The sequence below is a fragment of the Neisseria sicca 4320 genome (assembly GCF_000193735.1).
Taxonomy (GTDB): domain Bacteria; phylum Pseudomonadota; class Gammaproteobacteria; order Burkholderiales; family Neisseriaceae; genus Neisseria; species Neisseria sicca_E.
The window spans coordinates 56,158-110,180 of record NZ_AEPF01000080.1 but is presented as its reverse complement, the minus strand read 5'-3'; the positions used below and the strand labels follow the sequence as shown (position 1 = coordinate 110,180).

Genomic DNA, 54,023 nt, shown 5'->3' with positions numbered 1-54,023 from the left:
TAATGGGTGTATTCGGCTTTCTGTTCCCTTGTTGGCGCAATAAAGGCGAACATATGCTCCTTTGATGGACATTCTCTGCTAGGATTCGGGCAAGCCTTCAGCGGTGATCTTTTTATCCACTCTTTATACGGAGATAACACAATGAAAATAAAGCTATTGTTTTCTGCTTTGGCACTGTCTGCATTGATGATGGACGCTCAGGCGCATGTTACGATTCGCAATAATTCTAATGGTGTTGATAGTATTTCTGGAAAATCAGACCATTTCCGCCTGAATGTGCCGACCAATCGTGGTAAGGCGGTAACCGGGGTAAAAATGGTGGTTGCCGAAGGTGTGAAACTGTTGTTCATCCATCCTGTTCCGGGTTGGACTTATAAAACGGAAAAAGATGCCCAAGGCAATATCGTCAGCATTACTTACAAAGGCCGCATGGAAGCGGGCGAATTTACTTCGTTCCCGTTTATCGCGTTGAATCCTAAAGGCGATGTCTCAGTGAAATACAAAGCGTATGTCACTTACGCGGATGGCGTTGTGGTGCCGTTTGACGGTTCGGAAGAGGCAAAAGGCTATCAACCGACGATTCATCTGAAATAATCGCTCGGGAATGTTTGCCCTGATGCCGGCGGGTCAATCAAGATATTGAACCGATTGACAATCGGGCTGTAACGTTTTCCCTGCTAAAGACAGGTCGTCTGAAAACCTGAATCGGTTTTCAGACGACCTGTCTTTATTTTTTCCAATAAGCCGGTGTCAGCAAAATCAACACGGTAAAAATTTCCAAGCGTCCCAGCAGCATGACGGCCGAACACAGCCACTTTTGCACATCGCTCAATACCGCATAGCTGCCCGCCGGTCCGACTTCACCCAAGCCCGGTCCCGCATTGGTAATGCACGCGATGACGGCGGTGAAGGCTGAGATAAATTCCATCCCGCTTGCCATCAGCAAAAAGCTGAAGACAATCGTCGTCATGAAATAAATCGAAATAAAGGCCATCACCGTCAGCGCCATGCGGTCGTGAATCATGCGTCCGTTGACCTTGACCGTGCGCACTGCTCTCGGGTGCAGCAGAACCAACATTTCGCGCAGGCTGAATTTGAACAAAACCAATGCCCGCACGTTTTTAATGCCGCCGCCCATTGAGCCGGAGCTTGCCAGCAAATTGGACAGGAAAAACATCCACAGTGACACGATCAGCGGCCATTGCGCGAAATCCGTGTTGGAAAAACCGCTTGCCAACCCGATGGAGACAAAGTTGAAGCTCACAAAACGCAGCGAATCTCCAAAGGTTGCATAAAAATCCTTCTGCCACAGATATACCGCCGACATCAAAACACTTACCGCCAGCAGCGACAGCAGTACGCGGCACTCTTCGTCCCGCCAATAAGATTTGAGCGAGCGTCGTGTCAGTGCCGTGAAATGCGTGGCGAAGTTGATACCGCCCCAGAGCGTGAAAAACATGACCGCCCATTCGACGGTCAGCGAATCAAAATAAGCGATGCTGGCATCGTGTGTCGAAAAACCGCCCAACGACACCGCCGACATCGCGTGGCAAAGCGCGTCAAACCAGCTCATCCCCGCAAAATGCAGCGTCAGAAAAGCCGCCGTCGTCGTCATCGTATAGAAGAACCACAGCTTTTTTGCCACCTGCGAAATGCGCGGCGCCATCTTGCTTTCTTTGTCCATCCCCGGAATTTCAGCTTTGAAGAGCTGCGTTCCGCCCACGCCCAGCATCGGCAGAATCGCTACCGCCAGCACGATGATACCCATGCCGCCCAGCCAGTTGAGCATATGCCGCCAAAAATTTATCGACGGATCAAGCGTGTCCAAGCTTGTCATGACCGTCGCGCCCGTCGTCGTCAGTCCGGACATCGCCTCAAAAAACGCATCGGTAAAACTGATGCCCGGTATATGAATATAAATGGGCATGGACGCCACCAGCGCAAACGCCAGCCACAACATCAAAACCAACGTAAATCCGTCGCGCGGGCGAAGCTCGCGGCGAAACTGGAAAGTCAGCAACAAAACCGCGCAAGAAGTCAGCGTCGTCGCCAAAGCCGTGGAGGCAAATGCGGGAAACGCGTTGTCCAGAAAAAAATACGACATCAGCGTCGGCACTGCAAGGACCAATGAAAACAGCAGCCCCAGTCTGGACAAAATGTGGATAATGGGAAGTAACTTGTACATATCAATTAATCTTAACAAACCGGCCTGGCCATCCGGTATTTTCAGACGACCTTATCGTCATCAGTAATCGCAAACAGGCGTTATTTTAACAAATTATTGCCTTGCCTAGACGCAAAAGGGTAGAAGCGGAGGTCGTCTGAAAACCACATCCGCATCCCGTCCCGCGTTTGCCAGAAAACCCGCTTAAAGGTAAAATTCCGTATTCCAACATGGGTACTGCATCATGACTAAATTTATTTTCGTAACCGGCGGCGTCGTATCTTCACTCGGGAAAGGTATCGCCGCCGCTTCTATTGCCACCATCCTCGAATCGCGCGGTTTGAACGTGACCATGCTCAAGCTCGACCCTTATATCAACGTCGACCCCGGCACGATGAGTCCGTTTCAGCACGGCGAAGTGTTCGTCACCGACGACGGCGCGGAAACCGACCTCGACTTGGGACACTACGAACGCTTCATCAACGCCATCATGACCCGCCGCAACAGTTTCAGTACGGGGCAGGTGTACGAAAACGTCATCGCCAAAGAACGCCGCGGCGACTACCTCGGCGGCACGGTTCAAGTCATCCCGCACATTACCGACGAAATCAAACGCCGCATCCACGAAGGCGCGGCGGGTTACGATGTTGCCATCGTTGAAATCGGCGGTACGGTCGGCGACATTGAATCGCTGCCGTTTTTGGAAGCCATCCGTCAGATGCGCAGCCAGTTGGGACGCAACAACACCTTGTTCGCCCACTTGAGCTACGTTCCCTACATCGCCGCCGCCGGCGAAATCAAAACCAAGCCGACCCAGCACACCGTTAAAGAAATGTTGAGTATCGGTTTGCAACCCGACATCCTGATTTGCCGCATGGACAGGGAAATGCCCGCGGACGAACGCCGCAAAATCGCCCTGTTCTGCAATGTGGAAGAGCGCGCGATTGTGGGCAGCTACGACGTGGACAGCATCTACGAATGCCCCGAAATGTTGCACAACCAAGGCATCGACAATATCATTACCGAGCAGTTGCAGCTGAACGTGCAACAGGCGGATTTGACCGCGTGGAAAAAAATCGTCCATGCCATCAAAAATCCGAAACACACCGTCAAAATCGCCATGGTCGGCAAATACGTCGATTTGACCGAATCCTACAAATCGCTGATCGAAGCCTTGAAACACGCGGGCATCCACACCGAAACCGACGTGCAAATCACCTTTGTTGACAGCGAAAACATCGAGAAAAACAACGGCGACGTTTCCATGCTCAAAGACATGGACGCCATTCTCGTTCCCGGCGGTTTCGGCTCGCGCGGCGTGGAAGGCAAAATCGCCGCCGTGCGCTACGCCCGTGAAAACAACGTGCCATACTTGGGCATCTGCCTCGGTATGCAGATTGCGCTGATCGAATACGCCCGCGACGTGGCAGGCTTGAAAGGCGCGAACTCCACCGAGTTCGACCTCAAATGCGCCGCGCCCGTCGTCGCCCTGATTGACGAATGGCAAACTGCCGACGGCAGCGTCGAAACCCGCGACGAATCTGCCGATTTGGGCGGCACCATGCGTTTGGGTGCGCAAGAGGTTGAATTGAAAGCAGGCAGCCTCGCCGCCAAAATCTACGGCAGCGAACACATCCGCGAACGCCACCGCCACCGCTACGAAGTCAACAACAACTACGTTCCTACGCTGGAACAGGCAGGCTTGGTCATCGGCGGCGTATCCGCAGGACGCGAACGCTTGGTCGAAACCATCGAACTGCCGAACCATCCTTGGTTCTTCGCCTGCCAGTTCCACCCCGAGTTTACTTCCAACCCGCGCAAAGGCCATCCTTTGTTCACCGCGTTTGTCAAAGCCGCGTTGAACAATAAAAAAGGCTGATACTCGGCAAAAGGTCGTCTGAAAATAGAAAAAGCACCTCGGTTGAGGTGCTTTTTCTATTTTCAGACGACTATGGATAATGTTCATTCAGATAAAAATGGCTATCATCTTATTCCCCGCGAAATGGAAAAACGATTCTTAGTATTTTAAAAAGGATGAAGGGGAAGCCAATTTTAAAATTTCAAAATTCTAGCCTGTTCTGAAATGATGAGCTATGCCTTTCTATTTGAATTGACTATAAAAAATGTCGGCTTGTTGTAAAAAGTCTAAACTCTAATGAATAATAATTCCTATCAAGATGAAAAGCATTGTTTAAATATCGAAAGTTCATTATGATTGCGCAAACTGTTCCATTCCACGGGCCTGCTGTTTTCGGTTTTGAGTCTCTTATTTTGTGAAACGATAGGCCTAGATTTGATTCTTTGATTAAAGAGGAGTTTGTATGAAAAAAGCTATTATTGCCCTGACTATCGCGGCTTTGCCTTTTGCAGCATCCGCCGAAGTTGTTCTTTATGGACAAGTGAAAAGCAGCATCACCGCAGGACAAGTGAAAATCAAAGGCAGTGAAGGTACTGAAAAAAGCGCGACCGCTACCCGCATCAACGACAATACTTCGCGCATCGGCTTCAAAGGCAACGAGAAACTTTCAGACGACCTCAAAGTCATTTGGCAGGTTGAACAGCGTACCTCTATTTTAGGCGAATCCAACAGCCAACGTTTCGGCAACCGCAATTCCTTCATCGGTTTGGAAGGCAAGTTTGGTAAAGTTCGTGCCGGTAACATCGACAACATGCTCAACGAAATGGACACCATCGATCCGTGGATGTATAAAACCGATGCCATGGGTTTGGGTATCAACACCCGCACCGGCGTACGTACGACCTCTTTGCGTTATGACAGCCCTTCGTTCGGCGGATTCAAGTTCAATGCCTCCTACGCTCCGCGCGACAACCGCAATCCGGACGACAAATACGTACACGAAAAACCGAGCAAAGAGCAATATACTGCCGGTTTGATCTACGAAAACAACGGTTTTGCCACCAAACTGGGCTACGGTCATTATAAAGGCGCGTACACCAACAAAGACGGCAAAGTCAAAGCCGCCCAAATCGCGAAGATCGAAAGCTACTACGACAAAGACAACCTGTTTGTCGGCGTAGGTGCTCAATACGCCAAAGGTCATGAAAACGCGAACAAATATTTGGCGCACTTTACCGATGATTTCAATACCTACAAAGGTGTGGATATCACCAAAGATTCAGGCAAAGAAGAAGCTGTCAAAGTTGCCGATGCAGCCGTTACCGTAGGTTATACTGTCGGTAACGTAACCCCGCAAATCAGCTACGCTCACGGTTGGGCGGCAAAAGGCGTAAACAGCGGCGAGAAACTGGTTGATAAATTCGACCAAGTTGTAGTCGGTGCCAAATACAAATTCAGCAAACGTACTTCTATGCAAGCTCATGCCGGTTATATGAAACTGGGCAAAAAAACCCGCCTGACGCCGACTCAAACAGGATCTGTTGAACAAAAAGCCGTCTCTTTGGGATTGGCTCATAAGTTCTGATTAAACGGTACGGATAATCAGAAAATATATAAAGGTCGTCTGAAACCTGATTTTGGGTTTCAGACGACCTTTTATATTTGCTTTGAGAGCGTTTTACATCTGCACCAAGCCGTTGACGGTAATACTGATTTCTTCTGAGCCGGGAGAGGGAGCTTGGATAGCGTTGTTTTCGTCGCTTGCCGCACTTCTAACAATAGCGGATTCGGCACTCATCATTTTGGTGCGGGCGAAACCTAAACGGTCGTCGATGGAGCGGTTGCCGATGTGGCCTAAATTGAGTTTGACGATTTTGTAGTTGGAAAAGCCGAGCGTTTTCGCCAAGTCTTGCGCGCGGTCTTTGAAGCGCAGGATGGCGGCTTTGCTGACTTGATCGACGGCGGCTTCGCGTTTTTCTTTGGATATGCTGAAGCCGATGCGGTTGAGCGTGGCAGTTTGCAGCGTCTCGTCAGTCAGGCGGTTGATGGCGTCAAAGTCTTTGCTTTCGACTTTGAACAAGGCAACTTCTTCCCAGCCTGTTTGGATGCGTTTGCCGTTGTTGTTGTATTCATGGCGAGGGCTGGCTCTGCGGCTGAGGAGCTCGGCTTGGAGTTTGTTGTTTTGTACGGCTTTATTGAAGTCGTTGAATTTTTTCTGAAATGCTTTGTTAACCGTGGCGCGGTCTTTGCCTTCGGCATTGATGCTGAAGTGGGCGGTCATGGTATCGCGGGTTATTTCGAGATTGGCGGACTCGGCAAATTCGACCATGTTGTAATGAAGGGTGTCGGTTTCGGCTGCGGCGGGCAGGGCGGTTGCGAGCACGAGGGCGGCAAGGATGGGGCGTAACATGGATTTTCCTTTTTATATCGGAGGTTGAAATAAATAAGGCGGGATAATTTGTGTCAGGTCGTCTGAAAGCGCGGCTTCAACAAAGTTGAAAAAGTTCTGACTTTGCTGCAACAGGTTTCAGACGACCTTTGACGGTGTCAGCCGAAAAAGCCCATTTTGACTTGGATGAGTTTTTCGAGTTCGGGTAAGACGCGGCGGCGGGAAACGAAGAAAATGATGTGGTCGCCATCTTGGACAATGGTGTCGGTGTGGTGTCCCATGATCACTTCGCCTGTTTCGGCGCGGACAATGGCGGCGATGTAGCAGTCGCCCGGCCATTTGATGCCGCTGATGCGCCTGCCGACGATGGCGGAGGTGTTTTTGTCGCCATGGACGACGACTTCGATGGCTTCGGCAGTGCCGCGTCTGAGGGGATGTACGGCAACGATGTCGCCTCGGCGGATGTGGGCGAGGATGGAGCCGATGGTGATGAGGTGCGGCGACACGACGATGTCGATTTTGTTGCCTTCGAGCAAATCGACGTAGCTGGAGCGGTTGACGATGGTTACAACGCGCTTGGCGCCGAGGTTTTTCGCCAACAAGCTGGACATGATGTTGTTTTCGTCGTCGTTGGTCAGGGCGCAGAATACGTCGATTTCGTCGATGTATTCTTCGTCCAGTAGTGTTTCGTCAGTGGCGTTGCCTTGCAGGACGAGGGTGTTATCAAGGTTTTCGGCGAGCCACTCGGCGCGGCGGGGGTTGTATTCGACGATTTTGATGTCGTATTTGGATTCGAGCTGCTTGGCGAGGCGGTAGCCGATGTTGCCACCGCCGGCAATCATGATGCGGCGGGTGCGCGCTTCTTTGGGACGCAGTTCGCGCATGATGGTGTTGACGCTGTTGGTGTCGGCGGCAAAAAGTACCTCGTCGCCTTCGATGATGACGGTTTGCGGCGTGGGAACGATGAGGCGGTTGTTGCGGTATATGGCGCAGATTTGGCAGTCCACGCCTTCGGGGAGGTGTTGGTTGATTTCGGCAATTTCACGGTTGACGAGCAGCCCGCCTTTACGCGCCTGTACGATGACCATGCGGACTTTGTCGTCGGCAAACCGCAATACTTGCAACGCGCTGGTGTAGCTGAGCAGCCCGACGAGCTGTTCGGTAACGAGTTGCTCGGGGCTGATGGTTTCGGTAATGTCGAAGACGGTAAGGCTGCCGTTTTCCGTGTCGCCGTTTTCAGGGTAGGGGTATTCCAGATATTCGCTGGAACGCACGCGGGCGATGCGGCTGGGAATATTGAAAAGGTCGGCGGCGATTTTACAGGCGACGATATTGGTTTCGTCGCTGCGGGTCAGGGCGAGCAGAAGGTCGGAGTCCGCCGCGTCCGCCTGTTCGAGAATGAACGGCGATGCGCCGTTGCCGAGTATGGTTTGGACGTCGAGGCGGCTGCCGATGTGTTGCAGGGCTTTTTCGTTGATGTCGATAACGGTAACGTCGTTGCTGGAAACGGAGGCGAGGTTTTGCGCGACGGTCGAGCCGACCTGTCCGCTGCCGAGGATGAGGATTTTCACGGTTTTTTGGGGGGATTGGTAAGGATGATGGGATTGTATAGTAAAACAAAATAAAAAGGCTGAGACCTTTGCAAAATTCCCCAAAAATCCCCACCAAGATTTTTAGGGGATTTCTTATGACCACCTTTTCCCAACAAACCGCGCAAACCATGATTGCTAAACACATCGACTGCCTCCCATTGCTAAAGCTGGAGCAGGTGATTGATTGGCAACCAACCGATCGAGCAGTATCTGAATCCTCAAAGCCTCCGTCCTGTTCGGTCAATAACACAGCCTTTCCGATCTTGAACTCGAACACAGTCTCGTTATCCACATCGATTTCAACCTGAGACCTTTGTAAAATAAAATAGCCCTTTTCCCAAAAAACAACCGAAACTCAAGCACAGATTTTCGACTGTTGGAGAAAAGAAGGTAAAAGAGAGCTATTTTGCAAAGGTCTCGGCTTGTCTGAAAACGGATTCACGGTTTTCAGACGACGTTTGAGATCGTATGAAAGTTTGAAATAATAGTGTGAACGGCAAAGAACGCGTGCGTGCGTACCGCACCACGCTACGTCGGTTTTAAAGTTTATACCGCCCGTGGTTGGTGAGAATACGGGCTACGGCTTACTACTAGTATTCATAAAGCTGTTAGGCATACTGGTCAAAAATCGTTAAAGAAAGGTCACTAAAAATGAGAAAACTATCAATATCATCAGATGAGGGATTGGTTTCAACAAGAACAATTCAACAATTCGCCGAAGATGTAGGGGTCGTTTGTCCTGTTTCATATGTATCACTTCTTAGTAAACATGATCATTTATACTCTAAAGAAAATATTTTCAATTTTGTCAATCAATACGGTGAAAATGATGAAAGGGATATTTCATTTTTAGGGTATAAGCAAAATTTAGGCTATGAGGATATTTATAGCTATTCATGTATTGATGATGAATATGGGTATGCAAAAAAAGTGATTGCTTTTGGGATTTCAGCTAATGGCGATTATATCTGTTTTGATTACAGAAAATGCAATGAAAATCCATGTATCATTCTGATGCATCATGATGATTTTTATGAAGATGAGAATGGAGATACAAAAATGGTAACTAGCCATATTGCAGATAGTTTTGATGCTTTTTTGGATATGCTATATGAACTTTCAGATTAAGTGCGTAGGGTGTATGGCGTAGCCACGCACGCGGTTAGTTTGGCGTAGGTCGGATTCTCGAATCCGACATTTCAAGCATTGCTGCAATAGATTGCAATGGCCAGTATGTTAAAGATTTTGTCGGATACAAGTATCCGACCTACACTTGCTGCAACGCGCTGGTGTAGCTGAGCAGCCCGACGAGCTGTTAGGTAACGAGTTGTTCGGGGCTGATGGTTTCGGTGATGTCGAAGACGGTAAGGCTGCCGTTTTCCGTATCGTCATTTTCGGGGTAGGGGTATTCCAGATATTCGCTGGAACGTACGCGGGCGATGCGGCTGGGAATATTGAAGAGGTCGGCGGCGATTTTACAGGCGACGATGTTGGTTTCGTCGCTGCGGGTCAGGGCGAGCAGGAGGTCGGAATCTGCCGCGCCCGCCTGTTCGAGGATGAACGGGGATGCACCGTTACCGAGTATGGTTTGGACGTCGAGGCGGCTGCCGATGTGTTGCAGGGCTTTTTCGTCGATATCGATAACGGTAACGTCGTTGCTGGAAACGGAGGCGAGGTTTTGCGCGACGGTCGAGCCGACCTGTCCGCTGCCGAGGATAAGGATTTTCACGGTTTGGGCGGGTGGGTTGGTAAGGATGATGGGATTGTATAACAAAAGGTCGTCTGAAAACCTATTTTCAGACGACCTTTTGTTGATTTCAGGCACGGTTTACCAGTAACCCAGCACTTTCCACCAGATAATGCCGATGGTGCCGAAAATCAGGATTTCGACCACGCTCATGATGAAGCCGGCTTTCCACCATTCGGTCATGCTGACATAGTTCGAGCCGTAGATGACGGGGGATGAACCTGAAGCGTAGTGGGTCAGCGACATCATGATGCCGGTGGCGGACGCCATAATCAGGGCGAACAGCATCGGCGGTGCGCCCAAGGCGAGGCATGCGCCGTAGAACGCGCCGAACATGGCGGTAACGTGTGCCGTGCCGCTGGCGAAAACGTAGTGGGCGTAGAGGTAGGCGAGTACCAACAGGGCGCAGCCGGCTTCCCAGCCCAAGCCGAGATGGGAGATGCCGCCCTGCATGGATTCGGACAGCCAGGCAATCAGCCCCAATTTGTTGAGGAAGTTCGCCATCATGACCAAGGCGGCAAACCAGACGATGGTGTCCCACGCGCCTTTTTCTTTCAACGCGTCGCCCCAAGTCAGTACGCCGGTGAGCAGACACAGGGAGAGGCCGAGGAAGGTGGTGGCGGTGGCATCGACTTTCACGCCGAACAGCATTTCGGGAACGCCCGCCCACAAAAGCAGCAGAATCACGAAAATGCCGAGCATGATTTTTTCGTCGCGCTTCATCGCGCCCATCTCTTTCAGTTTTTCTTTGGCAAGGGCGGTCGCGTTAGGCGTTTGTTTGATTTCGGGCGGATACAGGAAATACAGCACCAGCGGCATCAGGAACATGGCGATCAGGCCGGGTACGACCATGGCGGCGAACCATGTGCCCCAAGAGAGGTGGATTTCCGAATTGGTGGCTTTGGCGACCAATTCGACGACCAGCGGGTTGGGCGCGGTCGCGGTAATGAAGATACAGCAGGTGATGATGTTGGCGTGGTAGTTGACCAGCGCGAGGTATTTACCGATTTTGCCCTCAGTGCCTTTTTCGGGGTCGGAATCGAAACTCAGGGCGATGGAACGCATAATCGGGTGTACAATCGCACCGCCGCGCGCGGTGTTGCTCGGTGTAACCGGTCCGATGACCAAGTCGGCTAGTGCCAAGCTGTAACCTACGCCCAGCGTGCGTTTGCCGAAAAGAGAAATCAGAAGGTAGCCGATACGCATCCCCAAGCCGGTTTTCAACAAACCGCGCGAGATGATGATGGCGATACCGATCATCCAGATTAACGAGTTGTTGAGGCTGCTTAGAGCGTCTTTGGTTGCGTCGGCGGCTTTTTCGTTGGTCACGCCGGTCAGCGCGACCAAGGTAATGCCCAAAATCGCCATTGCGCCGATGGACATGGCTTTGCCGATGATGCCGGCGATGATGCCGACGAACAACGCCAAAAGGTGCCATGCATCGGGCGATACGCCCTGCGGCACGGGTATGACGAACCAGATAATCAGCGTCAGCGCGAGCGCAACCGCAGCAGGAATTGGCTTGAAGCCCATGTTGAGTCTCCTAGTTTGAGGTATCGGGGAAATCGGATTTCAGACGACGTGTGCCTGATTTTGGTGGGGAGAGGTTGTCTGAAACGTATTTAGGCGGCAGTTGTTTTTTATGTTTTTCTTTTGGGTGTTTGTGTCATGCGTACTTTTTGTTGCCATCTTTTTCAGACGACGTTTTTTTAGGTTATTGTGTTTTGCCCTCTCCCTAACCCTCTCCCACGGGGAGAGGGAATAATGACGCTGAAAATCAACCTTTATCGGATTTTCTGCAATCTGTCCCCTCTACCTGCGGGAGAGGGAATAATGGTGCTGAGATCAACTATTATCAGATTTCCTGCAAGCCGTTCCCTCTCCCCGTGGAAGAGGGTTAGGGAGAGGGGAAAATCACAGGGTGCACCGTATCGTTTTCCTTGATGGCAAATCTTCTGGTAAGTTTTAGTCAGACGACGTGTGCCGGTTTTGGAGGGGGAGGTCGTCTGAAACGTCTTTGGCAGCAGTTATTTTTTATGTTTTTCTTTTGAGTGTTTGGGTAATGCGTATTTGTGTTGCCATCTTTTTCAGACGACGTTTCTTGAGGTTATTGGGTTTTGCCCTCTCCCTAGCCCTCTCCCGCGGGGAGAGGGGAAGGATTGCAGAAAATCCGATAATGGTCGGTTTCAGCACCATCATCCCCTCTCCCCGCGGGAGAGGGCTAGGGAGAGGGCAAAACCTCAGATTTAGCAGATTCGGTTGTGAAACCCAACAAATACTGAACCCCTAATCATCATGTTGGTTCATGTCCCAACCTAAGAGCATTTTTCAGACGACCTCCATATAGAAAAGGTCGTCTGAAACGCCGTATCGGATTAATCCTGCTCCGCCGCCAGTCCGTACTCTTTGGGGAAGGTACGCAGCGAGCTTTGCAACACGGTAACCGCGCCGTCAATCAGGCCGCAGCGACCGCTTCGGGGCAGCAGTTGGCACAGGCTTTGCAAGGCGCGGAGGTCGTCTGAAGTACCGATGCCGGTATCCACGCGGTTGAGCAGGCGTGAAAGTTGGAACGTACCGCCTTTGCACGGCGGGCATTGTCCGCATGAGTTGGAGGCAAAAAAATTCCACATACTCGGCCACTTTGCGCACGACGCTGGTGCCTTCGGAAATCACAATCATCGCGCCCGTGCCGAGGCTGGATTTGCGTTCGCGCACGGACACGAAGTCCAAAGGCACGTCCAAATCTTTGACGGTCAAAAGCGTGTTTGACGGGCCGCCGGTGAAGACGGCTTTAAACGTGCGCCCTTCGAGCATACCGCCGCCGTGGTCGAAAATCAGCGATTGCAGGGTTGTGCCCATCGGCAGTTCGTACAGGCCCGGATTCAATACGTCGCCGGAAAGCGAGTAGAGTTTCGTGCCTGCGGCATCGCCCAAACCCAGTGATTTGTACCATTCCGCGCCTTTGGCAAGGATTTGCGGAATGTTGGCGAAGGTTTCGGTGTTGTTGATTAAGGTCGGTTCGCCTGCTACGCCGCTTTCGGCAGGGAACGGCGGCTTGCGGCGCGGGAACGGGAAACCGCCTTCCAACCATGAAATCACGGCGGTTTCTTCGCCGCCGATGTAGCGGCCTGAAGTTTCGACCAATTTCAGGTCTAAAGGTTTGCCCAGATAGTTTTCGATGCGGATGAACAAATCGCTTTTTTTCCACTGCTCGATGGCGGGCACGATGGAGGCGACGGATTCGGTCTGGTGCGGGTTGACATACATAATCGCTTTGTTGGCGCGGCAGGCGACAGCGGCGATCAGGACGCCTTCGATGACTTGGTGCGGCGTTTTCGCCAGCAATACGCGGTCTTTGAACGTACCCGGTTCGTCTTCGTTGGCATTGCAGACGACGTATTTGTCGCCGTGTTTGCTTTGGGCGGCAACGGCAGCCTCCCATTTGCGCCAGGTCGGGAAACCTGCGCCGCCCATGCCGCAGAGGTTGGCGTCTTGCAGCTTGGAAACGATGCTTTGAGGATCGGCAAGCGCCACCAGCAGGCCTTCGCCGCCGCCGACTTTGCGCCATGCGGCCAAATCCGCGCCGACTTGGCGGGACGGGTGCAGTAAGTTTTGATTGGCTTGGTTCATGATTGTTGCTCCTGCAAACCGGCGTGTTCGCGCAAATCGAATTTGCCGTAGTCGGGATATAAAACGGGGGCTTTGATGTCGCTGGTCAGCCCGGCGCGGGTCATTTCGCGTTGCAGATCGTGGACGTGTCCGACACCGCCGCGCACTTTTTTCAGCGGCAGGCCGCAACTGGCGGCGGCTTTACCCGCGCGGCGGCCGAAGCTGATGATGTCCAGAAGCGCGTTGCCCATCAGGCGGTTGCGGCCATGGATGCCGCCGGTTACTTCGCCGGCGCAATAGAGGCCTTCGACGCAGGTCGCGCCGTCGCCGTTGATTTCGACGCCGCCGTTTTGGTAGTGCAGGGTCGGATGGATCATCACGGGTTCGACGGCGGGGTCGATGCCGCATTTGTGGGCGACGTGGCCGAGCGTAACCAGACGGTTCAACACATCAGGATCGTTTTCAATCAGGCGCGGGGTGTCGAGGAACACACCGACCTGTCCGTCTCGCACCACGCCGCGGCCTTCGCGGCACTCGCGCAAGATGGCAGCGGCAACGACGTCGCGCGGCTGTAATTCGTCAACGAAACGTTCGCCCAAACCGTTGACCAGTTTGGTGCCTGCGGAGCGCACGGCTTCGGAAATCAGTGCGCCTGCCAAGTGCGGCGGATGGGCGACGCCGGTCGGATGGTATTGGAAGGAATCGATGTCGCGCAGTTTCGCGCCGATGCGGTATGCCATCACCAGACCGTCGGCGGTTGCTCCGTAGTGGTTGGAAGTGGCGAAACCCTGTAAATGCAGCCGTCCGCTGCCGCCGGTTGCCAAGACCACGGCTTTGGCGTGAACCAATACCAAAGAGCGTTTTTCCAAATCGTACAAAATCGCGCCGACGCAGCGACCGTGTTCGTCCGACAATAATTCGATGGCGGGGTGGCGGTTGAGCTGGGTGATGTTTTCGTCAAGTTCGACCGCCTCGCGCAGTACGCGCATCATTTCGAGGCCGGTAAAGTCGCGGTAGCTCAGGATGCGCGGCACGGTCGTACCGCCTGCGCGCTTGCGGCTCAACATGCCGTTGCTGTCCGCGCCTTTGGTAAGGTCGAAAGTCATGCCCAAGCCGATCAGCCAGCGGATGGCGGACGGCGCGTCGGTAACCATTTGCGCCACCAATTCTTTCTTGCCTGCGTTGTGTCCGCCTTTGATGGTGTCGTCAAAGTGCTGCTGCAAGCTGTCTTCTGCGCCGACCGCCGCCTGAATGCCGCCTTCTGCCATTACGGTATTGCTGTCGCCGATACGCAGCTTGTTTGCCATAATCACGCGCGCTCCTGCTTCGGTCGCGGATAACGCCGCTGCCGCGCCCGCACCGCCGCCGCCGATAACCAGCACGTCGGTGTTCAAATGTTCCGCGCCCGACAAATCATAGTCGTCAATCAGCGGATGACTGATCAGCAGTTTTGCCAAATCAGGATGGCAGTAATCGCCCGTGTTCGGACCGATGGGCAGTTTGACGCGCGCATTGGCCTGATAGTCGGGGTGAAACTGGCTCAATAATTCGTTTTTTTCCGGCAGGTCGCCGCGTAGTTCCAATGAGGAAGGGCGCAGGTTGGCAAGGGCGGTTTCGTAGTCTATGCCTTGGATTTCGTTCGCCATCACATTGCCTCCTCTTCAAATTCGACTTTCATTTTGCCGCTGTCGATTTCGCGCAGGCGGCGCATCAAATCCACCGGACGCAGCGTGCGCGCTGCTTTCATACGGCGGGCGAACAGACCTAAGTGGTTCGGACGGATGTGTTCGGGGCAGGAAAGGGTGCAGAGGTTGCACATCACGCATTGGTCGAAGGTCAGCGCAGCCGCGCCGAAATCGCCGGATATTACTTGCGCTACGCCGTTTTCCACTTCCAAACCTTTGGGGCAGGCGCGATTGCAGCCGCCGCAATGACGACAGTTTTGCGCTTCGGGGAAGGCTTTGGCGGTGTCGTCCAGCCAGTTCCAGCCGTCGCCGACCTCGCTTACGTCGTAATATTGGATATGCTCGGGAATGAAGTAGTCCAAGAAGCTGACCTGCATCCCTTCTTCGACTTTGGTTTCACACGCCAATGCAGTCGTTACCTCGTGCTCGCCTTCCTTGCGGATCATGCAGCGGCACGAACCGCACACGCCTTGCCCCATACAGCCGACGTTGGCGGTAATCGCGCTGCCGGCACGGGCATAGGCCTGAATGATTGACGAGTCGGCGGAGGCTTTGACCTCGTGGCCGTCTATGGTCAGGGTTAACAAGTTTTCACTCATGGTAGTGTCCTGTGGAATGAGATAGGGGAAATTGGATGTGTGTATTTTTATTACAAAATTTTTAGAAGTGCGGATATTTTTGGGAAATATCTTATAAATCAATGTCTGACTGTCTTTTATCAGTGTATCAGAATTTAGATTTTTTGATGATGGCGAAGTCTGAAAGACAGGATAGGGGCTGATTGTGAACAAAAAATAGCGGTTTTCAGACGAACTTTACGCCATCTTGTTATTTTGTAAGATAAAATAAACTTACGATAAAGGAATAACTGCTAAAAACCGTTTTGAAATACGAGTAAATATCATTATTAAGTGATTGATATAAAAGTATATATCTATGTATTTATTAGATAAATTTGCCAAGTATAAGCAAATGCAAATGGTGTTATAAAATTTCAGAAAAGCAGCTAAGTTTGACTTCCATCAAAAATCATCATGGGTAGAATGACACGGCTTTTACATTTGTGTATGGTTGAAAAAAGAAGGATAGGTCGTCTGAAAAGTAATTGTTTATTGTTTAAATTTATGGTTTTAGTAGGTTTGGTTGCAGCGATGAAGCCGAAGTTTTCAGACGACCCCTTAAGATTTGAATCATCGGTTTGCTTGTAGTTTTATTTCTGTCTGTGAAAATTGCCGACAATATCCGTTATCATCATCCGAGTGGAATGATGGGTTATTAAGTTGTATAAGAATCAATCAATTATAAAAATTATATTGTCGCTCATAGCGATTGACAGCACTATTACACCGATTAAGGTCGTCTGAAAAACGACATCTATAAAAAGTGAACAAACCCTCCCTACCATGAGAAAAGGAACACAATCATGACCGTCATCAAGCAAGAAGACTTTATCCAAAGTATCTGCGATGCCTTCCAATTCATCAGCTATTACCACCCGAAAGACTACATCGACGCGCTCTATAAAGCGTGGCAGAAGGAAGAAAATCCCGCCGCCAAAGACGCGATGACGCAGATTTTGGTCAACAGCCGCATGTGTGCGGAAAACAACCGCCCCATCTGCCAAGATACCGGTATCGCAACCGTCTTCCTCAAAGTCGGCATGAACGTCCAATGGGATGCGGACATGAGCGTGGAAGAAATGGTTAACGAAGGCGTACGCCGCGCCTACACTTGGGAAGGCAATACGCTGCGCGCGTCCGTTCTCGCAGACCCCGCCGGCAAACGTCAAAACACCAAAGACAATACCCCCGCCGTCATCCATATGAGCATCGTGCCGGGCGACAAAGTCGAAGTAACCTGCGCGGCAAAAGGCGGCGGCTCTGAAAACAAATCCAAACTCGCCATGCTCAATCCTTCAGACAACATCGTCGATTGGGTATTGAAAACCATCCCGACCATGGGCGCGGGCTGGTGTCCTCCCGGCATCTTGGGCATCGGTATCGGCGGCACACCCGAAAAAGCCGTACTGATGGCAAAAGAATCCCTGATGAGCCACATCGACATTCAAGAGTTGCAGGAAAAAGCAGCGTCCGGCGCAGAATTGTCCACCACCGAAGCCCTGCGCCTCGAACTCTTTGAAAAAGTCAACGCGCTGGGCATCGGCGCACAAGGTTTGGGCGGGCTGACCACCGTGTTGGACGTCAAAATCCTCGATTACCCGACCCATGCCGCTTCCAAACCGATTGCCATGATTCCGAACTGCGCCGCCACCCGCCACGTCGATTTCGAATTGGACGGCTCAGCCCCGGTCGAACTGACCCCGCCGCGCGTCGAAGACTGGCCCGATTTGACTTACAGCCCCGACAACGGCAAACGCATCGATGTCGATAAGCTGACCAAAGAAGAAGTTGCCAGCTGGAAAACAGGCGACGTATTGCTGTTGAACGGCAAAATCCTCACCGGCCGCGATGCCGCGCACAAACGCCTCGTCGATATGCTCGACAAAGGCGAAGAGTTGCCCGTCGATTTCACCAACCGCCTGATTTACTACGTCGGCCCCGTCGATCCGGTCGGCGACGAAGTCGTCGGTCCCGCAGGTCCGACCACCGCCACCCGCATGGACAAATTCACCCGCCAAATGCTCGAACAAACCGGCCTCTTGGGCATGATCGGCAAGTCCGAGCGCGGCGCAGCCACCTGCGAAGCCATTGCCGACAACAAAGCCGTGTACCTCATGGCAGTCGGCGGCGCGGCATACCTCGTGGCAAAAGCCATCAAATCTTCCAAAGTATTGGCGTTCCCCGAATTGGGCATGGAAGCGGTTTACGAATTTGAAGTCAAAGACATGCCCGTAACCGTCGCCGTGGACAGCAAAGGCGAGTCCATCCACGCCACCGCCCCGCGCCAATGGCAGGCAAAAATCGGCATCATCCCCGTCGAGTCCTAATGTCTTGAAGCCGGGTTGAAAAAGGTCGTCTGAAAACTCGGAATACGGTTTTCAGACGACTTTTTGGCTAATACGGTTTCAATGGCGTAAAACCGGCATCCGTATTCCGGCAAAACCCTGCGACAAAGCGTAAAAAACCGCTATAATTGCTGACAATTTTCCCTTTCAGACGACCTTTTTTAGACTGGGGTCGTCTGAAAAAACAGACAAGGAAGAAATCCGATGAAAAACTACCAAGCGCCCGACGAGAAGGGCTTTTTCGGCGAACACGGCGGACTTTATGTCTCCGAAACCCTGATTCCCGCCTTGCAAGAACTGGCGGATGCCTATAAAGCAGCGAAAAACGACCCGTCGTTTTGGGAAGAGTTCCACCGCGATTTGAAACACTACGTCGGCAGACCCAGCCCCGTTTACCATGCCGCGCGATTGTCCGAGCATTTGGGCGGCGCGCAAATCTGGTTGAAACGCGAAGACTTGAACCACACAGGCGCGCACAAGGTAAACAACACCATCGGTCAGGCATTGCTCGCCCGCCGCATGGGCAAAAAACGCGTCATCGCCGAAACCGGCGCGGGTCAGCATGGCGTGGCCTCCGCCACCGTCGCCGCCCGCTTCGGCATGACTTGCGACGTGTACATGGGCGAGGACGACATCCAGCGTCAAATGCCCAACGTGTTCCGCATGAAATTGTTGGGCGCAAACGTAGTCAGCGTCGACAGCGGCAGCCGCACACTGAAAGACGCGATGAACGAAGCCATGCGCGAATGGGTCGCCCGCGTGGACGACACGTTCTACATCATCGGCACCGCCGCCGGACCTGCGCCGTATCCCGAAATGGTGCGCGATTTCCAATGCGTTATCGGCAACGAAGCCAAAGCGCAGATGCAGGAAGCCATCGGCAGACAGCCCGACGTCGCCGTTGCCTGCGTCGGCGGCGGCTCGAACGCCATCGGACTGTTCCACCCTTATATCGGCGAAGAAAACGTGCGCCTCATCGGCGTGGAAGCCGGCGGTTTGGGCGTGGACACCCCCGACCACGCCGCACCGATTACCAGCAAAGCCCCCATCGGCGTATTGCACGGCTTCCGCAGCTACCTGATGCAGGACAAAAACGGCCAAGTCTTGGGGACGCACTCCGTTTCCGCAGGCCTCGACTACCCCGGCATCGGCCCGGAACACAGCCATTTGAACGACATCCAACGCGTCGAATACACCGTCGCCAAAGATGACGAAGCACTCGAAGCCTTTGATTTATTGTGCCGCTTCGAAGGCATCATCCCCGCGCTCGAATCCAGCCACGCCCTCGCATGGGCAGTCGCCAACGCGCCGAAAATGGGCAAAGACCAAGTGATTCTGGTCAACCTGTCCGGCCGCGGCGATAAAGACATCAATTCCGTGGCGAAGCTGAAAGGGATTGAGTTGTAAGCATCGCCGTTGAGCGGATAAAGACAAGAGGTCGTCTGAAAACTGGGTAAATAGGTTTCAGACGACCTTTTACCTTTTCAATAACAAATTAAAGTTATGGAGGTTTGGTCTGCCGCATCATGCCGTTATAATGCGGGTTGCAGCATTTTGAAAGGGCAGGGCGATGGAAGAATGGTTTGAACGGACTATTGTCGGCCGCTATACGGCGGAGCGGGAAAAGCAGTTTTTTGCGCATTACTTGGAGCGGTTTGCGCCTTGCGGTGTTCAAACCGTCGTCCGACAGGGCGGCGAATGGCTGATGTCGTCTGAAAACGTGGTTGCTGTGCCCCGCGATGTATTGATGACGGCAGACGCTATGGCTTGGGAGAGCCATTCTATTGATGTGCTGCTGATGCCGCACAGTCATGAAACTGCCGCGCTGACGCAAGTGCTGCATGAAGCGTCCAGGGTGTTGAAACCTGAAGGGCGGTTGGTTTTGACGGGGTTTAATCCGAAATCTTTGTGGTTTTTCAGCAAGTGGTTTGATGGAACGCACCTGCCTAAAAAGGAGTATTGCCTGACTTTGCCGGCGTTGAAACAGCGGCTGGCGGATTTGGATTTTGAGGTGGAATTCGGAAAGTTTATGGTGTACCTGCCTGCTGTGAATTCGCAAAAGGGGCTGCGGTTTTGGCGTTTTATGGAGAAGGCGGGGGACAGGTGGTGGCCGCAGTGCGCGGCGGTGTACGGTTTGGTTTTGGTCAAGCGTATGGCAGGGGTTACGCCGTTGCCTGAGTTTGAAAAAATATTGGGAACGCAGACAGTGGCTTTGGGTGCGGCGCGGATTTCGGATTGAGAAATGCAGCGTTGGTAAAGCCGGTATGACTGGTTTTCAGACGACCTTTTGAGGCTGAATATTTGAAAACGGTAGGTTTGGCTCCATAAAAATAGCCTCTTCTATATTTGTCATTCTGCCTTGAATTTGCTGCTTTCTTCCTGCAAAGCCGATTGGTTGCAAATTGTCAGGCTGCGTTGGCATCGGTAGAATCGCAGGTCGTCTGAAAAAGTCGATGTTGACTGTATAGCTTGAGGATAAAGAAAATGCCGGAATTGCCCGAGGTGGAAACAACTTTGCGCGGTATCAGCCCGCATATTCAAGGTAAAAAGGTGGCGGATGTCGTGTTGCGCCAAACCAAGCTGCGCTGGCAGGTCAATCCGCAGTTGGCGGAGCTTTTGGCGGGGCAGGAAGTATTGATCTGTCGTCGTCGGGCGAAATATCTGATTATCGGTTTTGCAACGGGTATTTTGTTGATTCATCTGGGTATGTCGGGCAGCTTACGGATTTTTACGGACGGCGACGTGCGGATTGATCATCCTGACAAACACGACCATGTGGACATTGTGTTTGCGGACGGAACGGTGTTGCGCTATCACGACCCGCGCAAGTTCGGCGCGATTTTGTGGTACGAAGGCATTGCGGAACATCATCCGCTCCTTGAAAAACTGGGCCCTGAGCCGCTTTCAGACGACTTCTCCGCCGATTATCTGTATCAAAAGCTCAAAACGCAAAAACGCGCGGTCAAACTCGCTCTGATGGATAATGCCGTCGTGGTCGGCGTAGGCAATATTTATGCGAACGAAAGCTTGTTTAAATCGGGCATATCGCCACACCGCCCAGCGGACAAGATTAAGAAAAAAGAATGCGTTGTGTTGGTGGAGACGGTCAAAGCAGTGTTGCAGCGCGCGATTGAAACCGGCGGCAGCACGTTGCGCGACTTCGTCAACAGCGACGGTAAAAGCGGCTATTTCCAGCAAGAATATACGGTGTACGGCAGACACAACGAACCCTGCGTCCGTTGCGGCGGTTTGGTACGGAAGGAAGTTTTGGGGCAGCGCGGGACGTTTTATTGTCCGAACTGCCAAAAATAATGTTTGAACCTGTTTTCAGACGACCCCTTCTGTCATCTTAAGGTCGTCTGAAAACTTTATTACTATGATTTGATACACATTTAAGACGAAAAGAACAATATTTATGTACTCACAAAAAGCACCGTTTTTTACCCGTTTTGGCAGATTGTTCCGCCTGACGGGATGGCTGTTCCGGACCGGAAGTCATTTGCGCCGTATTGATGCCGGCAATCCTGCCGAACGCGATCATGCGGTCATTACTTTGGGTAAAGGCGCGCTGGAAGCCTTAGATATCGAATTGGAAATCGGCACGCCGCCCACTGATAATGTGAATGGTGCTTTTGTGGCGGCAAACCATGTGTCTTGGCTGGATATTTTTGCCATGAGCGCGGTGTATCCGAGCAGCTTTATTGCCAAGCAAGAGATTAAAAACTGGCCGGTGTTGGGTAAAATGGGGCAAAACGCAGGCACGGTGTTTATCAACCGCAATTCCCGCCGCGATGTCGAGCCGATTAACCAAGCCATTTGTGCCGCGTTGAAAGCAGGGCAGAATGTCAGCTTTTTCCCCGAGGCGCGGACTTCTTTGGGCTTGGACATTTTGCCGTTCAAAGCCGCGCTCTTCCAATCCGCCATCGATGCCGACGCGCCTGTTCAGGCGGTTACGCTGCGCTATTATGATGATGCCGGCAAAAGGACGACTGTGCCGTCTTATGCGCAAGTCGATTTGGTGCGCTCGCTCTGGCGTATCGTTTCCATGAAAAAGCTGCGCATCCGTATTGATTTTGCCTCCCCGATTCGTCCCGGCAAAGACGAAGACCGCTTTATGTTGAAAGACAAAATAGAAAGCAGTATCCGCGAAGTCGTATTGTCCGATGCGCACGATTCCGAAAAATAATTCCAAGCTAGGGGCTTGTTTTCTTTCAGAAGACCTCTATTTAAATAAAACGTTCGCAGGTTGAGTTTCATAGCTTCAGGTAATTAATATTATTTGAACTATAAATTATACAAATCAAACTCCCTGCGCTAGAATGTATGCATTCACTCGTATCATTCCCTAAACCTAAAATTTCAAGGAGATCCAAAATGGCTTTGCAAGATCGTACCGGTCAAAAAGTACCTTCCGTCGTATTCCGTACCCGCGAGGGCGACACTTGGAAAGATGTTTCCACTGATGACTTGTTCAAAGGCAAAAAAGTAGTCGTATTCTCTCTGCCCGGCGCATTCACTCCGACTTGTTCTTCTTCCCACCTGCCGCGTTACAACGAATTGTTCGGCGCGTTCAAAGAAAACGGCGTTGACGCAATCTACTGCGTATCTGTAAACGATACATTCGTGATGAACGCTTGGGCAGCCGAAGAAGAAGCTGACAACATCTACATGATTCCTGATGGCAACGGCGAATTTACCGAAGGCATGGGCATGCTGGTCGGCAAAGAAGACTTGGGCTTCGGCAAACGCTCTTGGCGTTACTCCATGCTGGTTAACGACGGCGTGATTGAAAAAATGTTCATCGAGCCTGAAGAGCCGGGCGATCCTTTCAAAGTGTCTGACGCTGACACTATGTTGAAATTCATCGCTCCTGACTGGAAAGCGCAAGAGTCTGTCGCCATCTTCACCAAACCCGGCTGCCAATTCTGCGCTAAAGCTAAAAAAGCTTTGCAAGACAAAGGTCTGTCTTACGAAGAAATCGTATTGGGCAAAGATGCAACTGTTACTTCCGTTCGCGCCATTACCGGCAAGATGACTGCTCCTCAAGTCTTCATCGGTGGCAAATACATCGGCGGCAGCGAAGATTTGGAAGCTTACTTGGCTAAAAACTAATTGCCTAGTGCTTAAGATGGTTTAAACAAAACCGTCTGAACAGAAAAATAGAGTTATTCAGACGATACGCTACACGGGTCGTTCTGAATAGCTCTATATTTACAAGTAGAATTTGAGATTATCGTTTTAAATCGAGATTTTTAAAATGGCTATTGATTTTATATTATTGATAGCTTCTTAAAAGGTCGTCTGAAAACCTGATACGCTTCACGCTGATACCGCTTCGGACGCTCAACAAAAAAGGACAAAGATTATGAAAAAAATTCAAGCAGATGTCGTCGTAATCGGCGGCGGTACTGCCGGCATGGGCGCGTTTCGCAATGCCCGTTTACATTCGGATAATGTTTACCTGATTGAAAACAACGTGTTCGGCACGACTTGCGCGCGCGTGGGCTGTATGCCTTCCAAACTCTTGATTGCCGCCGCAGAAGCGCGCCATCACGCATTGCATACCGACCCGTTCGGCGTGCATTTGGATAAAGACAGCATCGTCGTCAACGGCGAAGAAGTCATGCACCGCGTCAAATCAGAACGCGACCGTTTTGTCGGCTTTGTCGTTGCCGATGTGGAAGAGTGGCCTGCCGACAAGCGCATTATGGGTTCGGCTAAATTTATCGACGAGCATACCGTCCAAATCGACGACCATACCCAAATCACGGCAAAAAGTTTCGTGATTGCTACCGGCTCGCGCCCCGTCATCCTGCCGCAGTGGCAGCCTTTGGGCGACCGTTTGATTATCAATGACGACGTTTTCTCATGGGATACGCTGCCTAAGAGCGTTGCCGTGTTCGGACCGGGCGTTATCGGTTTGGAACTGGGTCAGGCATTGCACCGTTTGGGCGTGAAAGTTGAAATTTTCGGCTTGGGCGGCATCATCGGCGGTATTTCCGACCCCGTCGTTTCAGACGAGGCGAAAGCCGTGTTCGGCGAAGAATTGAAACTGCATTTGGATGCTAAAACCGAGGTCAAACTCGATGCAGACGGCAATGTAGAAGTTCATTGGGAGCAGGACGGCGAAAAAGGCGTATTTGTTGCCGAATATATGCTGGCAGCCGTAGGCCGCCGTCCGAACGTTGACAATATCGGCTTGGAAAACATCAATATCGAAAAAGACGCACGCGGCGTACCCGTTGCGGATCGGCTGACCATGCAAACCAGCATTCCGCATATCTTTATCGCGGGCGATGCGTCCAACCAACTGCCCCTGCTTCACGAAGCTGCCGACCAAGGCAAGATTGCCGGCGACAATGCGGGCCGCTACCCGAATATCGGCGGCGGTTTGCGCCGCAGCACCATCGGCGTGGTGTTCACCAGTCCGCAAATCGGCTTCGTCGGTTTAAAATACGCGCAGGTTGCCGAGCAATACCAACCCGACGAATTTGTCATCGGCGAAGTATCGTTCAAAAATCAAGGCCGCAGCCGCGTGATGCTGGTGAACAAAGGCCATATGCGCCTGTATGCCGAAAAAGCCACCGGCCGCTTCATCGGCGCGGAAATCTTAGGCCCCGCCGCCGAACATTTGGCGCACCTGTTGGCATGGGCGCATCAAATGAAGATGACCGTCCCGCAAATGCTGGATATGCCGTTCTACCATCCCGTTATCGAGGAAGGTTTGCGCACCGCGTTGCGCGATGCCGATGCGAAGTTGAAACAGGCTTGATGGGTTGACTTAATCAATCAGCCGAAATGAAAGGTCGTCTGAAAACCTGATGATTTAAGGTTTTCAGACGACCTTTTTTGTCTTTACGTTGCGGAATAAAATCAGTTGCTGGGTAATGTGTAATCGGATACTTGTATTCGACGAATATTTAATGCTTCTGCTTCCTTTAGGTGTTGTGGCAGATGGAGATGTCAGATTCAAGAATCTGACCTACGGCTGTCCTCTCTACCAAAGTGAAAGGTCGTCTGAAAACCTGATTCAAGGTTTTCAGACGACCTTTTATCTCTCGATTCAAATATCGTCGGATGGTTCAATATCGGTTTCGCCGATTCCCGCATTTTTCCGATACTGCCCCGGCGAAATCCCGTATTGTTTTTTAAACGCTTTGCCGAAGTGCGTTTCGGATTGAAAGCCGACGTTCAGTGCGACGGACAGGACGGAATCGGCGGTTTGCCGCAGCAGTGCGGCGGCTTGGCGCAGGCGGATGAGGTTGACGAAGGCGTGGGGGCTGATGCCGGTTTGCTGTTTGAACAGGCGCATGAGTTGGGCGCGGGAGAGGTTGGCAAGCTCGGTCATTTTTTCGATGTTCCATTCGTCTTCGGGGCGGCTGACAACGGTTTGGATGAGCTGGCGCAGGCGTTTGTCGCGCAGGCCGTTGAGTATGCCGCCCAAAGGCGCTTCTCCGCCTTGTTCTAGATGGGCGCGGACGATGAGGACAAGGAGGACGGAGGAGAGGGCATTGACGATGGCGCGCGAGCCGGAAAGCGTGTTTGCGCTTTCGTATTGCAACATGGAAATGAGGCATTGCAGCGAGGGATGGTCCATCTTGATGAGGACGGTTTCGGACAGATCGTGCATGATGTCGGCGTGTTCGTCGTATTCGAAGCGGGCGCAGAACAAATCGAGGCTTTTTTCGCCGCCGCTACGGGACGAAGTGACCGTGAATGCGCCGCTGTTGCCGATATGCGGTGTATCGCCGCAGTTGTTGCAGTCCGCTTCGCTGCTGATAATGTGTTCCGCGCTGCGTGGAAAAAAGATAAGGTCGCCGGCTTGCAAGAGACGCGCTTCGGGTTCGCCTTCGATTTTGATGTAGCTTTCTCCGGCGACGACAAGGTGCGCGATGCCGTGCGCGCGCCTGCGTCCGTGCGGTGCGTACCATTTGTCGCGGAACAGGCATTGTATGTCCACGCTGCCGGTGATTTGCGCCAGTTCGATGAGTTTGTCCAAAGTGTCCATAAGTGTTTTTTGCAAGTGAATGAGATGATTTGACGATTATAATAGTCAAATTATTGCAATAATGCCATTCATCGGATGTAAAGATGGCGGATTTAATTGAAATCTGCCATGAAAGAACAGAGCATCCTGCATATCAAACACATTGGAAAGGAAATCAAAATGTTTCAAAATTGGCCCGAACACACCGCACACGTTAAAAAATCTTTCGGCGAGCTGGGTAAAAACCACCCGAAAATGCTGCAAGCCTACGGCGCGCTGGAACAAGCCGCCACAGCCGAAGCATTGGATGCGAAAACCCGCGAACTGATTGCCATCGCCGTTGCTATCACTACCCGTTGCGAAAGCTGCATCAGCGTACATGCCGCCGCAGCCGCCAAAGCGGGCGCGACTGAAAGCGAAATCGCCGGCGCGCTGGCGACCGCTATCGCCCTGAACGCAGGCGCAGCCTACACTTACGCCCTGCGCGCTTTGGAAGCGGTTGACGCGCAGCGTTGATTTTGTCTCAAAGGGTCGTCTGAAAACCACTCCCGTTTCAGACGACCCTTCTGCTGACGGGCATTGCTTTTTGCCGCCGAACCGTTTAGATTGATGTCTTTGTTCAACCGTTTGGAGAAACAACCATGAAAAAATTGCTGACTGCCGCGCTGACTGCCGCCGCACTCGTCCTTCCTGCCGCCGTATCCTATGCCGCGCCCGCTGCTAAAGCTACCAGCGCGCAACCTGCCAAAGCAAAAGGCGTATGGATTGACGTACGTTCCGAAGAAGAATTCAAATCAGGCCACCTGCAAGGTTCGGTCAACATTCCGCACGACCAAATAGTCGAACGCATTAAAAGCGTCAGCCCCGACAAAAACGCGCCCGTCAACCTCTACTGCCGCAGCGGCCGCCGTGCCGAAGTCGCGCTTGCCGAGTTGAAGAAAGCAGGCTACACCAACGTAACCAACCACGGCGGTTACGAAGACTTGGTAAAAAAAGGTTTGAAATAACCAGCAACAAGGTCGTCTGAAACGTTTCAGACGACCTTTTATCCAAGGAAAAATATGAAACCGATACGCACCTTCGCCGCAGCCGCCATCCTCGCCGCCCTGACCGCCTGCGCCTCACACGGTGGCGATGCCGCCCGACAACCCGATTCCCGACAAAGTTCCGCCATGAATCAAACCCATACCGCCGTCAGCAAATACAGTTTCGACGATACCGTCCGCCGTTTGGAAACCGCCGTCAAAGAAAAAGGCATGACCGTGTTCGCCGTCATCGACCACCAGGCCGCCGCGCGACAAAGCGGTTTGGATATGCAGCCCGCCAAAGTCATCGTTTTCGGCACGCCCAAAGCAGGCACGCCGCTGATGCAAAAAGACCCCGCCTTCGCGCTGCAACTGCCGTTGCGCGTCCTCGTTACCGAAACCGAAGGCGCAGTTCAAGTCGTGTTCAACGACACGCGCGCGCTGGTGTCGGGCAGCAAAATCGAGTTTGCCGAAGTGGAAAACACACTCGCCAATGCTGAAAAGCTCATCCGTAAAACGGTAACGGAATAGGGATAAGCCAAATAATCGAAAGGTCGTCTGAAACCGAAAAAAGGTTTCAGACGACCTTTTATTGTTAACAGGCTTACCATTCTTCAGAAGCGTCGAATATTTCTTCGTCCCAGCTGCTTTTGAGCGCGGCGTGGATGGTGTCCATGTCGAATCCGCGATAGGCGAGGAAGCGGGCTTGTTTTTGTTTGTCTTTCAAATCGGTGGCGGGCTGTTTGAATTTTTTGCGCAACACGGCGACGGCGGTTTGCAGTTCGCGCGTTTTGTCGGGCATGAATTCACGGCTGAGGGTTTCGTCTATGCCTTGCTGCGCCAATGCCTGTTTCAGACGCAGTGAGCCGTGTTGGCGGCTTTTGCTGTGGATGTAGGCTTCGGCGTAGCGTTGGTCGGATTGCCAGTTGCGTTCGGCAAATTCGTCCAACACGTTTTCCAATTCTTCTTCGCTTTCGGCATACGGAGCGAGCTTGCGCTTGAGTCCGACACGGCTGGTTTCCTGTCGGGAAAGGATGTCCATCGCGCGGGCGCGCAGGGATTTTTGGGGTTTCATGCAGAGGTCGTCTGAAAAAGGTCGATTCGTAGGTCAGATTCTTGAATCTGACTTGCGGGTTGTAGGATGGAGGAGAGATAAGAAACTTTCATTCTGTCATTCTCTTTGTTCGGGAATGACAAATCTTTTTATTTCCACTGCTCTATTTTCAGACGACCTTTGAAGCAGGAATAAAGGTCGTCTGAAAACAAGGATATCGGTTACTCGTCGTTTTCTGCTTTTTTCGGCCGCAGGTTTTCGTAGATTTCGGGCAGTGAGCCGATAATCCAGTCGGGTTGGGTCGCTTTGTCTTGCGAGAGCAGGGTCATGTCGCCGTAGCCGAAGGTTACGCCGACGCTGAGGCAGCCTGCGGCTTTGGCAGCGATGATGTCGTTGCGGGAGTCGCCGACCATAATCATGTTGGCAGGATCAATGCCTAAGACTTCGGCGGCGTGTTGCAGCGGCAACGGGCTGGGTTTCTTTTCGGGCAGGCTGTCGCCGCCAAGAATCAGGCTGAAGTAGTCGGCAAGTCCGAGCTGTTTCAAGAGTTCGACAGCGAGGATTTCGTTTTTGTTGGTGATGACCACCAGCGGGATGCCCAGCGATTTGAGCAATGCCAGTCCGGCTTCGGTTTCGGGGTAGGGGCGGGTGAAGTCGCTTAAGTGGTCGCGGTAGTATTTCATGTAGAACACGAAGCCTCTTTCCCACAAATCAGGCGCGGCTTCTTGGTCGCGGTCGTCGGTGATGACGCGGTGGACGAGTTTGCCGATGCCGTCGCCGACGTAGCTTTCTACTGTTTTAGCGGGCAGCGGCTCCATGCCGAGATATTCGCGCATGGCTTCGGCTGCGGCGGCAAGGTCGGGGATGGAATCGCATAATGTGCCGTCCAAATCAAAGGCGGCGGCTTGGACGTGTTCGATGGCGGCGGTCATGATGTGTTTTGCTCGTGAATGATACGGACGCGTATTTTAACATTGTTTCCCTACAGGTAGTTTTCAGATGGATTGTTAACAATATAGTTGGAGCTTGAAATGGCATTTCATTGATTTTCAGAAGCTTTGACTTTGAAAGGCAGGCTGATTCAATTTTCAGACGACCTTTTTTAAAAACAAAGGTTTTTTGGAGCGTTCAGAAAATAGGAACATTCTGTAAAGGGATGGACGAAGCAGTTTGAATACATCGTTTTGTAGTCTGAAAAATAAAACCATATATAAATTAATCAACTTTGAAAATACCGACTACATGCTATTACATTTCATTTGGAAATTGGTTATAGTTACAGCTGCAAAGTCTTTAAACCTCAATCCGACATGAGAAGGAAGAGCAATGTCCCAATCCGCAGCAAAAGAAACCCTTAATCCTTTCGAAATCGCCCGCAAACAGGTCAAAACCGCCTGCGACCGACTCAATGCCGATCCCGCGGTTTATGAAATTCTGAAAAATCCGAGACGCGTTTTGGAAGTCAGCTTCCCCGTCAAACTCGACGACGGCACGGTCAAAACCTTCACCGGCTACCGTTCGCAACACAACAATGCCGTCGGCCCCTACAAAGGCGGCGTGCGCTTCCATCCCCATGTGAATCTGGACGAAGTCAAAGCCCTGTCGATTTGGATGACCATCAAATGCTGCGTTGCGGGCATTCCTTACGGCGGCGGCAAAGGCGGCATTACTTTGGATCCGCGCGATTATTCAGAAGCCGAGTTGGAACGCATTTCACGCGCTTATTCCGAAGCTATTTCTCCGCTCATCGGCGAAAAAATCGATATTCCTGCACCTGATGTGAACACCAACGGCAAAATCATGTCGTGGATGGTTGATGCCTACGAAAACGTCGTTAAAAAATCCGCACCGGGCGTGTTCACCGGCAAACCGGTCGAATTCGGCGGCTCTTTGGCGCGTACCGAAGCGACAGGTTACGGCGTGAACTTCGCTGCCGTTCAAGCCCTAGAAAAACTCGGAAAAGACGTGAAAGGCGCAACCTACGCCATTCAAGGCTTTGGTAATGTGGGCTATCACACGGGCTATTACGCGCATCAATCCGGCGCGAAAGTTGTTGCCGTTTCTACCGTCGATGTCGCCATCTACAACGAAAACGGCTTGGATATGGAAGCCCTGTTCAAAGAGTTCCAAGAAAAAGGCTTCATTACCAACGAAGCGGGTTATGGCAAAGAAATCAGCAACGCCGAACTCTTGGCACTGGATGTGGACGTACTCGCCCCTTGTGCACTGGAAAACCAACTGACTTCCGAAAACGCAGGCAAAGTCCGCGCTAAAATCGTGGTCGAAGGCGCAAACGGCCCGACTACGCCCGAAGCCGATGCCATCCTGCGTCAAAACGGCGTATTGGTCGTCCCCGATATTTTGGCGAACTGCGGCGGCGTGGTCGTTTCCTATTTCGAATGGGTGCAAAACCTGCAAGGTTATTACTGGGAATTTGAAGAAGTTCAGGAAAAAGAAACCGTCGTCCTGCGCCGCGCGTTCCGCGATATTTGGAATCTGGCGCAAGAGTATGACGTGGACCTGCGTACCGCGTCTTACATGATGAGTATCCGCCGTGTTGAAAAAGCGATGAAGCTGCGCGGCTGGTACTAATTAAATTTTGAAGCGTTAGTGTGAGAAAAGGTCGTCTGAAAAATTTTCAGACGACCTTTGGGTTTGTGTGGCGGATAGTGCTTAAAAATGGAGCGGGCGGACGGGCGGCATTGCGGGTCGTATGCCTGCGGATAGGGGAGGTACGTCGATTGTCAGGTTTTTGTTGGAAGAGCGGGTGTGAATGTCGAGGTTGACGTGCAGCGGTAAACCCGAACCGGCAGCCGGGACGGGCTGATAGATTTTGCCGTCGAGGTTGATGCACTTGAATGGCGTTTTTTCCCCTTTACTGAAGGTGAACGCCAATTTTTCCAGCGTTTTTTCTTCATCTTTATCAGCATGGGGGTAAGACAGGCAAAGCAGTGTGCTGAATCTGCGATCCTCCTGCCAAACGGTAAACCCTGCCTTTTTGATATTCTTCATAGAAGAGGCAAACCTGATTTCGTAGGGATGTTTCAGTTTGGCCTTAAAGACGGGAGATAGCTTTTCAGACGACCCTTTGTCTAACACATAGGTGTATTGATCGCCGAGCATGACCCAGCCGCCTGCGGGCGCATCTACCGTAGCGGAGCCAAGCTTCCCGAAAGAGAGGATGCTGTCGTTGCCTTCGCGGATGGAAGGTGTGCCGTCGTCTGAAAAAGCAGCGCAGCCTGCAAGAAGGAATACTGCGGATAAAAAGGGGAAGGCGTATGTTTTCATAATGTTTGTTTGAAGGTATTTAAAATCAGGCAAATGAGGGAATACTCAATCCGAATTGTTCCAATAAGCCGACCGTTTCGTAAACGGGCAGGCCCATCACGCCTGTAAAGCTGCCTTGCAAATGCTCGACAAACACGCCGCCCAAACCCTGAATACCATACGCGCCCGCTTTGTCCATCGGTTCGCCGCTTCGGATATAGGAGGATATTTCTTCGGCAGACAAGGTTTTGAAACGTACATCGCTGGTTTGCAAAACGCCGTGCGTTTTCCCTTGCCAATATACGCATACGGCAGTCAGCACCTGATGCGTCTGCCCTGAAAGCCGGGTGAGCATTTCGGCTGCTTGGGCTTCGGTTTCCGGTTTGCCGAGAATATGGTTTTGATAGGCGACCGTAGTGTCGGCGGTCAGAATCGGATATTCGGGCGACGCGTCGTGTGTGGCTAACCATTGCTCGACAGCGGCGGCATTTTTTTCCTGCGCCATACGTTGCACATAATCGGCGGCTTTTTCGTCGGAATGCGGCGTTTCGTCAATGTCGGCAGGGATACGGATAACTTTGAATCTTAAGTTTTCCAGAATTTCGCGGCGGCGCGGGCTGCCGGAGGCTAGGTAGAGTGTGTGCATAAAACTTTCTTTTTTAGGGGATATAAGGCCGTCTGAAAATTATTTTGACTGTTTGTGTTGGCCGGACAAGCGCACATAATGTGCGGAAGAATATTTCAAAAATTCTTTTTCTTTTTCGGTCAGCGGGCGGACTTGTTTGACGGGCGAACCGACATAGAGATAGCCGCTTTCCAAACGTTTGCGCGGCGGCACCAAGCTGCCTGCGCCTATCATTACGTCCTCTTCGATGACGGTATCGTCCAGAATAATCGTACCCATCCCAATCAACACACGATCGCCGATGCGGCAGCCGTGCAGCATGACTTTGTGTCCGACGGTTACATCTTCGCCGATGATAAGGGGTGAACCTTCAGGTTTTTCCGCGTTTTTGTGCGAAACGTGCAAGACGCTGCCGTCCTGTACATTGCTGCGCGCGCCGATGCTGATGCTGTTCACGTCGCCGCGCAAAACGGCATACGGCCAAACGGATACGTCTTCGGCAAGCGATACTTCGCCGATGATGACGGAGGTTTCGTCGATGAGGCAGGATTCGTGAATTTGCGGAGTATGGTCTAAGAAGGGGCGGATAGGGTTCATGTTGTTTTCTTCCTTTTTGACAGTGTGGCAGGTTTCAGACGACCTGCGGCTCAGTATGGTGCAAGTATGCCCTTTTGATGCAGGCGAAGCAAGAAAGCGATATGAACTTCCTGCAGATATGCAGTTATGAATTTGCCGGTAATAATTTTTAAGGTTTAGGAATTATTTTCCGTCAAGCCCGAATCATTTGCTTGCCGAAGGAGAGAGTTACCCGTTACCTTTTTGTATTTTTGAATAAGTGAAAATCATTCACTTGCCATTTAAATTGAAATGATATATATTTTTAAAAAATATTTCAAAAAATAACGAAACCCGATAGTTTGTATTCAAACAGATTTGGTGGGTTTCCAATACTACAAACTTCTGCTTCCATCCCATATCGTTTTTTAAATCTCTTTACCCACCTTGTTTAAATAAAGGCGGCCCGAAGGTCGTCTGAAACTGTATGAAGGATATTCACATGAGCGAAACACAAGAGCTGACTTTTGCCAAACGGCTGAAGGAGCAAACCGCAACCATTCACGACAGCGTGGACAACTTGGTTATGTCTGTCGAGCCGTTTACCAACAAAGAGAACTACATCAAATTTTTGAAACTGCAATCCGTATTCCACAAAGCGGTCGATCATATCTATAAAGATCCGGAGTTGAACAAAGCCATTCCCGAGCTGGAATACATGGCGCGTTACGACGCGGTAACGCAAGACTTGGCAGATTTGGGCGACAAACCTTACGAGTACGGCAAACCGCTGCCGCACGAAACCGGCAACAAAGCCATCGGGTGGCTGTATTGCGCAGAAGGTTCTAATTTGGGCGCAGCATTTTTGTTTAAACACGCTCAAAAGCTGGATTACACCGGCGAACACGGCGCGCGCCACCTCGCTCCCCATCCGAACGGCCGCGGCAAACATTGGCGTGCCTTTGTCGAACATCTGAATGCTTTGGGTTTAAGCCCTGAAGCTGAAGGCGAAGCGATTCAAGGCGCAAAAGATGCATTTGCGTTCTACAAAGTCGTTCTGCGTGAAACCTTCGGTCTGCCTGAAGGTGCGGAAGCTCCGGAAGGCTTTGTTCCGCACCGTCATTAATGGTTTGACGATATAAGTAGAGGTCGTCTGAAACACATCTGTATACGCGGATTCATAAATTCCGTTTTCAGACGACCTTCATGCTGGTGTAAGTGTTGTATTGTTTGGTTATCCGCATTTGCGGTATTTTTAATTGGTTTGATGGAAATAATTATCAAATATTTTATCACCATCATTTCAAAATACCATTATCACATTCAGGAGTTTTACCATGAAGGAATCATTTAAATTAAGTATGTTGGCGATTGCCTGCAGCATCGCATTGAGTGCATGCGGTTCAAGCGGTGGTGGCACGCCTTCTGCACAGCCTGCACCGACCCCGCAACAGCCGGGCAATAATTCCGGCTCGGGCGGAGGAGGTGATTCAAAACAAACAGAAGACGCTAAGAAAGCCGAAGAAGCTAAGAAAGCTGAAGAAGCCAAGAAAGCCAATGAGGCCAATTCAGGTCAAGGTTTTGGCGGCGAAGGCAAAGTAATGGGCAAGGCTTTGGATGGCGGTGTCTTGGTAGCGAAAAAACGGGAAACCGGCGATTTGGAATATGCCAAAACCGAAGCTCCGACTGCCGCAGACAAAAATGGCGTCGTACTTGATGGTGTCGCCATTAATACCAAAGACGTTAAAGCAGGTGAGTTCACGTTGGGCGAAAAAAGTACGAACGGCGGTAAAGCCGATGCAGCACAATATGCGATACACAGTGGCGACCTGCTGCCTGACGTTCGTTACGGCGGTGTTGCAGATGTAACCAATCTGCGTGATTTCAAACAAGCTTTGTTCTATCAAGGTGCGCCGTCGGACAACGATACCGTTGCCGCTTTAAAAGGCGAAGCCACTTATAAAGGTATCGGTTTGCATTTTGCAAACGGATTGCCGGTCAATACCAGTTTGTTAAACGAGCTTCCTGATACAAGTGCCGAGTCTAAATTGGAAAACCTGTATCCTGCCGCTAGGGCAACCGATGTTACCGCAAAAGTCAATTTCGACCAAAAAACCATCAATGTCGGCATCAAACGCTATTCCGATCAAACGGTTGGCGGTGGTAGCGGCGGCAACAGGATTGCAGGTGTCGTCAAATCCAATGTGCGCGATATGGCGGAAAACCTGTCTTTCGATGGCGATTTGCACGGCAATACCTTCTCCAACAAGCAAGGTACGATGCAAGGCGGATTCTTTGGCGCGAAGGCAGACCAACTTGCCGGTACATATAGTGCGGCAGGCAAAAACCAACGTGATGAAGACGTAGTGGCGCGCGGTGTGTTTGGTGCAAAACGCCAAGATGCAGCGGCTCAAGCAGGCGGACAGCCTGATGCGCCGATTGCCAAACCTGATGCGCCCGTAACCAAACCTAAAGTTGATGCCGCCGCAGCCGAATTGAAAAAAGGTGAAACAGGCGAGCAATACGTCTTATCGAATATCGCGGACTTGACCAAAGTCATTATCAACGGTACGGCAATCGCTTTGGCACCTGTTACCAACAAGCTCTATCAAACTGAATTGGGTTCGGACTACAAGTCGTTTGTTGCTTCAGGCAATTTGAGCAATGTTGTCTTCGGTGCGGCAAAACTTGCCGATAATGCCTACTCCTTGTTTGTTCAAGGGGTAATGAGTGCCTCTCTGCCGTCCGGTGCGGCTAAATACGCAGGCGAGGTGTTGAATTTCCGTGCCCGCAACTTGGATAATAAGGAAAACTGGGTGGATGCCGGCAACACCTACCGTACCACCGGTTCATTTACCGCCGATGTTAACTTCGATACCAAGACTATCGCAGGTAAAATCAATAGTGGTGACAGATGGTTCATGAATGAACGAGCCTTTACTGCCGATATTGCAGGCAGCAGCTTTAACGGCAAATGGACTTCAGGTGCACAAGGCTCTGTAACCGGCGGATTCTACGGCGACAAAGCTGCCGAAATGGCGGGGCGATACAGTTATAATGAAAAACCAGGTGATAATGGCTCTTCAAGTAACAATGCCTTCGGTGTATTCGGCGGTAAAAAGCAATAACCGTCTATTTAAGCTGAAAACAAACCGCCTGAAAGGGCGGTTTGTTTTTGAGTGGGTAGGATTTTCAGACGACCTTTTACGGTAACAACAATCCGGAGGGCAATCTACCCGCTAAAAGGTCGTCTGAAAACCTTGAATCTTATTTTAAGATAATCTTTCGTTTAATAATTTAGATTGCGATTCGGAAAACTGGAAATCTCCCCTTTTTTGCCCGCGTTTCAAGTGTCTTTGATAGGCGGCAACATAGTCTGCCTTGGGTAGTCCCACGAGGACGCCGATATGGGCTGTGGCGGATTTTGCCAAAGGTTCGAGCGTGTAGCCGCCTTCCAGTACGGAAACGATTCTGCCGGGACAGCTTGGGGCGGCTTGGATGATTTTGTGTGTTAACCAGGCGAAATCGGCTTCGTGCAGGTTCAGACGACCTGTTTCGTCTTGTTTGTGTCCGTCGAAACCTGCGGACAGTAAGACCAGTTCGGGTTTGAATGAGGTCAGTTTGTTCAACCATTGTTCGCGTACGGTGGTACGAAAGACGCGGCTGCCGGTATTGGATGCAAAAGGCAGGTGCAACATATTGGCGCCGTTGGCAGAATGGTTGGTTTCAGGGAATGGGAAGAGGTCGGTTTCAAAAAGGTTCATAAACAGGACGCGCGGGTCGTCTTTGAAGATTTCCGCTGTGCCGTCGCCGTAATGGACATCAAAGTCGATGACGGCGATGCGTTGGAGTCGATATTCGGCGATAGCGTGCATGACGCCTGTGGCGACGTTGTTCAGAAGGCAGAAACCGCCGGCTTTGTCGCTGTGTGCGTGGTGTCCGGGTGGGCGGACGGCGCAAAAGGCGTGCCATGCTTTCTTATTCATTACCATGTCCACCGCCTGAACGACAGCACCTGCGGCGTGACGGGCAGCTTTGAGCGAACCATGACTCATCACGGTGTCGCCGTCGAGACGGTAAATTTTGTCCGGCTGGGGCAGGCAGGCTTCGAGTGAGCGCAGGTATTTGCGCGGATGAACCAAGGCGAGGCGGGCATCGCTGATTTCTTCGGCTTCGACAGTTTGCAGATGCCGCCAAATATCCTGGCGTTTGAGTTCGGCTTCGATAACGGCAGTGCGTTCGGGCGAGTCGGGGTGTCCCGCGCCGGGGTGGTGTTGTGCAAAAACGGGATGAGAAATCCAGACCGTGCGCGCATTTTTACCCAAAAGGCGGCGTAGGCGCGTACGCAGTCGTCGAATGAGTTTTTTCATGAGGAAAAGGGCGCGGGGCTTGTCGTTGGTCGGAAGAAGTCAGGTTTTAAATGCCGCTGAAATTTCATTTTCAGACGACCTGACATGATAAATATGGTTAATAAATAGGGAAAAGCTTGGAAATTTTTCAGACGACCTTTAGAATAGCTTAATTTTGCGGCTGTACCAATGCCTTTTTCTGCCGCAAGCAGTGTTTTACTTAATTTTAATCTCTTAGAAAACGGATAAGTTATGAATCAAGCTGTGGCCCAATTTGCCCCTTTAGTGCTGATTATGGTGGTGTTCTACTTCCTGATCATGCGTCCCCAACAAAAGAAATTCAAAGCACACCAAGCCATGCTTGCCGATCTGAAAGTCGGCGATAAGGTGGTTTTGGCAGCAGGCTTCAAAGGCCGCGTTACCAAAGTCGGCGAACAGTTTTTCACTGTGGACATCGGTCAAGGTGCAAAAATCGAAGTCGAAGTGGAACGTAACGCGATTGCCGCTAAAACCGAGTAATCCGTATTTTTGCCAAGAGCCGCCTCGGAAAGCTGAGCGCGGCTGTTTGTCTTAATAATAAATCGAAGGTTTACCATGAACCGTTATCCTTTATGGAAATACCTGCTGATTGCGTGCTCGATTTTGGTTGCCGTAGTGTATTCGCTGCCCAACCTTTTCGGTGAAACGCCTGCAGTACAGGTATCAACCAACCGACAAGCCATCGTTATCAATGAACAGACCCAGTCCAAAGTGGATGCCGCGCTGAAACAGGCTGGTATTCAGACCGACGGGATGTTTGTTGCGAACAACTCGCTGAAAGTGCGTTTCAAAGATACCGAAACCCAGCTTAAAGCCCGCGATGTCATCGAAAACACTTTGGGCGATGGCTATATTACTGCGCTCAACCTGTTGGCGGACAGCCCTGAATGGATGGCCAAAATCGGCGCCAATCCGATGTTCTTGGGCTTGGACTTGCGTGGCGGCGTACATTTCACCATGCAGGTGGACATGAAAGCTGCGATGCAGAAAACGTTTGAACGTTATTCGGGCGACATCCGCCGTGAAATGCGTCGTGAAAAAATCCGTACCGGCACCATCCGTCAAATTGAAAACGGTCTGATTGTCCCGATGCAGGACGCTGCCGACGTACAAAAAGCCATGCCTAAGCTGCGTCAGCTTTTTCCTGAGGCAAATTTGAACGCTGATGGCAATAACATCACGCTGACGTTGTCAGAAGCAGAGGTTGATAAAGTACGTTCTAAAGCGATAGAACAAAACATCAACACCTTGCATAACCGTGTCAATGAGCTGGGCGTAGCCGAACCTGTCATCCAACAATCCGGCCTCGACCGCATCGTTGTACAGCTGCCGGGTGTACAAGATACAGCCAAAGCAAAAGACATCATCGGCCGTACCGCGACTTTGGAAGTGCGTATGGTAGAAGACGACCCTGTCAAAGTGCGCGAGGCTTTGGAAGGCAATGTTCCGAGCGGTTTCGAGCTGTTGTCCAGTAGTGGTGATCACCCCGAAAGCCTATTGATTAACAAGCAAGTTGAATTGACCGGTGATAATATCAATGACGCACAACCAAGTTTCGATCAAATGGGCGCACCTGCCGTCAGCCTGAGCTTGGATAGCGCAGGCGGCAGTATTTTTGGTGAATTGACCGCCGCCAACGTCGGCAAACGCATGGCGATGGTGTTGATCGATCAAGGCAAATCCGAAGTGGTTACCGCACCGGTTATCCGTTCCGCTATTACCGGCGGACGCGTGGAAATTTCCGGCAGCATGACGCAGGCGGAAGCCAATGATACTTCTTTGTTGCTGCGTGCAGGTTCTCTCGCTGCACCGATGCAAATCGTGGAAGAGCGCACCATCGGCCCGTCTTTGGGTAAAGAAAACATTGAAAAAGGTTTCAATTCCACCTTGTGGGGCTTTGCCGCCGTTGCCTTGTTTATGGTGCTTTACTACCGCTTGATGGGCTTTTTCTCGACCATCGCCCTGAGTACCAATATTTTGTTCTTAGTCGGTATATTGTCTGCCATGCAGGCAACGTTGACGCTGCCCGGTATTGCCGCATTGGCGTTGACGTTGGGTATGGCGATTGACTCCAACGTATTGATTAACGAACGTATCCGCGAAGAATTGCGCGAGGGCGTACCGCCGCAACAGGCGATTAACCTTGGTTTCCAACACGCATGGGCAACCATTGTCGACTCCAACCTGACCTCGCTGATTGCCGGTATCGCCCTCTTGGTATTCGGTTCCGGCCCGGTTCGCGGTTTTGCCGTCGTACACTGTCTGGGTATCCTGACTTCGATGTACTCATCCGTCGTCGTCTTCCGCGCCTTGGTTAACTTATGGTACGGACGCCGCCGCAAATTGCAGAACATTTCCATCGGCGCAGTATGGAAACCCAAAGCCGAAACAGCGGCTGGCAAGGAGTGAGACATGGAACTCTTTAAAATCAAACGCGACATCCCGTTTATGAGCTACGGCAAACTGACGACCTTTATTTCGTTGGTCACCTTTATTGCCGCCGTATTCTTCCTCGTTACCAAAGGTTTGAACTTCTCCGTCGAATTTACCGGCGGTACCGTGATGGAAGTGCAATATCAGCAGGGCGCGGATGTCAACAAAACCCGTGAAAAGCTCAATGCCTTGAAAATGGGCGATGTGCAAGTTCAGGCGTTAGGCACGAACAAACACATTATGATTCGTCTGCCCAACAAAGAAGGCGTAACGTCTGCACAGCTTTCCAATCAAGTGATGGACTTGCTGAAAAAAGAGCAGCCTGACGTTACCCTGCGCCAAGTTGAATTTATCGGCCCGCAGGTTGGCGAAGAATTGGTAACCAACGGTCTGATGGCATTGGGCTTTGTCGTTTTAGGTATCATTATTTATTTGTCGATGCGATTTGAATGGCGTTTTGCCGTATCCGCCATTATTGCGAATATGCACGATATCGTGATTATTTTGGGCTGCTTCGCCCTGTTCCAATGGGAGTTTTCACTGACCGTGTTGGCGGGTATCCTTGCCGTATTGGGTTATTCCGTGAACGAATCCGTCGTCGTCTTCGACCGTATCCGTGAGAACTTCCGCAAACCGAGTATGCGCGGACATACCGTTCCACAAGTCATCGACAATGCGATTACCGCCACCATGAGCCGTACCATCATCACCCACGGCTCGACCGAGGCAATGGTCGTTTCCATGCTGGTGTTCGGCGGCGCGGCGTTGCACGGTTTCTCAATGGCATTGACCATCGGCATTGTGTTCGGTATTTACTCTTCAGTCTTGGTCGCCAGCCCGCTCTTGCTGATGTTTGGTCTGAGCCGCGACAATATCGCGAAGGAAGTGAAGAAGAAAGAAGAAGTCGTGGTCTGATGGTTATGATTGAAATTTGAAGGGGTCGTCTGAAAACTTGGCAACAGGTTTTCAGACGACTTTTTTATTTTGGGCAGCTGATTTGATAGTTATGATGCAAATATGGCGGCATTGTTTTGACTGTATGGAAAGGAACACGCTTTTCTTGTTTCAGATAGAGGAAGGGGAAGATTGGCTTAAAGGGAAGGATTCTTTGAAAGTAATCGACTGTATATAGTGGATTAACTTTAAACCAGTACGGCATTGCCACGCCTTGCCGTACTGTCTGTACTGTCTGCGGCTTCGTCGCCTTGTCCTGATTTAAATTTAATCCACTACAAAACGGAACTTCTATGCTGCTCTTGGTAATGTACAGGACAAAATGCAAAAAGGTCGTCTGAAAATTTTCAGACGACCTCGGATTAACTTCTACGGTTGGAGTTAGAAATTAACGTTTTGCTTTTCCGGCAGATTTTTTAGGAGCCGGTTTGCCTGCTTTGGCAGGGGTGTTGGCAACGGAGCAGTATTTGGCAACGATTTGATCCACGACTTCTTCTTTGCCGTTAACGGTTGTTTTACCGCGTACGGTCAGCATATTGCCGTCCACTTTGTCGATATTGCCCAAATTGGCGCGACCTGCCACCCATGCGACGTTCTCGCCCCAGAAGGCGTTGACATCGTCGCTGGAGCCGACGACGCGGAACAGGTTGGGCGTCAGTTCGTTTTTGTATTTCACTTGTGCTACAACAGGTTCGTTACCTTTGAAGCCGTACATAACGCTCAATGGGTCTTGACCGTTTTGACCGCAGCGGTAGTGTACTTCTTTGGTGCTGTCGATAGCGTCCACTTTAACAGTTTGAGGAGTGAAAGGTTGGTTTTGTTGTGCTGCTTGTTGCGGGGCAGGAGCAGGTTGGGCAGCAGGTTTTCCTTTGGAAGAGCTGGAACATGCGGACAGCGCGGCAGCGGCGATAACGGCAGAAATCATTAACTTAGTATTTTTATTCATCGGTTTACTCCATATAAATTATTGATAAGGTGTTGGCGAAGCGTTAACACAATATCAGAGATGGTATATTTTGTCTTCAATTTGGACAAATCTTTAATAAAAGCATCAAAAGAATAAGTAAATTTACTTATGAAAAGATTATTCAAGCGTTTTGGCTCCATTTGTCCGGTTATCCATTTGTCCGCTTAACTGCCGGATGCATCACGTCTACGATGGTTTGCTGACAATAAAGCCATTATAAAAACAGCAAGGTGTGAAAATTGATGTTGTGTTATGTCATAGGTTTGCGCTTTACACAAATAAGGGGAATAATGACTTTTCATTCATCAATTAAACATCTACAGACACGAGGGCAGGCATGAACTCTTTTGCATCATTGTTAAACCATCCCGATATTTCTTTTTCCCCGATTCCGGACGGCATCAAAGTCGATAATCCGGCGACGGGCGAGACTCTGGCGTTTGTCCGTACAACCCATTCAGACGACCTCAAGCTGCTGATTCAAAAGGCGGAGGCCGCGCAAAAATTATGGGCGGCAAAAACTGCGTTGGAGCGTGCCGATGTGTTGTGGCGCTGGTATTTTTCGATTAAAGAAAACAAAGAAGAGCTGGCGCGCATCATGACGATGGAGCAGGGTAAAAGCCTGACCGAAGCTCGCGGCGAGATTGATTACGCGGCTTCGTTTGTGCGCTGGTTTGCCGAAGAAGCGCGGCGGATTGACGGCGATGTGCTGACAAGTGTGAAGGCGTCGCAAAAACTGGTCGTGTTGAAACAACCCATCGGCGTTACCGCTGCGATTACGCCGTGGAACTTCCCGTCCGCGATGATTGCACGTAAGGCCGCGCCTGCTTTGGCGGTGGGCTGTGCGATGATCGTCAAACCCGCGTCGCTCACGCCTCTGAGCGCGTATGCGCTGGCGCTACTGGCTTACGAAGCGGGTGTGCCGCAGGATTTGCTTCCCGTCGTCAGCGGTCGCGCTTCGGAAATCAGCCATGAATTTGCCACGAACCCGAACGTACGCAAAATCAGCTTTACCGGCTCAACCGAAGTCGGCGCGAAAATTTTTGCCGACAGCGCGGCTGACATTAAAAAACTGAGTTTGGAGCTGGGCGGCAACGCGCCGTTTATCGTGTTTGACGATGCCGATTTGGACAAAGCCGTCGAAGGCGCGCTCGCCAGCAAGTTCCGCAACAGCGGTCAAACCTGCGTCTGCACCAACCGCGTTTACGCCCAATCCGGCATTTACGAAGAATTTTGCCGCAAATTAAGTGAAAAAGTGGCCGCGCTCAAATTGGGCAACGGCTTGGATGAAGGCGTCAACCAAGGGCCGCTGATTGAGGAAAAAGCGGTGGAAAAAGTCGAGCAGCACATCGCCGACGCGCTATCCAAAGGCGCGGTCTGCCTGACCGGCGGCAAACGCAGCGAATTGGGCGGAACGTTTTTCGAACCGACCGTTTTAAGCGGCGTAACGGCGCAAATGGCAGTGGCGCGCGAAGAAACCTTCGGACCGTTGTGTCCCGTGTTTTGCTTTGAAACCGAAGCCGAAGTCATCGCGGCCGCCAACGATACGGAATACGGTTTGGCGGCCTACCTCTTCACCTCCGACACCGCCCGCCAATGGCGCGTCGGCGAAGCCTTGGAATACGGCATGGTCGGCATCAATACCGGCCTAATCAGCAATGAAGCGGCACCGTTCGGCGGCGTGAAACGCAGCGGGCTGGGACGCGAAGGCAGCAAATACGGTGCGGACGAATATTTGGAATTGAAATATTTGTGTATCGATGTAGCGGATTGAGTTTGCTACTAGAAGCAACAGGTCGTCTGAAAACAAATTTCATTGAAACTTTGTTTTCAGACGACCTTTTTTCATATAGTGGATTAAATTTAAATCAGGACAAGGCGACGAAGCCGCAGACAGTACAAATAGTACGGCAAGGCGAGGCAACGCCGTACTGGTTTAAATTTAATCCACTATACTATTCCGCCAGCCATAGCGATACCGTATAAATCACCAGTCCGACCAGACCGCCGACGAGCGTGCCGTTGATGCGGATGTATTGCAGATCCTTGCCCACGCTCAATTCCAGTTTTTCGACCATCAGGCGGCTGTCCCAGCCTTTGACTTTGTCTGCGACGAATAAAGCCGCCTTATCTTTATAACGCATCACAAAATCCCGAACCAAAAGCGAAATCCGTATATCCGCCCGCCGCATAAATTGCGGGTATGCCTGAGCTTGCGAAAGCATATGGTTCAGCAGCTTTTCAAGTTGCGCTTGGCACAAAGAGTCTTGTTTTTCCACATCTTCCCGCGCCCAGTCCAAAATGCCGCGCCATAGGGTCATGATTTGACGTTGCAGGGCGGGCGATTGCGCGAGCTCAGTTTTGAATTTGTCCAGGCGGCGGTGCCACAGGCGCGATGTGGTCAGTCGTTCGGTCAGTTCGTCGTATTGCACCAAGAATTGTCGGCGCAGCGCGTTATCCTGCTTGTCCGCAGTCGCCAAATAGCCGTCTATCCATGCCAACGCTTTTTCTGCCGCCCAATCATCGACTTTCTCCACCAAGGTCGATTTCACTGCCGCTTTGAGCCTGTCCCAAGTTCCGGGATTGCCGCCTTCGATTTTCGCTGCCCATTCGCGCAGGTTCTGCTCCAACATTTCGCGGGTTTCCGGCGTTTTCAGCCAACGCCGAATCTGACGGAGCAGGCTTTCAAACGCTTTTTCGTGCATCCCTTGAGCTTTCAGCAGCCGCAAACCGTCGGCAAGCGTGTTGCCGATTTGTTCGCCGCTGTAACGTTCTTCCAACAGCATCGCCGTGAAACGCGCCGTCTGTTCCGGTTTGGCAATGGCAAGCAGGGTCGGAATCTGTTTGGAAAGCCACGGCAGCCAATGCGATTTCACGTCTTCGCCGTCCAACCATTTCAATAATTTATCACTGGGCTGCGCTTGGTAAATGCGCATGGCGATGGGTTTGCCCTGTAAAAAATTATGTTCGATAAACCGTCCCAATTCATCGCCGATACGAGCCTGATTGCGCGGCAAAATCGCGGTATGGGGAATCGGCAGCCCGAGGGGTCGTCTGAAAAGCGCGGTTACGGCAAACCAGTCTGCCAGCGCACCCACCATCGCCGCTTCGGCAAACGCTTTGACAAATCCCAACCAAGGATATTGGCGTACATAAACGGCGGAGGCTGCAAACAGCCCGCACGCAAGAAGCAGCAAGCCCGTCGCCCAACGCCTGCTTTTTGCCAACTTTTTGCGCGCCTCATTTAAGCGGACTTGTTCCGAAAGGGTGTGCATTTCTATTCCTGTCTTTTTTGTCTTTAGGGGATTGCGAATAGATTGATTATTTTTTAATCAGCTGAAAATATTCAATAGGTTTCAAAATATTATCCAAGTTTTCCACAGAATGCACACATCAATCCGAATGCGGGTTGTGGGCAATATTTTGTATTGCCTATTTTTTAATCATAATATTTTTATTTTGGAAAATCAAAAGGGAAGGAGAGTTGTTCACAGGCTGTTCACATGATTCTGCGGTATGGCTGTGTACAGGTTTTCAGTCGACCTTTATGCCGTCCAGCCTGAAACCGAAACCCAAAGCCGCCACAAGGCCCAAGCCGCCACCGTCAACCCTGCCAACAGGCGGATGCTGCGTTTTTGCAAAAGCGTTTTCAACTGCGCCGCAAAGATACCCATCGCCAAAAGGTTAGGCAGCGTGCCGAGCGCAAAAGCCAACATATATAAAGCGCCGTGAACCGCGCTGCCGCTGCCCAAGGCGTAAAGCGACGCGCTGTAAACCAGGCCGCACGGCAGCCAGCCCCAAAGCATCCCAACGCCGAAACAGGCTGGGACGGAACGGATAGGCAAAAGCTTGTTTAAAAACGGATTCAGCCGCTTCCATATCGGTTTGCCGATGCGTTCGATACGCGTTGCCGCCGTCGAAATTCCCGCCAGATAAAGCCCTAAAAGCAACAGCAGGATGTTTGCCGCGATATACAGCCCCTGCTGCAACACGCGGGTGTTATCCAAAGAAATCCCTGCCTGCCCGATCAGGCCGACTACAAAGCCGATGAGGACATAGCTGCTTACACGTCCCAAGTTCAGCAGGACAATCAATCCGAAACGGTTGAGGTTGGGTGGAAGCTGCAAGGCAAATGCGCTGCTCAATCCGCCGCACATACCGACGCAGTGGCCGCCGCCGAAAAAACCGAGCAGAAACAGCGTGAGGAAGGTAAGGTTTTCGTCCATATCAGATATATTTGAAATTGTTATCAGGCAGTTTCGTATTGTATCAACAACGGAGGAATGAGGATAAGAAAGGATGGAATAGGGGCGGATTATTGCGAATCCGTTTGGTAAGGTCTTCTGAAAATCGCTTTGCCTTGATTGGACGGCATCGGATTTTCAGACGACCTTTAGACTGCCCGATATTTATAAAGCTTTATTTTGAGGAAAATAATTTGATTTCATTTGAAAACAAAATGTTAAACGAATCGAATATTTTTGAACAGGATACCGAAGAAGTAAGCAAATGTTTGCATATTATCGAGATTCGGTTAAAATTATCGAAAATTATATAAATAATAATCAAAATCATTAAATATCATTCAATTCATTTGCGGTAAAACCTTTCCGAGGTCGTCTGAACATTTTCAGACGACGCTGTCTGACATTCCGCCACACAAGGAATCCGTTATGAAGCCAGTCAAAGTCAACACCCTTGCCGCCTGCATCGCCGCCATCGGTTTTTCTCCCATCATTTATGCTGCCGATAATACGCCGACCGTCATTCTCGATACCGTTACGGTCAAAGGCACACGCAATAAAGACGAAATCGGTAAAAACCGGGTTTATACCCGTGAAGTCGTCAATCTTTACAAGAGCAAAAACGAAGTCGAAACCTTCAAAGGCAACACCGTATCCGATCTTTTGAGCGGTATGTCCGGCGTGTACAGCGGCGACGCGCGCAACAGCGGCGCGCTGGATCCCAATATACGTGGTGTGCAAGGTCAAGGACGGATTCCCGTTACCATCGACGGCACGGAGCAGGCGATTACCGTCTGGCGCGGCTACGCGGGCGCAAACAACCGCAACTACGTCGACCCCAACATCATCAGCAGCGTGTCTATCGAAAAAGGCCCCTCGTTCAGCCGTGATATGAAAAGCGGCATAGGCGGCTCCGTCGCCCTGAAGACCATCGATGCCGACGATATTGTCCCCGAAGGGCAGAAATACGGTTTTGAAGTGAAGGCGGAGGCTGCCAACAATTCCATCAAGCGGCGTGAGAATGCTTATGAACATTCAGTCGATTATCGAACCTTGCCTGTTCCCGCAGTGGCAACAGGCGGTATTTGGCGTTCGTTTTTTGACGATACCGACCGAATCGACCAGCGTTTCAACGGACGCAATAAATTTGGGGAGGATAAAGCCTACCGCATTGCCGCTGCCACCAAGCAGGACAATTTCGATGCCATGCTCGCCTACGCCTACCGCAGTAAAGGCAATTATTTCTCCGGCAAAAAAGGGGCGGAACGCTACGGTTATATCGGTCCTTGGACACAAGAAACTTTAGACGAATTAAAACGTCGTCAAGAAGAAGCCGCTGCCAAGGGTGAGAAATTTTTCGGCAGTGAAAACATGCTGGGCGCACCCGATATTTCAAAAATCGGACTTTTCTATCATCCGGGCGGAGAAGTCAGCAATACTTCGCTTGAAACCAAATCATGGGTAGGTAAAACCACCTTCCGTCTGCCGAACCGCCAAACGCTCAAATTCGGTCTGCGCCATACCGATTCCACGTTCGGCGAAATCATGCCTTCTCGCATTATCGGCCCCATCAGTTGGGATGCGTCCGTCCTCAACAAAATTGCCGAATGGCCGCAGGCATGGGTCAAACAGCGTTCCTACAATATCGACTATTCGTGGAAGCCCGAGGGCAGCCGTTGGATAGATTTCGATGCCACGCTTTGGACAACGCGCACCAATTCTAAAACCAATACCGCAGGCGGCTCACCCGGCGATACCGTTTATGAGGACAACAAATTTCAAATAGCATGGGACGAATACGACAGATGGCAGAAATACACCCCCGCAGAGCGGCAGGAATTGCTGGATGCAGGCTTTGAAACCCCAAAACCGCCCAAACCCGAAACGCCCAATACCAACGGACGCTTCAACACCATTGAAGGCAACGCCTATTACGCCCGTAACAACCGTACAGGCTTTCAATTCTCTAACCGTATGAAATTGAGCGACAAACTGTCGCTGACCTTGATGGGCGATTTTCAAAACGAAAAACTGACATCGCGCAATGATTTTTCAGACGAGCTGGAGCGGGGAGGATACGACAAATATCGTGAAGAACTCGAAAACAGCACCATCAGGGCAAATTATGAATTGAACCAATATGGCGTACCTCGAAACGGCAAGCGGCGTGAATACAATCTGGGCTTCAATTTCCGCTACGAACCCTTCCGCTGGCTGACGTTGACGGCGGGAGGGCGGTACACCAATTTTCAGCTTCAGGATAAAAGCAAACGTTTAGAAAGCGGTACGTATAAGACCGGCTATCCGTTAGAAATGAACAGGGGGATAAAATATTCGATCGGCAGGGTTGCCACGCCGCAAGAATACGCGGATTACAAGGCAATTGACGATGCTTTGGCAAATGGCAGTCTTGATTATGCTTTATATATGTCAGATGAATATTCAGAACAAAGAAAAAAACATGCACAAATTAGACTGTCGTTACAAGTCAATTCGCAAAATATTCCGATTTTGACAGATGATCGCGAAAAATGGGTCAATCCTAATGAAAAGGTGGATTTCTATTGGTTGAAAGACGATAAAGGCCGTCTGAATATGCAGGATCATCCCCTTACCAATGGCAGCATTCCTGATTTGCACACTAAAGTCCCTAATCCTGTATATGACCCGTCTATTCCGGACAGTCCGCAGTTTGTGCCTAAGTATTATAACGTTGATGCAAGCGTATATACGACTCCAATGACCGAAGCCGAAAAACAGAGAGCAATGAAGCAGAAAGGCAGCGGTTGGGTGCCCGCATTTTCTGCCACTGTCAATTTTACTGATTACAGCCGCGCCTATTTGCGCTATACCGAAACCCTGCGCTACCCCAGCATTTTTGAAGGGACTTACGGCTTTTCTACCGCCGCCGGCTCATTCAACCGCATGGGCTATGGCTGGCGCCCCGAACACGCCAAAAACTGGGAAGTGGGCTACATCCATGATTTGACAGGACTGTTACCGAAAATGAAAAAAGCGGATTTCCGCATTAACTACTTCCATAACAAGACCAAAAACGTTATCGACAGGGACGACAATCTCGAATTCGAACAATTCGACAGACAAATCCGCAGTGGTGCCGAGCTGTCCACCCGCTTCGATACCGGACGCGTCTTCGGCAGCCTGAACGTATTCCGCAGCCTGAAAAACAAAATGTGCGACGAAACCTTCCAATGGTCGTCTGTAACAGCGGGAGATGTTGATGCAACATATTTTGCCGAAACCGGCAAAACCATGAGTCGCCCCGTCTGCAACCACGGCGGTTTGAGCGATTCGGGCTATCTGGCAAGCGCGCTTCAGCCACGCTGGTCGATTGATGCCGAATTGGGCAGCCGCTTTCTTGCCAACAGACTGGAAACAGGCGTGCGCCTTCATTACCACAGCCGCGTCTATGAAAACCGCAATGATGCATGGCAGCCTAACTACAACATATTCAATCAATATAAGGGAACTAATCATAAACCCCAATATAACGATATGCGTTGGCAGCCTGTCGCGGTATGGGATGCCTACCTGCGCTACAAAATCGGCAAAAACCTGACTGCCGAACTGGTGGGCAGTAATCTGACCAACCGCTACTACCTCGACCCGATGAGCCGCTCCTATCTGCCCGCACCGGGCAGAACCATCAGGGTAGGGATTACAGGCAAGTTCTAAAATAGTTTCTAGATTCAATTATCGAAATTCTGATATTATTGAATTGTAAATTTTCAGAAATGATAATAATTCATGTTTCTATTTCCTAAAAATAGGAATATACTTACCTTACTTTTCCAAGAGGGCGGATTTGTAAGTTTGATTCAGATTCTTCTTGAGAAAATTCGTTGATTTTGTAAATTTTTATTTTGGAGTGAATTATGAAACTCGTAAAAACCGTTGCGGTATTGAGTGTTGCGTTTGCCGCTTCTTCTGCGTTTGCTGCCAATCCGGCTTCAGACCTCTCTTCAAGTAACAATGTAAAAGGGGTTAAACATATTGTCCCGACAGTAGAGACTAACCAAAACGACGCGAATTTCGGTAAGGCTGCCATTAATGTGGTTGACTTAAATGTAAAACCGACAAATAAAAATGGTCTTGCCAACAATCAACCTGTTTCTTTTGCCAAAATTGATGCGACGGCAAATCGATTTTTTGTCAAAACGTTCGCTCACGGCATTTTGGGTAAAGACAAAAACGGCGTTACTGTTGCGAATCTGTACCGTATGAAAGGTATTGTTTGGGACAATATTCCAAGAATGCCCGACCATTCCCATTTAGGCCGTCTGTCTTATTCCAAAGTCGGTAATATGGATGTTTACTTCGGCGACTGGTCTGCCGTTCCTTCCGGTGCGGCTGTCGGTACAAAAGGTACGAATTACACCGCCTTCTACAGCGGCACGGGTCGAACCACCAATCTGCCGACTACGGGTACTGCCACTTATACGGTTAAGGGTATCAACCAATATCATACGCAAAATACAGCCCTCTTAAACGGTACGCTGAAAGCCGATTTCGGTAAACGGACGCTAAACGGCGAAATGAAACGTACAGGTTTGAATGTCGCCATCAACAATGCCACGATTAATACGGCTCAGGCTTCATTTAAAGGTAAAGCTACGGCAAACAAAGTGGCCGGTACGGCCCACGGTCATTTCTTCGGCAACCAAGGCGCGGCGATTGCTGGTGTGGCTGATTTTGGCCGAAACCATGCCTATAACACTGCCTTTGGCGGTACGAAAACCGGTAAATAATGAATCATAATGCGATAAGGCGGACGGTTTTTGTCGTTCACCATTCCGTCCGCCTATAAAACACAAATCATCCGACACACAATGCACATCGTACAGGGCCGTTCGGAAATATCGGGCTTCGCAATGCGTTTAAGCCGGTATTTTCCGAACGGCCCGTGAGTTTGAAGGCGTGCTGTTTCGATGGGCTTGAGAAACTCATTTTTCAGACGACCCGGCTGGGGCTTCCATGCAAATAAACAATGCTCTTGCCCGGTAAAGATGAAATATAAGTTTTTCTTTGAAAAGGTCGTCTGAAAAACAAAGCCGTCCGACATACAGGAAAGAATTTTATGAAACGCCTTTTGCTCCTTCCTTTTTTTATCAGCCTGTTGCCTCACGCGTTTGCCGACGACAGGGAAGACCGCTTCATGCAGCTCAAACAGGGAACGGAACTCCGCCGCGCGCAGCAGGAAAGGAACGAAGCGGACAATACGGTGATTGAGTTCGGCGCGGGAGAAGTGCAGGACGGCGAAGATTTGGCGTTGTCGCTGATGAAGGCGGTCAACGCGCAAAACGAGGAAGAAACGGCGCGGCTGTTGGACATTTACCGCCGTCAGGATGATTACGACCCCGATATAGTGCTGTTTGCCGAGGCCAATCAGGCGGTGTTCCGTGACGATTTGAAGGCCGCGCTGGCGAAATACCGCGAGCTTTACCGCAAGAATCCCGAATTTCTGCGCGGCCGCCTGGATTTGGCGCGGCTGCTGTTTATAGACAAACAAAACAAAGAATCGGCGGTATTGTTCGAGGGCATCGATATTCCCGAAGTACCCGCCGTCAATGAGAAAATCAAAGTGTTTGCCGACGCTTTGAAGAAACGCGATGCGTGGAGCGGCTCGGTTTCGTTCGGCGCGGGTTACGACACCAACTTAAACCAGTCGTCGGGCGCGACGGTTGTCCGCAATCAGACAAGCTGCGGTTTCGATTCGAACGGGCAGCCGATTCTGGACGATGCCGGAATGCTGTCCTGCCGCAACGAACAGCTTGACGCCTACGCGCCCGATGCGTTGAAAAACCGGATGTGGGTATATGAAGCCAACTTAAGCAGACGCATTTCGCTCAACGGCCACCACGGACTGCAACTGGGCGGCTACGCATGGGGCCGGCTCTATCCCGGCAACAAGGAATACGGCGAACACAATATCAACGTCAGCCCCGCTTACAGTTTTCAGAGCAAAGACCATTCCTTCAGTATCGGCCCGCAGGTGCAATACGAATGGTCGGGTGGCAAACTGCGCGACAGCAGCGCCGGCATCAGCACGGCATACAGCCGCACCTTTTCCGACCAAGCCTCGCTGGGCGTGCAGCTCGACCACAAATACGACCGCTACCGCGGCGAATTAAAACATTTCAACGGCCCGCAGACGCTTCTGTTCACCACCGCCATCTACGCCCTGCCGAAAGACTGGCTGGTATTCGGCGGCTACGACTACCTGCGCAAAAACAGCCGCGAAAAAGTGGATTCCTACCGTCGGCACGGCCTGCGCGCGGGTGTCAACAAGCGTTTCGAATCCGGCGTCGACGCCACCTTTCAGGCAATCTGGCGCAAAACAGCCTATCAGGACTACCATGCCTGGCTGGAAACCCGCCGCCGTGATTTCGAACGCACCTACCAGTTGGACATCAAATTCGACCGCCCTTTCCTCCGCGGCATTACGCCCGTTTTCAGCATCAAGCACACCGACAACAAAAGCTCGTCCTGGTTGAACCGCTACAAACGCAACGAATTTACGATAAAAGCAGAATACAGGTTTTAAGCACCCGAGGTCGTCTGAAAATGTCTGACAGTTTTGGTTGGCGCACGTCCTTTTGTTTTTGTTTTTCTAATCTGTTGATTTATGTTTGAATGAAGAATTTTGACGTGCGGATAATAGATATTAATGAGGTTTTATAGTGGATTAAATTTAAATCAGGACAAGGCGGCGAAGCCGCAGACAGTACAGATAGTACGGCAAGGCGAGGCAACACCGTACTGGTTTAAAGTTAATTTACTATATGTGCCAAGTATAGCTTTAATCTGCATTAGTCCTTAAAAACACCCCAAAACAGTAAAATACATCTTGTTTCGGGGTGTTTTGAGCGTCATGAAGGGATTACTGCGAAGCTGTTCCGGCTGCTTTTTGAGCTTCCAGTCTCAATACGCCACGATGTACCATGGCACAACAGAAAATACAGCCGACAACGGCGAAGAGCAGTAGGTAGAAACCGGCATCCCAGCCGAATCTGTCGGCTAAGATGCCAAACAGAGCAGTACCGCCCGCGCTACCCAATACGTAGCTCAGCAAACCGCGCAGACCTGTTGCCGAACCTGCAGCAAATGAAGGCACTAATTCGATGGTTTGCAAAGAAGACAGGAACATAGGCACATAGATCAAACAGCCCACCAAGCCTGCGCCGATAGTTACCGTAGACAAGCTGGTACCGTTTCGATACAAGAAGATAGAGGCACCCACGCCTACCAAGGTGATGATGGATAAAGGCATACGTTTACCTTTAAAGTAGGTATCAGTTATCCAACCTGCCAGCAACGTGGAAGGAATAGCAGCCCATTCGAAAATGGCAAAGGCAAGATGCATATCCTTTTTGGAGAAGCCTTTGGTTTCCAAGAGATACAGTGGAAGCCAAGTCAAAACGCCAAAACGTATCATATAGGTGAATACGTCAATAAACGATACAAACCATACATTGATGTCTTTAAGGATGTATTGTTTGAAAATCTGCCATGTGGTCAGATCAACGTTTTCTTCTTTGGTAGCGATCAGTTCTTCATGAGAGTTACCCAAGATTTCGTTCATCGGTGGCAATCCCTCGTTGTAAGTCCGTCCGACCCCTACAAAGTAAACAATTGCTGCTACAACGGACGCAATGGCTGCGGGTACAACGAAATGTGCCGACTGCCAATGAGTCTCACCCAACCAGGCAACAGCACCGCCGGCAATAGGGGCTACCAGACCGCCGCCAACATTATGCGAAATATTGAATACTGCCGTTGTGATACCGCGCGTTTTGCGTGGAAACCAACTTGCTAAGACCACATAAGCCGGACCTGCTCCCATACCTTGGAAGATACCGTTGAGCATACACAGCAAAAAGAAAATCCAAAATGCCGTGGTGAAGCCCATCATTAAATTGACTAAGGCGGACATGACCAAGCCGAAAATCATAAAATGTTTCGGGTTTGATTTGTCTGCCAATGCCGACATCAAACCTTTACTGATGCCGTAAATAATCAGCATTGTGCCGGATACGAAACCAATGTCTTGTTTGGTAAAGCCAAAATCTCGAATTAAATCAGGGGATGATAAAAGAAAGTTGTTGCGCAAGATGTAATACGCAGCGTAGCCGATAAAAATTCCGAATAAGGCTTGCCAGCGCAAACGGTTATAGCGACCGCGTACCTCGGCTTCGGGTACTGGTTTTCCTTGTTTGGAAGCGAGAAAGGAAATCATCATGGACTCCATGTTGTTGAAGAAAGTTATATATGTAATTTGTTATGATGCTTATGTGCGCATTCCGATACGGAATAATTTATTTAAAATTAAAATAAATTTGATACGGATAATACAATTTGAAATATAATGATAGTAGATTTCTTATATTTTTGGCAATTGCGTCTTTAGAGATAGAAATGTTTAGATGTTTATGATTCTCGATGCGATTGCAAGTATGATTTGATTAGGTGTGAGATTATTAACTTATGTTGGAAT

At 50.8% G+C, this 54,023-nt stretch carries 41 protein-coding genes and 4 pseudogenes; 26 read left to right on the top strand and 19 right to left on the bottom strand.

Going from position 1 to position 54,023, the window contains the following annotated elements:
* The first annotated feature begins 141 nt into the window (after positions 1–141).
* Positions 142–594, top strand: a complete 453-nt coding sequence (locus NSCA4_RS0108445; protein WP_029609669.1) for a DUF1775 domain-containing protein — start codon at positions 142–144, stop codon at positions 592–594.
* Between the two features lie 133 nt (positions 595–727).
* Here NSCA4_RS0108445 and NSCA4_RS0108440 read toward each other — a convergent pair whose 3' ends face one another.
* Positions 728–2,185 carry a TrkH family potassium uptake protein gene (locus tag NSCA4_RS0108440; RefSeq protein WP_016687724.1) on the bottom strand — a complete coding sequence of 486 codons (1,458 nt, stop codon included), beginning with the start codon at positions 2,183–2,185 and terminating at the stop codon, positions 728–730.
* Positions 2,186–2,408: 223 nt separating this feature from the next.
* Between NSCA4_RS0108440 and pyrG the strand changes: the two genes are divergently transcribed.
* Both pyrG and NSCA4_RS0108430 read left to right on the top strand, forming a co-directional pair.
* On the top strand, positions 2,409–4,043 hold the full coding sequence (gene pyrG / locus NSCA4_RS0108435; protein ID WP_016687723.1) for a CTP synthase: 1,635 nt from the start codon (positions 2,409–2,411) through the stop codon (positions 4,041–4,043).
* A 442-nt stretch (positions 4,044–4,485) separates the two neighbouring features.
* Complete coding sequence (locus NSCA4_RS0108430; RefSeq protein ID WP_016687722.1) at positions 4,486–5,607, top strand: porin; 1,122 nt, start codon at positions 4,486–4,488, stop codon at positions 5,605–5,607.
* Positions 5,608–5,700: 93 nt separating this feature from the next.
* Here NSCA4_RS0108430 and NSCA4_RS0108425 read toward each other — a convergent pair whose 3' ends face one another.
* Both NSCA4_RS0108425 and trkA read right to left on the bottom strand, forming a co-directional pair.
* Positions 5,701–6,432, bottom strand: a complete 732-nt coding sequence (locus NSCA4_RS0108425; protein ID WP_016687721.1) for an SIMPL domain-containing protein — start codon at positions 6,430–6,432, stop codon at positions 5,701–5,703.
* 137 nt (positions 6,433–6,569) lie between these two features.
* On the bottom strand, positions 6,570–7,982 hold the full coding sequence (trkA, locus tag NSCA4_RS0108420; protein ID WP_016687720.1) for a Trk system potassium transporter TrkA: 1,413 nt from the start codon (positions 7,980–7,982) through the stop codon (positions 6,570–6,572).
* A gap of 116 nt (positions 7,983–8,098) precedes the next feature.
* On the opposite strand from trkA, the pseudogene NSCA4_RS14680 reads away from it, so the two are divergent.
* Both NSCA4_RS14680 and NSCA4_RS0108415 read left to right on the top strand, forming a co-directional pair.
* Positions 8,099–8,310, top strand: a pseudogene (locus NSCA4_RS14680) (IS5/IS1182 family transposase); the annotation flags it as partial.
* Between the two features lie 344 nt (positions 8,311–8,654).
* Positions 8,655–9,131 (top strand): SMI1/KNR4 family protein, encoded by a 477-nt coding sequence (locus tag NSCA4_RS0108415; RefSeq protein ID WP_016687719.1) that lies wholly within the window; start codon positions 8,655–8,657, stop codon positions 9,129–9,131.
* 190 nt (positions 9,132–9,321) lie between these two features.
* Here NSCA4_RS0108415 and NSCA4_RS0108410 read toward each other — a convergent pair.
* From NSCA4_RS0108410 to NSCA4_RS0108390, 5 genes and pseudogenes are all read right to left on the bottom strand, one after another.
* Positions 9,322–9,732 (bottom strand): annotated as a pseudogene (locus tag NSCA4_RS0108410) (NAD-binding protein); the annotation flags it as partial.
* A gap of 99 nt (positions 9,733–9,831) precedes the next feature.
* The gene (locus tag NSCA4_RS0108405; RefSeq protein WP_016687717.1) at positions 9,832–11,283 is read right to left on the bottom strand and encodes a DASS family sodium-coupled anion symporter; all 1,452 of its coding nucleotides are present in this window, start codon (positions 11,281–11,283) and stop codon (positions 9,832–9,834) included.
* 842 nt (positions 11,284–12,125) lie between these two features.
* Positions 12,126–13,380, bottom strand: a pseudogene (locus NSCA4_RS12985) (complex I 51 kDa subunit family protein).
* Positions 13,377–15,005 (bottom strand): FAD-binding protein, encoded by a 1,629-nt coding sequence (locus tag NSCA4_RS0108395; RefSeq protein WP_016687716.1) that lies wholly within the window; start codon positions 15,003–15,005, stop codon positions 13,377–13,379. The pseudogene NSCA4_RS12985 and the gene NSCA4_RS0108395 overlap by 4 nt, the downstream one beginning before the upstream one ends.
* Complete coding sequence (locus tag NSCA4_RS0108390) at positions 15,005–15,643, bottom strand: 2Fe-2S iron-sulfur cluster-binding protein (protein WP_016687715.1); 639 nt, start codon at positions 15,641–15,643, stop codon at positions 15,005–15,007. The genes NSCA4_RS0108395 and NSCA4_RS0108390 overlap by 1 nt, the downstream gene beginning before the upstream one ends.
* A gap of 824 nt (positions 15,644–16,467) precedes the next feature.
* On the opposite strand from NSCA4_RS0108390, the gene NSCA4_RS0108385 reads away from it, so the two are divergent.
* The 7 genes from NSCA4_RS0108385 to NSCA4_RS0108350 all read left to right on the top strand — a co-directional run bounded on the left by NSCA4_RS0108385 (position 16,468) and on the right by NSCA4_RS0108350 (position 24,781).
* Positions 16,468–17,991, top strand: coding sequence for a fumarate hydratase (locus tag NSCA4_RS0108385; protein ID WP_016687714.1), 1,524 nt, complete (start codon positions 16,468–16,470; stop codon positions 17,989–17,991).
* A 222-nt stretch (positions 17,992–18,213) separates the two neighbouring features.
* Positions 18,214–19,416 (top strand): tryptophan synthase subunit beta, encoded by a 1,203-nt coding sequence (trpB, locus tag NSCA4_RS0108380; RefSeq protein ID WP_016687713.1) that lies wholly within the window; start codon positions 18,214–18,216, stop codon positions 19,414–19,416.
* A gap of 163 nt (positions 19,417–19,579) precedes the next feature.
* Complete coding sequence (locus NSCA4_RS0108375; protein WP_016687712.1) at positions 19,580–20,248, top strand: class I SAM-dependent methyltransferase; 669 nt, start codon at positions 19,580–19,582, stop codon at positions 20,246–20,248.
* A 245-nt stretch (positions 20,249–20,493) separates the two neighbouring features.
* Positions 20,494–21,321 (top strand): bifunctional DNA-formamidopyrimidine glycosylase/DNA-(apurinic or apyrimidinic site) lyase, encoded by an 828-nt coding sequence (gene mutM / locus NSCA4_RS0108365; RefSeq protein ID WP_016687710.1) that lies wholly within the window; start codon positions 20,494–20,496, stop codon positions 21,319–21,321.
* Between the two features lie 103 nt (positions 21,322–21,424).
* Positions 21,425–22,195: a 1-acylglycerol-3-phosphate O-acyltransferase gene (locus tag NSCA4_RS0108360; RefSeq protein WP_016687709.1), complete on the top strand. Its 771-nt coding sequence runs from the start codon at positions 21,425–21,427 to the stop codon at positions 22,193–22,195.
* A gap of 188 nt (positions 22,196–22,383) precedes the next feature.
* Positions 22,384–23,121 (top strand): redoxin family protein, encoded by a 738-nt coding sequence (locus NSCA4_RS0108355; RefSeq protein WP_016687708.1) that lies wholly within the window; start codon positions 22,384–22,386, stop codon positions 23,119–23,121.
* A 253-nt stretch (positions 23,122–23,374) separates the two neighbouring features.
* Positions 23,375–24,781, top strand: coding sequence for a dihydrolipoyl dehydrogenase (locus NSCA4_RS0108350; protein WP_016687707.1), 1,407 nt, complete (start codon positions 23,375–23,377; stop codon positions 24,779–24,781).
* A gap of 291 nt (positions 24,782–25,072) precedes the next feature.
* Here NSCA4_RS0108350 and NSCA4_RS0108345 read toward each other — a convergent pair whose 3' ends face one another.
* Entirely contained in the window at positions 25,073–26,017 is a 945-nt protein-coding gene (locus NSCA4_RS0108345) for a helix-turn-helix transcriptional regulator (RefSeq protein WP_016687706.1), read from the bottom strand.
* A gap of 159 nt (positions 26,018–26,176) precedes the next feature.
* Between NSCA4_RS0108345 and NSCA4_RS0108340 the strand changes: the two genes are divergently transcribed.
* The 3 genes from NSCA4_RS0108340 (at position 26,177) to NSCA4_RS0108330 (ending at position 27,552) form a co-directional block, all read left to right on the top strand.
* Positions 26,177–26,512, top strand: a complete 336-nt coding sequence (locus NSCA4_RS0108340) for a carboxymuconolactone decarboxylase family protein (protein WP_029609666.1) — start codon at positions 26,177–26,179, stop codon at positions 26,510–26,512.
* A gap of 125 nt (positions 26,513–26,637) precedes the next feature.
* Positions 26,638–27,003: a rhodanese-like domain-containing protein gene (locus NSCA4_RS0108335; protein WP_016687704.1), complete on the top strand. Its 366-nt coding sequence runs from the start codon at positions 26,638–26,640 to the stop codon at positions 27,001–27,003.
* 54 nt (positions 27,004–27,057) lie between these two features.
* On the top strand, positions 27,058–27,552 hold the full coding sequence (locus tag NSCA4_RS0108330) for a DUF302 domain-containing protein (protein ID WP_016687703.1): 495 nt from the start codon (positions 27,058–27,060) through the stop codon (positions 27,550–27,552).
* A 73-nt stretch (positions 27,553–27,625) separates the two neighbouring features.
* On the opposite strand, the gene recX is transcribed toward NSCA4_RS0108330, so the two are convergent.
* A complete protein-coding gene (gene recX / locus NSCA4_RS0108325) occupies positions 27,626–28,096 on the bottom strand; it encodes a recombination regulator RecX (protein WP_016687702.1) in 471 nt (156 codons plus the stop codon).
* Positions 28,097–28,296: 200 nt separating this feature from the next.
* Positions 28,297–29,007 carry a phosphoglycolate phosphatase gene (locus NSCA4_RS0108320; RefSeq protein WP_016687701.1) on the bottom strand — a complete coding sequence of 237 codons (711 nt, stop codon included), beginning with the start codon at positions 29,005–29,007 and terminating at the stop codon, positions 28,297–28,299.
* Positions 29,008–29,401: 394 nt separating this feature from the next.
* On the opposite strand from NSCA4_RS0108320, the gene NSCA4_RS0108315 reads away from it, so the two are divergent.
* A complete protein-coding gene (locus tag NSCA4_RS0108315) occupies positions 29,402–30,667 on the top strand; it encodes a Glu/Leu/Phe/Val family dehydrogenase (protein WP_016687700.1) in 1,266 nt (421 codons plus the stop codon).
* Positions 30,668–30,748: 81 nt separating this feature from the next.
* Here the strand turns inward: NSCA4_RS0108315 and NSCA4_RS0108310 are convergent, their stop codons facing one another.
* The 3 genes from NSCA4_RS0108310 to NSCA4_RS0108300 are packed head-to-tail and all read right to left on the bottom strand — an operon-like array spanning position 30,749 to position 32,564.
* Positions 30,749–31,363, bottom strand: a complete 615-nt coding sequence (locus NSCA4_RS0108310; protein WP_029609664.1) for a YidX family protein — start codon at positions 31,361–31,363, stop codon at positions 30,749–30,751.
* Positions 31,364–31,388: 25 nt separating this feature from the next.
* Entirely contained in the window at positions 31,389–31,988 is a 600-nt protein-coding gene (locus NSCA4_RS0108305) for a Maf family protein (RefSeq protein WP_016687699.1), read from the bottom strand.
* Positions 31,989–32,027: 39 nt separating this feature from the next.
* Positions 32,028–32,564 (bottom strand): gamma carbonic anhydrase family protein, encoded by a 537-nt coding sequence (locus NSCA4_RS0108300; protein WP_016687698.1) that lies wholly within the window; start codon positions 32,562–32,564, stop codon positions 32,028–32,030.
* Between the two features lie 460 nt (positions 32,565–33,024).
* Here NSCA4_RS0108300 and NSCA4_RS0108295 point away from each other — a divergent pair, with 460 nt between their 5' ends.
* Positions 33,025–33,648 carry a biliverdin-producing heme oxygenase gene (locus tag NSCA4_RS0108295; RefSeq protein ID WP_016687697.1) on the top strand — a complete coding sequence of 208 codons (624 nt, stop codon included), beginning with the start codon at positions 33,025–33,027 and terminating at the stop codon, positions 33,646–33,648.
* Between the two features lie 211 nt (positions 33,649–33,859).
* Complete coding sequence (locus tag NSCA4_RS0108290) at positions 33,860–35,650, top strand: transferrin-binding protein-like solute binding protein (protein WP_036538298.1); 1,791 nt, start codon at positions 33,860–33,862, stop codon at positions 35,648–35,650.
* Positions 35,651–35,794: 144 nt separating this feature from the next.
* Here NSCA4_RS0108290 and NSCA4_RS0108285 read toward each other — a convergent pair whose 3' ends face one another.
* Positions 35,795–36,892: a histone deacetylase family protein gene (locus NSCA4_RS0108285; protein WP_016687695.1), complete on the bottom strand. Its 1,098-nt coding sequence runs from the start codon at positions 36,890–36,892 to the stop codon at positions 35,795–35,797.
* Positions 36,893–37,123: 231 nt separating this feature from the next.
* Between NSCA4_RS0108285 and yajC the strand changes: the two genes are divergently transcribed.
* From yajC to secF, 3 genes are all read left to right on the top strand, one after another.
* The gene (yajC, locus tag NSCA4_RS0108280) at positions 37,124–37,390 is read left to right on the top strand and encodes a preprotein translocase subunit YajC (RefSeq protein WP_016687694.1); all 267 of its coding nucleotides are present in this window, start codon (positions 37,124–37,126) and stop codon (positions 37,388–37,390) included.
* A 75-nt stretch (positions 37,391–37,465) separates the two neighbouring features.
* Positions 37,466–39,319 carry a protein translocase subunit SecD gene (gene secD, locus NSCA4_RS0108275; protein WP_016687693.1) on the top strand — a complete coding sequence of 618 codons (1,854 nt, stop codon included), beginning with the start codon at positions 37,466–37,468 and terminating at the stop codon, positions 39,317–39,319.
* Positions 39,320–39,322: 3 nt separating this feature from the next.
* A complete protein-coding gene (gene secF, locus NSCA4_RS0108270; protein ID WP_016687692.1) occupies positions 39,323–40,258 on the top strand; it encodes a protein translocase subunit SecF in 936 nt (311 codons plus the stop codon).
* A gap of 427 nt (positions 40,259–40,685) precedes the next feature.
* On the opposite strand, the gene NSCA4_RS0108260 is transcribed toward secF, so the two are convergent.
* Complete coding sequence (locus NSCA4_RS0108260) at positions 40,686–41,243, bottom strand: ACP-like domain-containing protein (protein WP_029609662.1); 558 nt, start codon at positions 41,241–41,243, stop codon at positions 40,686–40,688.
* Between the two features lie 358 nt (positions 41,244–41,601).
* Here NSCA4_RS0108260 and NSCA4_RS0108255 point away from each other — a divergent pair, with 358 nt between their 5' ends.
* Both NSCA4_RS0108255 and NSCA4_RS15090 read left to right on the top strand, forming a co-directional pair.
* Positions 41,602–43,038, top strand: a complete 1,437-nt coding sequence (locus tag NSCA4_RS0108255) for an NAD-dependent succinate-semialdehyde dehydrogenase (protein WP_016687689.1) — start codon at positions 41,602–41,604, stop codon at positions 43,036–43,038.
* A 74-nt stretch (positions 43,039–43,112) separates the two neighbouring features.
* Positions 43,113–43,220 (top strand): annotated as a pseudogene (locus NSCA4_RS15090) (IS5/IS1182 family transposase); the annotation flags it as partial.
* On the opposite strand, the gene NSCA4_RS0108250 reads toward NSCA4_RS15090, so the two are convergent.
* Positions 43,220–44,539, bottom strand: coding sequence for a DUF445 domain-containing protein (locus NSCA4_RS0108250; protein ID WP_016687688.1), 1,320 nt, complete (start codon positions 44,537–44,539; stop codon positions 43,220–43,222). The pseudogene NSCA4_RS15090 and the gene NSCA4_RS0108250 overlap by 1 nt on opposite strands.
* A gap of 270 nt (positions 44,540–44,809) precedes the next feature.
* Complete coding sequence (locus NSCA4_RS0108245; protein WP_016687687.1) at positions 44,810–45,490, bottom strand: sulfite exporter TauE/SafE family protein; 681 nt, start codon at positions 45,488–45,490, stop codon at positions 44,810–44,812.
* A gap of 447 nt (positions 45,491–45,937) precedes the next feature.
* On the opposite strand from NSCA4_RS0108245, the gene NSCA4_RS0108240 reads away from it, so the two are divergent.
* From NSCA4_RS0108240 to NSCA4_RS0108225, 3 genes are all read left to right on the top strand, one after another.
* Entirely contained in the window at positions 45,938–49,204 is a 3,267-nt protein-coding gene (locus tag NSCA4_RS0108240; RefSeq protein WP_016687686.1) for a TonB-dependent receptor domain-containing protein, read from the top strand.
* A 200-nt stretch (positions 49,205–49,404) separates the two neighbouring features.
* Entirely contained in the window at positions 49,405–50,277 is an 873-nt protein-coding gene (locus NSCA4_RS0108235) for a Slam-dependent surface lipoprotein (protein ID WP_016687685.1), read from the top strand.
* Positions 50,278–50,606: 329 nt separating this feature from the next.
* Positions 50,607–52,073, top strand: a complete 1,467-nt coding sequence (locus tag NSCA4_RS0108225) for a surface lipoprotein assembly modifier (RefSeq protein ID WP_016687683.1) — start codon at positions 50,607–50,609, stop codon at positions 52,071–52,073.
* Positions 52,074–52,409: 336 nt separating this feature from the next.
* Here NSCA4_RS0108225 and NSCA4_RS0108220 read toward each other — a convergent pair whose 3' ends face one another.
* Positions 52,410–53,765, bottom strand: coding sequence for an MFS transporter (locus tag NSCA4_RS0108220; protein ID WP_029609661.1), 1,356 nt, complete (start codon positions 53,763–53,765; stop codon positions 52,410–52,412).
* Positions 53,766–54,023: the final 258 nt, after the last annotated feature.

Coding starts and splice junctions, on each gene's coding strand:
- NSCA4_RS0108445 (WP_029609669.1), top strand. CDS start 142: ATGAAAATAAAGCTATTGTTTTCTGCTTTGGCACTGTCTGCATTGATG.
- NSCA4_RS0108440 (WP_016687724.1), bottom strand. CDS start 2,185: ATGTACAAGTTACTTCCCATTATCCACATTTTGTCCAGACTGGGGCTG.
- pyrG (WP_016687723.1), top strand. CDS start 2,409: ATGACTAAATTTATTTTCGTAACCGGCGGCGTCGTATCTTCACTCGGG.
- NSCA4_RS0108430 (WP_016687722.1), top strand. CDS start 4,486: ATGAAAAAAGCTATTATTGCCCTGACTATCGCGGCTTTGCCTTTTGCA.
- NSCA4_RS0108425 (WP_016687721.1), bottom strand. CDS start 6,432: ATGTTACGCCCCATCCTTGCCGCCCTCGTGCTCGCAACCGCCCTGCCC.
- NSCA4_RS0108415 (WP_016687719.1), top strand. CDS start 8,655: ATGAGAAAACTATCAATATCATCAGATGAGGGATTGGTTTCAACAAGA.
- NSCA4_RS0108405 (WP_016687717.1), bottom strand. CDS start 11,283: ATGGGCTTCAAGCCAATTCCTGCTGCGGTTGCGCTCGCGCTGACGCTG.
- NSCA4_RS0108395 (WP_016687716.1), bottom strand. CDS start 15,005: ATGGCGAACGAAATCCAAGGCATAGACTACGAAACCGCCCTTGCCAAC.
- NSCA4_RS0108390 (WP_016687715.1), bottom strand. CDS start 15,643: ATGAGTGAAAACTTGTTAACCCTGACCATAGACGGCCACGAGGTCAAA.
- NSCA4_RS0108385 (WP_016687714.1), top strand. CDS start 16,468: ATGACCGTCATCAAGCAAGAAGACTTTATCCAAAGTATCTGCGATGCC.
- trpB (WP_016687713.1), top strand. CDS start 18,214: ATGAAAAACTACCAAGCGCCCGACGAGAAGGGCTTTTTCGGCGAACAC.
- NSCA4_RS0108375 (WP_016687712.1), top strand. CDS start 19,580: ATGGAAGAATGGTTTGAACGGACTATTGTCGGCCGCTATACGGCGGAG.
- mutM (WP_016687710.1), top strand. CDS start 20,494: ATGCCGGAATTGCCCGAGGTGGAAACAACTTTGCGCGGTATCAGCCCG.
- NSCA4_RS0108360 (WP_016687709.1), top strand. CDS start 21,425: ATGTACTCACAAAAAGCACCGTTTTTTACCCGTTTTGGCAGATTGTTC.
- NSCA4_RS0108355 (WP_016687708.1), top strand. CDS start 22,384: ATGGCTTTGCAAGATCGTACCGGTCAAAAAGTACCTTCCGTCGTATTC.
- NSCA4_RS0108350 (WP_016687707.1), top strand. CDS start 23,375: ATGAAAAAAATTCAAGCAGATGTCGTCGTAATCGGCGGCGGTACTGCC.
- NSCA4_RS0108345 (WP_016687706.1), bottom strand. CDS start 26,017: ATGGACACTTTGGACAAACTCATCGAACTGGCGCAAATCACCGGCAGC.
- NSCA4_RS0108340 (WP_029609666.1), top strand. CDS start 26,177: ATGTTTCAAAATTGGCCCGAACACACCGCACACGTTAAAAAATCTTTC.
- NSCA4_RS0108335 (WP_016687704.1), top strand. CDS start 26,638: ATGAAAAAATTGCTGACTGCCGCGCTGACTGCCGCCGCACTCGTCCTT.
- NSCA4_RS0108330 (WP_016687703.1), top strand. CDS start 27,058: ATGAAACCGATACGCACCTTCGCCGCAGCCGCCATCCTCGCCGCCCTG.
- recX (WP_016687702.1), bottom strand. CDS start 28,096: ATGAAACCCCAAAAATCCCTGCGCGCCCGCGCGATGGACATCCTTTCC.
- NSCA4_RS0108320 (WP_016687701.1), bottom strand. CDS start 29,007: ATGACCGCCGCCATCGAACACGTCCAAGCCGCCGCCTTTGATTTGGAC.
- NSCA4_RS0108315 (WP_016687700.1), top strand. CDS start 29,402: ATGTCCCAATCCGCAGCAAAAGAAACCCTTAATCCTTTCGAAATCGCC.
- NSCA4_RS0108310 (WP_029609664.1), bottom strand. CDS start 31,363: ATGAAAACATACGCCTTCCCCTTTTTATCCGCAGTATTCCTTCTTGCA.
- NSCA4_RS0108305 (WP_016687699.1), bottom strand. CDS start 31,988: ATGCACACACTCTACCTAGCCTCCGGCAGCCCGCGCCGCCGCGAAATT.
- NSCA4_RS0108300 (WP_016687698.1), bottom strand. CDS start 32,564: ATGAACCCTATCCGCCCCTTCTTAGACCATACTCCGCAAATTCACGAA.
- NSCA4_RS0108295 (WP_016687697.1), top strand. CDS start 33,025: ATGAGCGAAACACAAGAGCTGACTTTTGCCAAACGGCTGAAGGAGCAA.
- NSCA4_RS0108290 (WP_036538298.1), top strand. CDS start 33,860: ATGAAGGAATCATTTAAATTAAGTATGTTGGCGATTGCCTGCAGCATC.
- NSCA4_RS0108285 (WP_016687695.1), bottom strand. CDS start 36,892: ATGAAAAAACTCATTCGACGACTGCGTACGCGCCTACGCCGCCTTTTG.
- yajC (WP_016687694.1), top strand. CDS start 37,124: ATGAATCAAGCTGTGGCCCAATTTGCCCCTTTAGTGCTGATTATGGTG.
- secD (WP_016687693.1), top strand. CDS start 37,466: ATGAACCGTTATCCTTTATGGAAATACCTGCTGATTGCGTGCTCGATT.
- secF (WP_016687692.1), top strand. CDS start 39,323: ATGGAACTCTTTAAAATCAAACGCGACATCCCGTTTATGAGCTACGGC.
- NSCA4_RS0108260 (WP_029609662.1), bottom strand. CDS start 41,243: ATGAATAAAAATACTAAGTTAATGATTTCTGCCGTTATCGCCGCTGCC.
- NSCA4_RS0108255 (WP_016687689.1), top strand. CDS start 41,602: ATGAACTCTTTTGCATCATTGTTAAACCATCCCGATATTTCTTTTTCC.
- NSCA4_RS0108250 (WP_016687688.1), bottom strand. CDS start 44,539: ATGCACACCCTTTCGGAACAAGTCCGCTTAAATGAGGCGCGCAAAAAG.
- NSCA4_RS0108245 (WP_016687687.1), bottom strand. CDS start 45,490: ATGGACGAAAACCTTACCTTCCTCACGCTGTTTCTGCTCGGTTTTTTC.
- NSCA4_RS0108240 (WP_016687686.1), top strand. CDS start 45,938: ATGAAGCCAGTCAAAGTCAACACCCTTGCCGCCTGCATCGCCGCCATC.
- NSCA4_RS0108235 (WP_016687685.1), top strand. CDS start 49,405: ATGAAACTCGTAAAAACCGTTGCGGTATTGAGTGTTGCGTTTGCCGCT.
- NSCA4_RS0108225 (WP_016687683.1), top strand. CDS start 50,607: ATGAAACGCCTTTTGCTCCTTCCTTTTTTTATCAGCCTGTTGCCTCAC.
- NSCA4_RS0108220 (WP_029609661.1), bottom strand. CDS start 53,765: ATGATTTCCTTTCTCGCTTCCAAACAAGGAAAACCAGTACCCGAAGCC.